Source organism: Gordonia hankookensis (genome assembly GCF_014673215.1).
In the GTDB taxonomy this organism is placed as follows: Bacteria; Actinomycetota; Actinomycetes; order Mycobacteriales; family Mycobacteriaceae; genus Gordonia; species Gordonia hankookensis.
Window position 1 is genome coordinate 1,551,197 of record NZ_JACWMS010000001.1, and the last position, 57,671, is coordinate 1,608,867.

The following is a 57,671-nucleotide window of genomic DNA, read 5'->3' on the forward strand; positions in this document are numbered from 1 at the left end:
CCGCCCTCGACATCCCCGGCGGCCCCGATCTGGTGTGGTTACGAGCCGCGGTGATCCTCGGCGCAGGCTCCACGTCGTTCGAGATCATCCGATACGTGGCCGACCGGCTCGCGGTGATCCCGCAACCGGGCTGGGTCGACAACCCGATGGACCCGATCTCGGTCCGCGATGTCATCCACTACCTGGTCGAGGTCGTCGACCCGACCTTCCCTGCAGGGGCCTACGACATCGCAGGCCCCGACGTCGGCGCACGGTACGAGTCGGTCCTGTCGGAGTACCTCCGCGCCATCCGGCAGCCCCGTCTCCGACTGCCGGTGCCCTTCGTGAACTCGCATCTCGCCGGCCGGGTGACCGGCATGCTGGTCCCGGTGCCGAGTTCGTTGACCGCCGATCTCGTCGCCTCGCTGAGCCAGCCGATGACTGCTTCCGAGCACTCCATCCGTGCCCTGGTACCGGAACCGCCGAACGGACTGATCCCGATGCGGGAGGCCATCGAATCAGCCGTACACACCACCTCACCCCGCTCGGTGTGCGCGCTGGCCGATCCCCACCACCTCGCCGACACCGACCCGGGATGGGCAGGCGGCGACCTGATGAGGATCCGGCGTGCGGTCTCCGGCGGGATCGGTTGGATCGTCGGCTTCACGACGCGTCGGGTGCGAGGCGTGGTATCCCTGCTGTCAGGATGACTGTCACTCTCGACGACCTCAGGCGACGACTCAGCGCACCGGCACCGGCCACCCGATTCGACGATCCGGCGACACTGACCCGCCGACGACGGGTGGTCGCGATCTTCCTCGTCCTGGGCGCCGTGATCCTGGGCGTCTCGCTCTCGTCGGATCCGGGCGATTCGTCCTTCTATCCGTTGACGATCGCGCTGGCGGCGATCTGGATCGTCGGCGGGCTGCTCTCCGGACCGATTCGGTTGGGCCGATTCGGCATTCGTGCCGAATCGACGACTGGCCGATCCTCTACGATCGGCGCTGCCACCCTCGGCACGGCGATCGGCCTGCTCGTCGGAGCGGCATTCATGATCGGAGCGCTCATCACCCGGGAGATCCCGGTCCTCTCCGACCTCGTCACCCAGGTCCTCGACCTCGGCGATCGCGGCAGCATCATCGCTGTCACCGTGATCACCCTCGGCAACGGCCTGGCCGAGGAGGTGTTCTTCCGCGGCGGCGTCTACTCGGCCGCACAGAATCACCACCCGGTGCTGGTCTCGACGGTGTTGTACACGCTCGTCACCCTCGCCAGCGGCAACCCGATGCTCGGAGTCGCCGCCGTCATCCTCGGCGCGGTCTGCGCAGTACTACGACGATGCACCGACGGGGTCCTGGCACCGATCTGCACCCACGTCGTGTGGGGCGTCGTGGTCCTGTTCGGTTTTCCGCCGATCTTCGGATGACGGCCCCGTACCACCCGTCATCGCGTCGGGGTCTGTCCGTGGTTCTCGCCCATCGCCTGCGCCCAATCGCAATGCCCGTCGAAACCGTACGACTCCGACAACACGCGATAGCGTCCGACCAGTTCCCGAAACCCGGCGAGGTCGCCGCGCGCCCTGGCCAGAAGCGCGCGCAACCGCACCAGTGAGACCGCTCTGATCGCCGACTCCTGTTCGGCGCGCACCGCTCCCAGTCGTTCGACGGCGGCCTGAGCCTCCGCGAGGTCGTGGTCGCGACCACGAACGAGCAGCGAACCGACCAGGACACCGGTCGCCCACACGCAGTATCCGAGCCGGTCCTCCTCGTGCAACTCGTCGACCACACGACGCATCACCGGTATCGATGCTGCATGACCGTCACGCCTGGCGACCTCACGGGCGATCCACAATTCGGCAATCGGGACATCTTGCAACGCGACATTCTTGTTCATCCAGGTGTCTCTGACCTTGGTCATGGTCATCAGCCCGCGATCACGGTCGGTGGCCGTGTCGCGGCTGAGGAGTGCGATACCCAACCCGTATTCGGCCAGGCTCAATGCCACGTCATTGCCCGACGACTCGGCGATCAGCACCCCATCCCCGAGCGCTCGCACCTTGTCGTCATCTGCTCGAAGCACACCGTTCTGGATCGCGAACGCATACGACCAGGTCAGAGCAGCAGCCAGAGTGGCGGCGTATTGACCTGCAGGCGAGCTGCTCCGGCGGGCCATCGCCACGGCATCATGCAGGTCGTGGCGCCAACCCGCGCGGCCGAGCCAGTAGCGAGCGAACCCGCGCCAGGTCAACGCAATCGCCAATGGCGACCCGACGCCGAAGCCGGCACCGCTTTGCGGATCTCCACCGGCCAGGTCGATGACGATCTGTGACCAGCGCGCGATCTCGTCGATCTCACCGTTCTCGAACCAGGCAGCGAATGCGAGAAAGGACAACGGCATGGTCAAGTCCGGATCCCCGATCGACTCGAGCAGCTCCATCTGTTCGGTGGCGAGCCGCGACCCGGCCCGGATGTGGCCGCCGTACACGAGTTCGGTCAGCGGTCCGGTCATCCCGATGGCCAGCGACACCTTGTCGCCGACCGCGTCGCACAGACCTCGGAGCTCCGCGAAACGGCCGTGGGCCTCGTCGACCGCTCCGCCCTGATAGTCGGTGGCACACAGCATGGTTCGCGGAGCGATACGCATCGCCGGCCGCTCGGGCATGTCCTCGGGTAATCCGTCGGCGATCAGCTGTGCGCGATCCCAGCTGAGCCGTGCAGCCGCAAGATCGCGGGCGGTCGACCAGACCCCGGCGCGCATGTGCCAGCTGTACGCCTCGACCGCCCGGCCGGCAGCCTGCAGATGTCCGGCGATCAGAGCGGCGTTCTCCTCCTCCAAGGGGGGCTCGCTCGCACGCATCGCGACAGCCAGGCGCCGATGTGTCTCGGCACGATCAGATCGCAGCTGCGATTCGTAGGCGACCGCGCGGATCAGAGGATGTCGGAAGATGTACGTGTCGATGGGGGAGAATTGCACCCGGTCAATCAACTCTGCACTGATCAGCTCGTCGACCACCGGCGTGATCCCCAGCGCGGCAAAGAGATCCACGCCGAAACGATGGCCGATCACCGACGCCACGTTCAACGTCTGCTTGGCCGAGGCACCCAGACGGTCGATGCGTGCCGCGATGACGGCCTGAACGGTGGCGGGTACCGTCAACTCGGCGACATCGGCGAGGCAGACATAGCTGCCGGGATCTCCGGTCAGCAAACCGCGTTCGGCCAGCTCACGCACCATTTCCTCAGCGAAGAAAGGGTTACCCGCGGCCCGGACCGCGATGACCTCCGCGACGGCTCGGATCGAGGGATCCGAGCCCAACAACTCGTCGAGCAACGCCGCCGTATCCGAGTCATCCAGCGGGGCGAGCACGATCGACTGCGAATCCCGCAGCTTCGTCAGCGCGCCTTGGTGTTCGGTTCGGGAGGTGATCAGCGCCATGGAGGGCGCGCGCGTGACGACGCCGAGGAGATCGGCCAGCATCGATTCACTGACCGGATCGATCCAATGCGCGTCCTCGATGACGACGAGCGCGGATGTCGTCCGGTTCAGGGACATGGAACCCAGCAACGCGATCAGCCGTCGACGCCGAGCATCCGGGTCGATCTGAGGCACCGGTCGGTCCTGGGCGGCGATCTCGAGCAAATCGTCGAGTAGGTGAAGATCCACCGGGTCGGCATTCGGGAGATGCTCGCGAAGCCTGGCCCGCGCCGCCCGAGCGTCGAGACCCTCGATCCCATTCACCACGCGCAGCAACCGCCGCACAGTGTGGAACGGGATGTCGCGGGCGTGCGACTCACAGAACACCCACCACACCTGCAGCCCGCGAGCGGCCGCGAGGGCCGCCGTCTCGCGTGCCATCCGGCTCTTCCCGATTCCCGCCGGGCCCACCACATTGGCCACCTCGCCGTGGCCGGCCACCGTGCGATCGACCATGGTGGCGAGGGTGGACATCTCCGAACGCCGCCCGACCATGCCAACCTCCGCACGTCGACCACGGCCACCCGGCAGTCCGATCCCGATCAGCCGGCGCGCGAGCACCGGATCGTCACGCCCCTTGATCCGCACGTACTCCGGCTCACCGAGCGTCACGGCGTTCTCGACCAGTCGCGCGGTGGACTCCGACAGCATCACCCCGCCCGGAGGTGCCGCCGACTCCATCCGCTGGGCAAACCCGATCGCCTCCCCGGTGGCGCTGTAACCCAATCTGCCCGAATCGATCTCGTCGGCGATCACCTGTCCCGAATTGAGTCCGATCCGCAACCGCAGTGCCAGCCCGTCTCGACGCTGCACCTCGCCCGCCAGCCGCTGCTCGTCCTCCTGGATGGCCAATGCAGCAAGACAACCGCGAAACGCGTGGTCCTCCAAGGCGATCGGGGCACCGAAGATCGCCATCACCCCGTCGCCGGTGTACTCGACGGTGCCACCGTAGCGGTGGATGACCGTTGCCGATCTCTCCATCAACTCGGTCATGATCTCGCGTAGCCGCTCGATGTCCACCGCGGCGGCGATCCCCATCGACCGCACCACATCGGCGAACAGCACTGTCACCTGTTTGTATTTCGCCGCCCCGCCGGGCACCGCCACCGCAGCGCCGCATTCATCACAGAACTTGGCGTGATCGCGCAGACCGGTGCCACATGATCCGCAGGTCATCCGTGCCGTCATCCGAACACCACCGATCCAGGTGCTTGATCACCCCGATCGGACAAGCGTAGAACGTCTGCCGGACGTTGACGAGCACGATCGGCGGGATGCCTCGGACCTCGACGTCGGAAACCTCAGGCCAGCCACACCGGGACGCCGGTGTCCGCGTGGTCCGGCAGGCGGACCAGCCGAGCCGGGTCCGCCGCAAGGTCGTCGGCCGTGAGGTCACCGTCGCCGAACAAGACGAACGCCACCCCCTCCGCCGACGTGCCTTCCCAGAGGCCGGCAGAGCAGGGCGTCGACGACGGCTCGCGGACCAGGATCGAGCGGCCACGGCCCCAGGTCGCGAAGAACCATCCGGCCCCGGCCTCGATGACGTCTCCGAGCAATGCCCGCCCCAGAAGGTCGTGGGCCCGGTCGAGGTCGGACACGGTCATTCCGACGATCGACATCTCCCGGTCCGGTGTGCCCGCCCGGGGGAAATCCTCAGGCGCGGTCGAGAACGCCCCTTCGGCGACGATGGTCTCGTCGTCGGCCCGCACCACCTGGACGAGGGTTCCGATACCCGATGCCTTCGGATGGATGAAGACCTCGGTCCAGATCGGGTCCGTCCGTGAGTCCCCGAAGGTCGCGAAACCACGGCGGCGCAGGTCTGCCAAGGTCTCGTCGAGGTCGGGCACCTTGAAGGTGAGGTGATGCGGCGATGGTCCCCGCTGCTCCAGGAAGCGGTCCATGAAACTGCCCGGCTTGTCCGGCGCGATGAACTCCATCCGGAGGCCGTCGCCGTAGACGAGCTGGTACGGGGCGTATTCACCGGCGACTCCGCCATATCCCCATCGACCGCCGAGTTCGCCGACGAACCGGGGATAGGCGTCCTCCCAGCGCCGCACACCCACCGCGAGGTGATCGAGGGTCGGCCAGCGCACGTTCGAGACGTTCCCGTCCACCGCCGTGTCGATGCTGTGCGTCGAACCAGATGTCGAGGGCATGGGCTGCTCCTTACTTCCACACGTTCGAGGATCTTCGTGAGACAGTAGTACAGTTTCTGCACAACTGTCTAGCAGGGCAGGTGGCACCGATGACAGCCGAGAAGTCCGCCCTAGACTGGCTGGCGATGGCCGACTGCCACTCGAGGCAACAGCGACGAGGAGAATCGGCGTGACAACCGGATTCGAGGATCTCTGGCCCGCACCGGGCCGAGGCGTGACGTCGACGCGGACGACGGAGACCGACAAGGCGACCGAGGATCGGCTCCTCGAGGCCACCGACCGACTCGTGCGGCAGGTCGGGGTACGACGGCTCAGTATGTCCGAGGTCGCCCGCGCCGCAGGCGTCGCACGCGGCACCCTTTACCGCTATTACGAATCCCGCGACGTCCTCCTGGAGGCGCTGCGGCGCCGGACCACCGAGTGGTTCTTCGACGAGGTCACCGAGGCCCTCACACCGCTACCGACCCTGTCCGAACAGGTGGGCGCGTTCAGCGAGATCATCGCGCGGACGATCAACCCCCCGCGGGATCAGATGCCGAATCATGCCAGGAGCGGGACCAACCCGGCCGCAATGATCCACATCCTGGGGACACACGGCACCGAGGCCGTGGAGCGAACCGCATCGTTCATCCTGCCGTACGTCGAGTCGGCACGTGAGCGGGGAGAGATCCCGCAGCACACCGACATCACCGGCGCCAGCGCGTGGCTGGCGCGAATCCTGCTGTCGTTCACGATCTTCCAGGTTTCGTCGAACCCCGACGACGACGCGCAGCCGGTGAGCGAGCTGATCGTCCGCTACGCCGTCGAGGGCCTGGCCGGACCACGTGGCGGCCGGTGACCACCGAGCATCGCGTGCCGTCGGCCGTCGTCTCCCGATGGCTTGACACGTGGTGGCCGAACAGGTCTCGCAACGCCGCACCCACCTCCGGCCGCCCGGTTGCCGGGTGTGCGGTCCTGGGGTGGGCGGGCAGCGGCGGCATGGCACTCACCGGCGTCTCGTCGGCGCCCCCGCTCATCTCACCCGCCGCAGCGTACGGGGTGCTCGATGCCGCCGTGGGCGAGCTCGGCCGCCTGACGGGCCTCGTCGGCGACGCCGTCCACCTCGAGCCCGGTGCCGTGATCGGTGCCCGTGCCGCCCTGCGTGGGCTGCGCAGGAACGGCCAGATCTCCGCGGGCGGTATGACCCGGCTGATCCGCGCGGCCGACCGATGGATCGCGATATCGCTCTGTCGCCCAGATGATGTGGCGTCGGTGCCGGCCATCGTGGGCGACCAGGGCACCGATGACCCATGGTGGGACCTCGCAGATTTCGCCGCCCGAACCCCCGCGTCCGCGGTCGTCGCCCAGGCGCAACTGCTGGGTGTCGCGGCCGCGGAGCTCGGAAGAGCTACCGATGCGCCGAGCGCGCTCCCGTTCCAGGTGACCGACATCGCCTCCCGAACGAACACTCTCACCGTGCGTGATGCGACGGTGGTCGATCTGTCGTCCCTGTGGGCGGGCCCGCTGTGCGGCGGCATCCTGAGCCGCGCAGGCGCCCGGGTCATCAAGGTCGAGAGCACCGGACGCCCCGACGGCGCCCGCATCGGCGACCCGGAGTTCTTCGAGTGGTTGCACCGCGGACAGGAGTTCCGGGCCATCGACTTCACCTCCGACGAGGGCCGGAATCAACTGGCGCACCTCATCGATGCCGCCGATATCGTCATCGAGGCCTCCCGTCCGCGTGCGCTCGAGCGGCTCGGCCTGTCGCCCGATCGCATGGCACACCGACCGGGGAGGATCTGGGTCAGCATCACCGGGGGCGGTCGATCGAGGCCCATGCAGGTGAACTTCGGGGACGATGCCGGAGTCGGTGGTGGCCTCGTCGGCTGGAACGGCGACCAACCAGCATTCTGCGCGGATGCGATCGCCGATCCGCTGTCGGGGATCGCCGCGGCACTCGCGACGGCCGCGGCCGCCGAAAGCGGCGGCGGCGTCCTGATCGACCTGTCGATGGTCGACACCGTCGCCTCGTTCACCACTGCCGAACTCGCCTGCCCGGGAGACCATGTCGTCCACGACGACGGTGATGGCGACTGGGTGGTCGAATGTTCGCACGAGCGACGCCGCTGTCCCGTCCGAGGTCCAACGGCATCGGGTCTCCCATGCTGATCCGCAACGCCGACACCATGGACGGGGAGGTCGTCGACGTCCGGTGCGACGACGGACTCATCTCCGAGATCGGCTCGCACCTACGCCCCCGCGCGGGCGAACATGACATCGATGCCGCGGGTTGCTGGGTGATGCCGGGCCTGCACGACCACCATCTCCATCTTCGTTCCCTCGCCGCCACCGCGGGCTCCCTCCGCGTGGGACCACCGGACGTGCATTCCGACGACGACCTCCGCGCCGTATTGCAGGCCGCGGACCTGACCAGTACGCCTGGAGAGTGGTTGCGCGCCTTCGGCTATCACGAATCCGTGGCCGGCACCCTCACACGTGACGTCCTCGACACCACGGTGACCGACCGTCCGGTCCGGGTCCAGCACCGCTCCGGCGCCCTGTGGATGCTGAACAGTGCAGCCTGCCGGGAATTGGGCGTCGATTCGTGCACCCTCCCCGGCGTGGAGCGTGATGCCGCGGGCAATGCCACCGGCCGCCTGTGGCGGATGGATTCCTGGCTGGGCGACAGGTTGGGTGATACCTCGCCGGCGTCCCCGCCCGATCTGGCGACCATGAGCCGACGTGCCGCCGCACGCGGCGTCACCGGGTTCACCGAGGCCACACCCGACCTCTCGCAATCGTCGATCGACGCCCTCGCGGCGGCGGTGCACGACGGCGAGATCGTGCAGCGCGTCCACTGCATGAGCACCCCGGGCATTCGCCCACCCGCCGATCGGACGCCGGGCAGGCGAACCGCGTTCACCCTCGGGCCCACCAAGATCCTCCTCGACGACGACCGGCTGCCAACACTTCCCGAACTCACCGAGACCATCAGTGGGATCCACCGCTCCGGCAAGCCGGTCGCCGTCCATTGCGTCACGCGTCTGCAGCTCATCGTCACGATGACCGCACTCGATGACGCCGGGGTGGTGCCCGGCGACCGGATCGAGCACGGCGCCATCATCCCCGCGGAGTGTTTCGGCTGGCTGCGCGATCACCGGATTCCGGTCATCACCCAGCCGAACTTCCCTTTCGAGAGGTCCGAGCAGTATCGCGTCGAGGTCGACGCCGGCGAGCAGGCCGATCTCTGGCGACTGGGGAGCCTGCTGGCAGCGGGGATCCACCTCGCCGCCGGAACGGACGCCCCGTTCGGCGACTCGGACCCGTGGACAGCGATCCACGCGGCCACCATCGACCACTCCGGCCGCGACCCCCGGGAAACCGTCACTCCCGCCACTGCGCTCGGGTTGTTCTGGGGCACAGCCGAACAGCCCACGAGCGCCCGCGTGATCGAACGCGGCGCGATCGCCGACCTCACCGTCGTCCGCGGTGCACCGGAGGACGTCCGTCACGACCCGGCGTCCGTCGAGGTCGTCGCCACCGTCGTGGGCGGCGTCCCGGTTCATCCGAGTTGATTCGGAACGCAATCCCACTGCCATTACAGTAACTATTTCAGTATCATCGTCGGACAAGACCGCTCATCGACGAGAGGACCGAACGTGGAGCATCAGGGGACGGTGGCGGATACCGTTGCCGACGACTTCGCCGACGAGTTGTCCGCACATCTCGCGCGGTACGGGGACCGCCCGTTCATCGAGTTCGAACGGCGCTGGTATTCCGGCGACGAGGTCACCCAGGTCATCGATGCGGTCATCCGCCTGCTCGACGACAACGCCGTCCCGTCCACGGCGCCGATCGGCCTGGTGGCGCGCAACCGGCTTCCCCATGCGGCCGCGGCACTCGGCCTGATCGCGGCGCGCCGGCCGGTCGCGATGATCTACTCGTACCAGTCCGAGCAGTCGATCGCCCGCGACATCGCCACCCTGGCCCCGGCTGTGGTGATCTCCGATGTACAGGACTGGACGGAGACCACGCTCGCCGCGGCACGTGCGGCAGGGTGCGGTGCGATCGCGCTGTCACTGCGGCCGTTGTCCGTCGAACTGTTGCTCCGCCCGGCGACCGCACACCTCGACACTGCCACCGAGATCGCGGAAACCCCAGGTCTGCACATACTCTCGAGTGGCACCACCGGGCCTCCGAAGCGACTTCCGCTGCCTACCGACGTCCTGAGCCACACCGTCGCCAGCATGACGATGGGCATGACCGGGTGCTACGACGACCCACCGGAACTCGTGTACTGGCCGTTCGGCAGCGTCGGGGTGTGCCAGTTGCTGGCCGCGCCGTTCCTCGACAAGCGGATGGTCCTGCTGGAGAAGTTCACCGTCGACGACTGGGTACGCGCGATCAAGACCTATCGGATCCGACGCGCCGGTGTACAGCCCGCCCTGCTGCGCATGCTGCTCGACGCCGACGTACCGAGAGAGGATCTGGCGTCCATCGAGTACCTGCCGGGAGGATCGGGGCCCCTGGAACCCGAACTCCGGGATGCATTCGAGTCGAAGTACGGCATTCCACTCATGTGGGCTTACGGGGCAACAGAATTCGCCGGTTCGGTGTGCGCCTGGACACCGGAGGACCACCGTCGCCACGGTGCGGACAAGCCTCGCAGCGTGGGGCGCCCGCTACCCGGTGTCCACGTCCGCATCGTCGATCCGGAGACCGGCCTCGAGGTGACCTCCGGCGAGGTGGGCCACCTGGAAGGACGAGTCGACGTGATCGGCCCGGACTGGATCCGCACGACAGATCTCGCGTCGATCGACGCCGACGGGTTCGTGTACCTGCACGGCCGTGGGGACGGTGCCATCAACCGCGGCGGCTTCAAGATCCTCCCGGAAACCGTTCGTGCGGTGCTGATCCGGCACCCTGCGGTCCTGGACGCCTCGGTCGTCGGGGTGCGAGACGACCGTCTGGGTCAGGTGCCGTTCGCCGCTGTCGAGTTGCGCACCGACAGCACCGCTCCGTCCGAGGACGAATTGAAGGATCTCGTTCGCGAATCGCTGCCGAGTCACCATGTCCCGGTGGCCGTCGCGATCGTCGACGAACTACCCCGCAACGCGGCGTGGAAGGTCACCGTACGAGAGGTCGCCGCGCTCTATCCGATCGATCGGTGACGTCGCCGCGTCACTTCGCGGGTGCCACGTAGGTCGGCCTGCCCAGACCGAGGATGTGCTGCGCGATCATGTTCCGGAAGACGTCGATGGTGCCGCCATAGATCCCGAGGAGCGGGGCCCACCGGAAGAGATACTCCGGCCCATCCCCCGGCTCGGCCGATGCGCCAAGACTATTCGCCGGCAGGACCGCCTGCCCGCCGAGGATGTCCATGAGTTCCGGCGCGACGTCGCGCATGGACTGTGCGATGGCGACCCGCCCGAACAGGCTGGGCGTGGCGAGCGCGGCCTCGATGCGCGAATACGCCCGGCCGAGCCGATACGACACGGAGTCGTCGTCGAGGTCCCGCCGCCCGTCGGGTCCCGACCGGGCGGTGATCGCCGTGGCCAGATCTGCCGAGATCGCCATGGACATACCGAAGTTGCTCATCGTCGTGATGTCGGAGAGACCCACGTCGGCCGGATCGGTGGCGCCGTGCTCGGCGGCGAGTGGACCGCTCAGTACCGTCCACCCGTCGTCGACGTCACCGAGCCGGTAGCGGTCGGGAATCCGTACGTCGGCGTAGTAGGTGATCGTGGTGCTGTCCCCGTCGACGGTCCGGAGTCGGTGCACCTCGATCCCTTCCGTCTCCACCGGCACGAGGAACATGGTCAGGTTGCGATGACGCTTGCCTGCCGGGTCGGTGTTGGTCAGCAGGAACACGTATTGGCAGACATTCGCACCGGAGGTGAACATCTTCTGCCCGTTGATGACCCACTCGTCGCCGTCCCGGACCGCGCGGGTCTTGCAGGTCGCGATGTCGGAGCCGCCCCCGGGTTCGGTGTAGCCCATGGCGAAGAGGACCTCACCGCTGAACACACGCGTCAGCACCTCGTCGAGCAACTCGGGCGACGCATACTGCCGGACCGCCTGCAGGATCATCAGGGTGGCCCCCCACCGTTCGAGGGGCAGCCCCAGTCGACGGCGTTCCAGATCCCAGATGCGCCTGCGCACCGCGGTGAATCCACCGTCTTCGGCAGTGCTCGCCTCGGCCGCCAGCCAGCCGTCGACGCCCATCGCCCGGTGGAGTTCGACGATGACACCGTCCCCGGTCGCACGTTCGGCGCGCACCATCTCCTCGGTCACGGTGTCGGCCAGGAACGCACGCGCACGCTCCTGGAACGCGCGGTCCTCGTCGGTGAGTTCCACTCGGGCGAAGTCCATTCGGGTGTCCTCTTCTCGGTTATGCGACGGTCATGGTGTCGGCACGAGACGCCGACGCGATCGACGCCGCCCATCGATAATCGGCCTTGCCGTTGGCCAGTCGCTCGACCTTGTCGACCAGGATGATCTTCTTCGGCACCTTGAACCTCGACAGATGCAACGCGGTGAAGGCACGCAGTTCCTCGGCGGTCAGTTCGCCGCCCGGGTCGAGCGCGACCACCGCAACGACCTCGGTGCCCCACCGTGAGCTCGGCCTCCCCACCACAAGTGCGTCGACGACCGCCGGATGGCCGCGGAGGATCTCCTCGACCTCCTCGACGAAGATCTTCTCACCACCACTGTTGATGACGAGCGAATCACGTCCGTGGAGCCGTATCGATCCGTCGGCCTCGAGGTGGGCGCGGTCCCCGGGGATCGACACACGAACACCGTCGATCTCGGGAAAGGTATGCAGGGTCGCGTCCCGGTCGTCGAAGTAGCCGATCGGCACCCGCCCGGTACGCGCGATCCACCCGAGCTCGCCGTCACCGACTTCGAGGAATCGCGTGCGGTCGGCGGAGACAACCCGCCCGCTGGGATGCATGACGAACGTCTCGGCGGGCGAGTCCGTCATCGTGGGGCTCGTCGCCATCCCGCCCGTCTCCGACGAGCCGAAGGTATCGAGGATCACGATGTGCGGCAACAACTCCAGCAGGTCAGACTTGTGTCGCGGGTTGATCGCCGCACCACCGCTCCCGATACCGATCAGGCTCGACAGATCGTAGGACCGGGTACGCAGCTCGGCGACGAGCGGGCCGGCATATGCATCCCCGACGATCGTGAGGATCCGCGCCTTCTCGCGCTCGGCCGTCTCGAGTACCGACCGGGCGTCGAACCGTCCCCGGTTGTCGTAGATGACCGCCGTACGACCGGCGACGACCGCACTGAGCGCCGTCGAGATGCCTGCCGCGTGCATGAGTGGTGACACGGCGAAGAAGGGCTCGCCGGACTCCGGGATGAGCTCCACGAGTGCTTCGGCGGATTCATGCTCCAAGCCGGTCATCGTGGAGATGTAGGCGTCGGCCTGCCGCCACAGCACGCCTTTGGGAAGTCCGGTGGTGCCACCGGTGCACACCATCATCAGGTCATCGGGTGACGGGGTCACCGGTTGCGCGGTCGCGCCGATCGCCAACGCCTCGTCCAGGGAGACCGCACCGGGGAGCTCCGAACCGTCGGCGTCCTCGATCGCCACCAGGACGTCCACGCCCGCAGGAAGTGTCGCCTCCGCGAGGAGATGGGCTAGTGAACGATGGAAGATCACACCCGACGGCCGCACATGGTCGAGCAGTGCCTTGATCTCCCGAGGGGAGTAGTGATGGTTGACGTTGACCGGGATGACCCGCCCGCGGAGGCACGCGACGAAGGCATCGACGTAGAGGTCGTTGTGCATGATCAGCGCCACCCGGTCCTGGCCGCATTCCCAGCGATCGAGATCGTCGCGATGGGTGTGCGCGCCCAGGCCGCGCGACGCCAGATACCTCGCCAGGTCGGTGGTGCGCCGGGCCGATTCGGCGTAGGTGGTGCGACGGGTGCCGCAGATCGTCATCTCGCGATCCGGGACCGCTCCCGCAACAGCGTCGAGGATCTCGCCGACGGTCCATTCCTTCATGCTGCCTCCTGATCGAGCACGTTACTGTCGAAACAACAGTAATGGTTACAACACCGCCGTTGTCCCAACGTACAATTTGCCCACGCCGGATACAAGACCTGCTGTGATATCGCCGACGACAGGCGGTCTCGGAGGTGACGGACTATCTGCCTGCGCCCATCCCGTGGATCACCCCGGTGAGGAACTCGACCATCTCGGCCTCGTCGATCGCGACTGTCTGGGTCCGGACGGTGTACCAGGAGCGGTCGAGCAGTCCGAACGCAGCGCTGCCGACGACCTCTGGCGAGTGGTCGGCCGGCGGGCCGATCGCCTGCCCGAGAATCCACGCGAGCCGCGTCTGCATCCGAGTGTTGCCGCGTCGGAACTCGTCGTCGTCTGGCGCCGAATGTGTCGCCGACATGGCGAACGCACCATGACGATCCAGGTAGCCGAAGTACGCCCGCACGAATGCGCGCACATCCGACACCCGATCCGACCCGTCGAACGAATCCCACGAGGCCAACACCCCTCGGAGGTCCCGGTAGGCCCGGTCACCGAGAAGCCCGAACACCTCACGCTTGTCCTTGAAGTAGGTGTAGAAGCCCGCTCGCGAGATGCCACACGATGCGGTGATGGCGTTCACGGTCGTTCCCGCATAGCCTCGCTCGAGAAACATCCGGCGAGTTGCCTCCAGGATCGCGGCGCGCGTTTGCTCGGCCCGACCATGCTGCGGCCGAGTGGTTTCCACGTCGACGGTGCTCATCGACCCAACATAGCTGACACCATCGTCAGATTCGGTCATCTCAGGTCAGATGGCGGAAGTATCTACTGTTGGCGCTACTGTTGACACTATCGTCAGACAGTGCAAGGCTCGGTTTCAGCTCAGGTGCGACCCCGTCACCGCGAAGGAGTAGACGCATGCCCCAGCCCGACGTCCCGATCCACGACGCCCCCATCTTCGACGCCGACTCTCACATGTACGAGACGGCCGAGGCGCTCACCAAATACCTGCCGGAGCAGTACCGCCAGGCGGTGCAGTACGTCCAGATCGGGCGCCACACCCGCATCGCGATCAACGGCAGGATCACCGACTTCATCCCGAACCCGACCTTCGACCGGGTCGCCGCCCCCGGCGCCCACGAGAAGTTCTTCGCAGGCGACAACACCGAGGGTCTGACGCTGCGTGAGATGCAAGGGAAAGCGATCGAGGCGCCCGCCGCGACCCGCAATCCGGAGGACCGGGTCGTCGAACTCGATCGGCAAGGCGTGCGGGAATGCCTCAACTACCCCACACTCGCCAGCCTGGTCGAGCATTCCGCTGCCGACGATCCCGAACTGACGCTGGCGATCATCCACGCACTCAACCAGTGGATGCTCGAGCACTGGACGTATGCCTATCAGGATCGGGTGTTCTCGACACCGATCATCAATTGCGCCGAGGTCGATGGTGCCCGGCGCGAACTCGAGTACATCCTCGACAACGGCGCGAAGGTCGCGCTCATCAAGCCCGCACCGGTCAAGGGCCTGCACGGTTGGCGATCGCCCGCCCTCCCCGAGTTCGATCCGTTCTGGCGCGACGTCGAGGCGTCCGGCCTCCCGATCGTGTTGCACGCCAGCCAACCCCCGCTCGACGAGTACGTCAACAAGTGGGAGCCGCCGAACACCAAGAACTTCATGGCCATGAGCTCGTTCCGCTGGCTGGCACTCGGCCATCGCGAGATCTCCGACATGATAGGCAGTCTCATCTGCCACGGCACACTGACCCGTTTCCCCGACCTACGCATCGCCAGTGTCGAGAACGGGAGTTCGTGGATTCATCCGCTCTTCCACGATCTGGCAGACCTCACCCGCAAGATGCCGCAGAACTTCCCGGAAGATCCGCTCGACGTCTTCCGTCGCAACATCTGGGTCAGCCCGTTCTGGGAGGGATCGGTCGCAGATGTGGTGGAGACGGTCGGGTGGGACAAGGTGATGTTCGGATCGGACTACCCGCACCCGGAGGGGCTGCCCGAGCCGAAGGGCTTCTGGAAGTACGCCGAAGGCATGGACGACCGGCGAACCTGGGACTTCATGGGCGACAACGCACGTCGCTTCATGGGGCTGCCGATCGCGAATCCCGACCCGGATGCCGCCAGACCACCTGCGTTCGCGACGGTCTGACGCGCGCGACTCCCCGACTCCCCGTCGCTATGTCGTCCGCACGGGTTCGGTCGCGTACACCTCACTGATGATCTCGTCGAGAATGCCCTCCCCGTCGTGGGCCGCGTCGACCTGTGCACGCCAGACGTGCAATTGCCTCCGTCGGACCTTGACCTCCGGCATCGTCAGCTTGGAGTGGGCCGCGGAGCTGAGACTGCTGAGGTGCGAGTCGATCTCCTTGAGCGCTTCGTTCTTGGTCATGTCGTCAATCCTTCCCGATGATGCGCCGGTCGCGCCAGGGTTGTTTCACAGTATGTTTCGATGGTCCGACGTCGTTGTGGACGCCCGACAGAATCCACCGGATGGTCAGCGGCAGGTTGCGCGCCATGCTCTCGGCCTCGGCGGCGTTCTCCGCCGACAGGGCAGGATCGTGCAGAGCCCGCACCTCGACAATCGTGTGGTTGACCGTCACGTTGACCAGCGCGCGGCAGCACTCCGCTGCCAGGGAGGCCGGAATACCGGCATTCCGAGCAACTTTCACCAGATCACCGACGAAGTCGGTGATCACGCGGCGGTCGTCGAAACTCATCAACTCGGTCAGATACGGGTGTGCGCGCAACGTCTCACGCAATGTCAGGCACCAGCTCACCGCGGTCGACTCCCACTCACCGGTATCGCGGAACTCGAGCCGGAGGTTCGCGAAATGCCTCGCGACCAGGGCCCTGATCAACGCCTCTCGATTGCCCACCTGCTGATACAGGGTGCGCGTCGAGATCCTGAGATCTCCGGCCAGACGTCGTGCGCTCAGCGCGTCGACGCCCTCGTCATCGAGCAACGCCAACGCCCGGTCGAGGATGTCATCGACCGGGATCAGCGGCCTGGCCATGCGGTTCCGTCGTCGATCAGGCTTGCCGTGGACAACAATTCGTCCTCCTCTCCACGCCGCGGCGACTGGCCACACCTTGTGGCCCATGCGCGGCTCTGATAAGAAAACAGTGTATTTATAACACTTCGAGCCACGGGAGGGCAGCCAGGTGACGTACGCGGACAGCTGGACCGACACACTCGACGATCTGGAACGGCGACGGCAGACGTCATTGGGCATGGGCGGTCCCGAGCGTCTCGCCAAGCACCACGCCAAGGGCAAGCTCGATGCGCGAGCGCGTATCGAGTACCTCCTCGACCCCGGCAGCTTCCAGGAATTCGGGACCCTCGTCGGTGGTGACATCGCCGCGGATGCCATCGTCACCGGAACCGGCGAGATCGACGGACGACCGGTCCTGATCGGTGCCGAGGACTTCACCACCATCGCCGGCACGATCGCCCCGGGCAGCAATTCGAAGCGATACCGATTGGCCGAGTTGGCGTTACGCACGAAGGTGCCGATGATCATACTGCTCGAGGGCGCCGGTTTCCGTCCCACCGGCGACCACTACGGGCGGACACCGACCGACCTGCTCGCGCAGGCACGCTGCTCCGGCAAGGTCCCCCTGATCTCGGGAGTCCTGGGACCGTCGGCGGGCCACGGGGCACTGGTCTCACCCGTCTGCGACTTCTCGGTGATGAGCCCATCCGGCGCCATCTTCACCGCCGGCCCGCCGGTGGTGAAGCAGTCCACCGGCGAGGACATCTCGAAGGAAGACCTCGGCGGCCCCGACGTCGCGCTGCCGAGCGGGGTCGTCCACAACGTGACCGAGGACGACGAGTCAGCCCTCGACGCCATCCGGCGCTACCTGTCGTACTTTCCGTCCAGCGCCTGGTCGTACCCACCGTCGCTGCCCGTCGACGACTCCGGTGAGCCGCGCGAGACACCCGAGTTGCTCGACATCATCTCCCGTGACAACAAGTACGTCTACGACGCCCGCGACGTGCTCGACGTGGTCTTCGACCGACCGGACTGGTTCGAGGTGCAACCGGAGTTCGGTCCGGCGATCATCTGCGCCCTCGCCCATCTGGGCGGACACCCCGTGGCCGTGGTCGCCAACCAACCGCTGGTGCTGGCCGGTTCGATCGATGCAGACGCCGCCGACAAGGCCGCGCATTTCATCACCGTGGCCGACTCCTTCCACCTGCCGCTGATCTTCCTCACCGACAATCCCGGAATGCTCCCGGGCAGTGATTCCGAGCAGAGCGGCGTCCTGCGCAGCGGGGCGCGGATGTTCGCCGCGCAGACCACCGCCACCACCCTCAAGCTGCATGTGACTCTTCGCAAGGCATTCGGCTTCGGGTCGATGGTCATGTCGCTGTTGGGCTTCGACGATCAGGTGGCGACCTTCGCCTACCCCGGAGCGACGATGGGCGCGATGGGCGCGGCCGCAATGGGCCAGGCGACGAAAGCGGGCGAGGACTTCGCCACGGTGCTGCGCGACATGGAGCTCGCGGCGTCCTACAGCTCGGCCGAGCACATGGGATTCGACGAGATGATCGATCCCCGCGAGACACGCAACAAACTACTCACCGCGCTGCGACGCGGCCTCTACGCGCGTCAGTCCGCGCCCGAGCCGGTCAGCCGCACCGCGATCACCCCGTGAACTCGGTGGACGCGTCCACCCCACGAGCTCGATCTCACCTGCCCAAGAGCCTACCGATGATGTCTATGGTAAGACATACTGTAGAGGTCTCAGAAAGGAGTCCGACGTGGACAAGAACGACATGATCCTGATCAGCGTCGACGACCACATCATCGAGCCGCCGGATATGTTCAAGGACCACCTGCCGGCGAAGTACGCTGCCGATGCTCCGCGGTTGGTGCACATGGACAACGGCGCCGACATGTGGAAGTTTCGCGACCGCATCATCCCGAACGTGGCGCTCAACGCCGTGGCCGGGCGACCGAAAGAGGAGTACGGCCTCGAACCCGAAGGCCTCGACGAGATCCGACCGGGCTGCTACAACGTCGACGAGCGCGTCAAGGACATGAACGCCGGCGGCGTCCTCGCCCAGATGAACTTCCCCTCGTTCCCCGGTTTCGCCGCACGACTGTTCGCGACCGAGGACTCGGATTTCTCTCTCGCATTGGTGCAGGCCTACAACGACTGGCACATCGACGAGTGGTGCGGCGCGTACCCGGGACGTTTCATCCCCATGGCACTGCCGGTGATCTGGGACGCCGAACTCTGCGCGCAAGAGGTGCGACGTGTCGCGAAGAAGGGCGTGCACTCGCTCACCTTCACCGAGAATCCGGCCGCGCTGGGGTACCCGAGCTTCCACGACGACTACTGGGCACCGCTGTGGAAGGCGTTGGTGGACACCGACACCGTGCTCTCGGTGCACATCGGCTCCTCGGGCCGACTGTCCATCCCGGCAACGGATTCACCTCCAGACGTGATGATCACGCTCCAGCCGATGAACATCGTCTCGGCCGCCGCGGATCTGCTGTGGTCGAAGCCGGTGAAGGAGTACAAGGATCTCAAAATCGCCCTCTCCGAAGGCGGGACCGGCTGGATCCCCTACTTCCTCGAACGCGTGGACCGTACGTTCGACATGCATGCCACGTGGACGTTGCAGGACTTCGGCGGGAAGCTGCCGAGCGAGGTGTTCCGCGATCACTTCCTCACCTGCTTCATCAGCGACCCACTCGGCGTGAAGCTGCGCCACAAGATCGGCATCGACAACATCTCCTGGGAGATGGACTATCCCCACAGCGACTCGATGTGGCCCGGCGCTCCAGAGGAACTCGGCGGGGTGTTCGACGAGGAGCAGGTCCCCGACGATGAGATCAACAAGATGACTCACCTCAACGCGATGGACTGGTACTCTTTCGATCCGTTCAAGCACGTGCCCAAACAGCAGGCCACGGTTGGCGCTCTGCGGGCCTCGTCGGCCGATCACGATGTGACCATCCGGGCGCTCAGCAAACACGAGTCGAATCCGGAGCAGAAACTCGCAGCCTGGGAACAGCAGATCAAGGCCGCGACCGGCCACTCGCGCGCCAAGAAGTGATGTCCTGACCACAAGCACACCACCGCCGCAATCGGATGCGGCCGGACCGGGGACCTCCGGGCCGGCCGCATCTGTTGTCTGGCACGACAATCGGCACCACAGACACCGACCGAGTGAAGGAACCGCACACGATGTCGTCCGACCGTATTCTGCCCCTGGTGCTACCCGAGACCGAGTTCTTCTGGACCTCGGGCAAAGACGGCCACCTCCGTGTCCAGGAGTGCCTCGCCTGCGACAGTCTGATCCACCCGCCGAAACCCATCTGCCCGCACTGCCGATCCGGCAGAACACATGAGCGAGCGGTGTCCGGTAACGGAATCCTGTTCGGGTACACCGTGAACGAGCGGTTCTCGATCCCCGGCCTGAATCCGCCGTACGTGGTCGCCGAGGTCGCGCTCGACGAGGATCCCCGCGTCCGCCTCACCACCCGGCTGGTCGGCTGCCAGCACGATGACATCCGACTGGGTATGCCGGTCGAGGTCGTCTTCGAGCACCACGACGACGTCTGGCTTCCGCTGTTCCGGCCGATTCCCTCCGCCGGCACCTCCCCGGACGCCGAGCTACGTGAACTCCCCGACGATCCCATCGCACCCGGGGATTATCCGAAGCATGTCCGCCCGATGGCCTCGCGCGAGAAGTTCGAGGACAAGGCGATTCTCAGCGGCATCGGAGCGTCGGAGATCGGTCGTCGTCTGATGCGCGAGCCGCTGGCGTTGACGATCGAGGCGTGTGAACGCGCCGTCGCCGACGCCGGCCTGACATTCGACGAGATCGACGGACTCTCGACCTACCCGTCCGGCGGTCCCGAGGGCGGCTACAGCGAAGGTGGCATCACCGCACTGGAATCTGCGCTGCGCATCCAGCCAACCTGGTACAACGGCGGCGGCGAGACCTTCGGGCCCGGCGGCTCGGTGATCGCAGCGATGATGGCGGTGGCCACCGGACTGGCCCGGCACGTCCTGTGCTTCCGTACCGTCTGGCAGTCCACCCACGACGAGTTGCTGCGTCAGGGCCGCCTTCCTGCACCCTCCGCCACGCGGGTCAGCGGTCTGATGGGATGGTCGCTGCCGTTCGGTGGCGTCTCGGCGGCGCACACTCTCGCCCAGACCGCGCACCGACATTTCCACAGGTACGGCACCTCACGGGAGACGCTCGGGTGGATCGCACTCAATCAGCGCGCCAACGCGGCCTTGAATCCCGCTGCCGTCTACCGTGATCCACTGACGATGGACGACTACCTCTCGGCGCGCACCATCACCACACCGTTCGGGCTCCTCGACTGCGACGTGCCCTGCGATGCCGCGGTGGCAGTCGTCGTGTCGGCCGCCGACACCGCCGCGGACGTGGCGAAACCGCCGGTCCGCGTAGAGGCCGTCGGCACCCAGCTGATCGAGAAGCTCGACTGGGACCAGAGCACGTCCACGCACGAACCGCAGGTGCTGGGACCGGCCGCGCATCTGTGGTCGCGCACGGATCTCCGGCCGGCCGACGTCGACATCGCCGAACTCTATGACGGCTTCACGTTCAACTGCCTGTCGTGGATCGAGGCATTGGGCTTCTGCGGCATCGGCGAGGGCAAGGACTTTCTCGACGGTGGACGGAATATCGCCCGTGACGGCCTGCTGCCCCTGAACACCCACGGGGGCCAGCTGTCGCACGGACGCACTCACGGGATGGGGTTGTTGCACGAGGCCATCACCCAGTTGCGCGGCGAGGCCGGGGAGCGTCAGGTGAGCGACGCGCGGGTCGGTGTCGTGAGCAGCGGCGGCCTCACGCCGAGCGGCGTGATGTTGCTGCGATCTGACCGGTGATCTCGGCAGCGTCGGCCGTCAGAGATGAACTCGCCGCGATCCCCTCGTCGGGTTCGGGGATTACGTCGACCGGAGATCTGCGACGATCCGCGACTTCGCCTCCGCCGACAGATTCGTGGGCAGTGCGGGTACCGCACGGTCGATCACTCCTGCACACCTGTCGAGGAGCCCGTCGGCGACCTCGTCGACGGGTGCGACGACCGCGAAGGTCGCCAGGATCTCGTCGGTGATCAACTCCCCCATCGTCTCCCATTCCCCCCGCAGCGACAGGTCGTGGAGTTCTGTCTGCAGGTCTCCCCATCCGTGCAGTTCGAGCACCTTCCGATAGGCCGGGGTCGACCCGTAGAAGGCGATCTGACGGCGCGTGGCCGCGGCCGCCTCGACGAAGCCCTGTTCCGTCTCGCCGGTGACCACGAAGACCGGTGAGGTCAACTGGAACCCGGCTCGTGCGCGACCAGATCTGTCGAGGCCGCGCTGAACCATCGGTGATGTCACCTCGTCCAGGAAGCGCCGGGTGGTGAATGGGTGGGTCAGCAGACCGTCGGCAACCTCACCGCACATCTCGGTCACCCTCTCGCCCACCGCGGCCAGGAACACCTTGGGCGCCGGATACGGGTTGGGCTCCGGTGTGAACATCGGCGACATGATCTTGTGGGTGTAGAACCGGCCCTCGAACCGCAGCCTGGTGCCGTCTTGCCACGCCGACCAGATGGCTTGCAGCGCATCGACGAACTCGCGCATGCGCTCGGCCGGCTCGCTCCAGGGCATCCCGAAGCGCTTTTCGATGTGCGGTTTGATCTGCGTACCCAGGCCGAGGTTGAACCGCCCGTGCGAGAGATCCTGGAGGTCCCAGGCCAGACTCGCCACCGACATCGGATTCCGCGCGAACGCGACCGCGATGTTGGTCCCCAGCTCGATACGCGATGTGTGTTCCGCGGCCAGGGTCAATGCCAGGAACGGATCGTGATTGGTCTCGCCCGCCCAGCAGCCGTCGAACCCCTGGTCCTCGACGGTTCTCGCCGATTCGGGGACCCCGGTGAGGCGACTGGCCACCCCGGAATCGATCGCCAGGCGTCCGCGTCCGGGCTCGCCCGTGTGTGTCGTCCCTGTCTGGGTCGTCCCTGTCTGCGTCATTCCTGCGTGCGTCATCCCTCTCTGCGTCATCCTTCCCCTCCCGGCTTCAGCAGGATCTTGCAATGCCTCTCGCGCGCACGGAGATCCGTGAACGACTTCGCAGCGTCCTCCAGCGTGCGCACCCCGGTGATGAATGGCGCGACGTCGATGGTCCCGTCGGCGATCCAGTCGAGCGCTCGCGCGAACTCCTCGGGCCGATAGGCGAACACGAACCGCAGCGACAATTCCTTCACGTTCGCGATCATGGGTGTCACCGTGTCGGGCTCGGTGCACACGCCCACCACCACGATCCGCGTGTGCGCATGAACCGAATTCATCACCTCGGCGAGAATGCCGGGCAGGCCAACACATTCGAAGAGAACGGTATGGGCGCGTCGGTCCGACTCCAACAGAGGCGACGAGGGCAATTCCCGCCCGGCGAGTTCGGTCCACCGACGATAGGGAGAATGATGCCCGGGATCGACCACCACGTCGGCACCGATCCGCTCGGCCACACTACGTCGGCTCGGCGAGAAGTCGGCCGCGACGACCGGCCCGTGCCCGGCGGCCTTCAGCGTTGCGATCACCGCCAATCCGACGGGGCCGCATCCGATGACAAGCGCGACGTCGTCGGTGTCCATCTGCGCTTCGGCGACCGCATGCGCACCCACAGCGAGCGGCTCCGCAAGGGCGGCGTGGTCGGCGATCATCGCCTCGGGCACTGGGAGCAGACGCCTGTCCTGTAACACCATCTGCTCCGAGAGCCCACCGGATGCGAGGGGCGACAGCCCGATCAGTTGCGGCCCGTCGGCTGTGTCGAGATAGGGAACAGAGGTCACGACCGAACCGACGGGGAATCGGCCCCGACCCCCCGGACCGTTGTCGAGGATGCGGCCGACGAACTCGTGGCCGAGGATGATCGGTGGCACCAGATCGGGCATCTCGGCCTGCGTCGACACCAGATGCATGTCCGATCCGCAGATCCCGCAGGCGAGCGGCTCCACCAGAACCTGGCCTGGGCCGGGCAACGGATCGTCGACCACTTCGACCCCGACCACGCCATCCCGGGCGACAACTGCGCGCACGGCAAACTCCTCCCCTACACCGGAACAGTGTATTACTGTAATAGCAACAGTAATCAATGCGATGGCAGCCTGCGACGCATTGACGAATGAAGTGCGAGCGAGTGGAGGCGACGATGGAGGTTCCGTTCACCTGGAAGGTCACCGGGTGGTTCGTGATCGGCTGGTCACCGGAGTTCCCCGAGGGAGAGACGAAACCGCTGCACTACTTCGGTGAGGATCTCGTCGCCTACCGCGACGACTCGGGTGAACTCCACGTGATGACCGGTCACTGCAAGCACCTCGGCGCTCACCTCGGGCACGGCGGCAAGGTGGTCGGCGACTGCGTCGAGTGCCCGTTCCACGGATGGCGGTGGGGCCCCGACGGCTCCAACCGATACATCCCGTATGAGCCCGACCGGCCCAACAAGGTCCTGAGGCTTCAGGTCTATCCGGTCCGCGAGCAGTACGGCATCGTCTTCATGTGGCACCAGCCCGAAGGTGAACCGCCGCAGTGGGACCTACCCGACATCTTCGCCAAGTTCCCGGAGATCACGGCCGGACCGGAAGAGTACTACCGGATCTATCCCGAGTTCTCGCGTCGTGCCGAGCGAGAGCCGGTGCACCCGCAGATCGTCGCGGAGAACGGGCCGGACAGTTCACACTTCCGCTATGTGCACGGCGCGAGCGTCACCCCGGTGTGCCTGGAATGGGAGGCCGTCGACAACGAGTGGCGCTTCCTCACGGGCTGGCCGGACGCGGACAGCGATGATCCCGACACGATGTCGTTGCGTATCCACAGTCACTTCTCGGGACTCGGGTATGCCATGAGCGCCTTCGAAGGCGCCCAGAATCACCGGCTCATCTTCGCGTGCACGCCTGTCGACGACGGTTACTCGGATCTCTTCTATTCGATCTGGTGGCCGAAACGCAGTCTCGACGAGCCCGACATCCCGCCCGAGGACATCCAGCGGAAGGTCGAGGACCGTTTCCTCGTGACCGTTTTCGAGGATCTCGGCATCTGGCGCTACCAGAAGTACGTGGAGCGACCGCCACTCGCGCGCATCGACGCGAAACCGTACATGGCGATGCGCCGGTGGGCGACCCAGTTCTATGACGTACCACCGGCCGACACCCACGCGGGAGTGTGAGCACGACGCTGGCGGAACTCGTCGACCCACGCCATACCGCCATCGTCACGCAGGAGTGCCAGGGTGCGGTCGTCGGGCCGGATGCCGGCCTGAAGGCCCTGGCCGACGAGGCGCGCCGCGAGGCGCTGCCCAACATCGGCAGGCTCCTCGAGGTCGCCCGCGACGTCGACGTGCCCGTCATCCACTGTCTGGTCGCGAGACGCGGCGACGGGCTCGGCTCCAACCACAACGCCAAGCTGTTCGAGGTCGGCCGCAGTCAGGTGTCGATCACACCGGGCAGCCCCGGAGCCTCATTGGTACCCGAACTCGGCCCGGAGCCATCCGATGTGATCCTCACTCGCCTCCACGGCATCGGTCCGATGGGCGGTACCGACCTCGACGCCGTGCTGCGCAACCTCGGCATCACGACCATCGTCGCCGTCGGCGTCTCACTGAACGTCGCGATCCCGAATCTCGTCATGGACGCGGTCAACGCCTCGTATCGGGTCGTACTCCCGCGCGATGCAGTCGCCGGCGTGCCGACCGAATACGGTGAGGCCATGATCCGCAACACCTTACGGATGTTGTGTACCGTCACGACCACCGACGAGTTGTCCTCGGCCTGGGCGCGGGCGTGAGGGCCGACCGACACCGCATGAGATCTCGCCGCCGAGCAGACCGAGGCCGTGTGCGAGACGCCCGTACCGGATCGCGGGCCACCCAAAGGCCCCGGACATCCGGGACGTGCCGTCGGGCTGCCCGCACACGCGGAGTTGGGTTGGCCCGATGGTGAAGACGCTGGGGCAGCAGGGGTATGAGCAGGTCCTGACGGCCGTCTGGACGCCCCAGGCCGGTGTCGAGGTGCCGGAGATCGACCTGCCTGCAGAATGGGAAGTGGCACTACGTCGGGTCGGTCACGACCTGCGCGCCCGCCAATACGCCGGCCGGATCGAGCGCATCGACTGGGTCGGCGAGTACGACGACCACAGCGGTTACGTGGCCGTGCTGAGTTCGGTCACGAGCGAGGGGCGACCCGCCGAAGGTCTGGGCACCTGCGAAGCGGCGCCGCTCGACAGCACCGAGGACGAGATTGCCCGATACCTGGCCTATGTCGTTCAGGATGAAGTGGCCCGGGCTCACGTCGCCTGGCCGTGGGCAGACGGCGGCGGATTCTGCACGCCGCGCCTCGCCGACGACGAAGCGGTGTGGGTCGACGGACGCGGCCAGAATATCGGTCAGATCGGCCGATTGGGCGATACCGCGGGATGAGCAGTGGGCTCGCGAAGTTCTCCAGATCCCTGTCGAAACGGGCTTGCACACCGGCAGACCATGCAATAGACTTCGAACATACGTTCGACTCGATGCTTCCGGGGGGTGCAGCGCGATGGCGTACCACGCCGAGGAATCCGCGATCTCTGCCCGCTACCGTGAACTCCACGCCCTCCTCGACGAGATCGAAGAACTCGAGACCACGGCCGCAACCGACACCGAGATCGTCGCTGCCGCAGAGTCTCACGAGCGCGCGGCTCGGCGGATGAGCTGGATCGGACACCGTCGGGTGTTGGACGTCTCCGACCGTGACGCACACCGCAAGTCCGGCTACCGGTCGCTGGCCGATTTCATGTCCTATCGGCTACGCATCAGCGATCCGCGACGCCGGATGAAGCAGATGGAGGCGGTGGGCCGGATGTATTCGATCGTCGGCGAGCTCCTGCCACCGCGCTGCCCGAACACCGCGCGAGCGCTGGCCGAGGGCGCCATCGGCCCCGCTCACGTCCAGGCAGTCCTGGAGACACTCGACCGCATTCCCGCGGCCATACCCGCCGACGAGAAGGACGCGGCCGAAGCCATGTTCGCCGATCTGGCCCGCGAACACACTCCGCGCGAACTCACCGACCTGGGCGCACGTCTGCTCGCCCACCTGGACCCCAACGGCACCCTCACCGACGACCGCGACCGCAAGAGGCAACGCGGATTGAGCCTCGGCAAGCAGGACGCCCAGTCCATGAGCAGACTCCGCGGCAGCCTCGACCCCACAACCCGCGCCATGTTCGACGTCGTACTCGCTGCCTGGGCGGAGCCGGGAATGAACAACCCCGACGACGACCAATCGCCTGCCGGAATGAAGGACAATGCCGACCCGAGAACGCTGAGAGAAGCTGCCCAGCGCGACAACAGGTCACCAGCGCAACGCAACCACGATGCACTCAAGGCCCTGCTCGAGACAGCTCTGGACGGCGGCGCCCTCGGCACCAGCCACCGCGGCCTGCCACCGCACCTGATCGTCAAGATCACCGAATCCGAACTCCGCGAGCTCGCAGGCGTCGGACACACCGCCACCGGTGCCCGCTTGCCGATCAGCGACGTCGTCGAGCTGGCCGCCCGCGCCCACATGCACTTGGCCGTGTTCGCCGACCACACCGCACAGTCGCTCTACCTCGGCACCGCCAAGAGACTCGCCAACCAGGCACAGCGATTCATGCTCTTCGCCCAGCCCGGCGGGAGCGGCTGCTCGTGCCCCAGCTGCAGCCAACCGTTCACACAAGTCGAAGTCCATCACGCCGAACGAGATTGGGCCGACGGCGGCCTCACCGACATCAACCAACTCGCACCGGCATGCCCCCGGCACAACCGAATGGTCGGCCCCAAACCCGGACAGTGGACAACCCGCATCATCCGAGAAGGGCCCGACGCCGGACACGCCGAATGGGCACTCAACACCGACGGCACCGGCCCACCCCCACCTGCACGCGTCAACCGCGGCCACAGCATCGGCGACGTCTTCCACCGTTACGTTCGCGAAGAGGCGATGACCCCTGCCCACAACCCGGTTGAACCGAGCACACCAACGGCTCGCGACAACCGGTCGATCGCCGAGCGCGGTCTCGGCCGGCTACTCGCCCACGGATGCCCCCAACGCACCCGGATCGATATCAGTCACTGGCCGGCAACGCTTTCGACTCCTTGAATACGAGAACCACATCGCCCACCGACAATGCACCGGCACCCGCCTTCGTCACCAGGACCTCGGCACCTCCCTCATCGACGTAACGCTTGCCGAGCACCGTCCCGCCCGCGAACCGATCATCGAGAGAGACGCCATCAGCCGCCGGAGTACCCACTTCCACCATCGCGACACCGCCGCACCGTAGATCGTCCAGCGAATCCGCCGGGCTGATCACGATGACCTGGGTGTCGCACACCTGGCTCGCCAACCGACTACCAGTCTTGATCATCACATGCTCCTTTGCTATTCAGCCCGCACCGGGCGAAGTTCCGCAACCAGAACGCGCCGCAGAAGTTTTCCGGTCGGGGTGGTCGGCAGATCGTCGCGGAACACCACTCGATCAGGCGTCCGGGAGCCGCGCAGTCGACCGCGGACAAAGGCCCGCAGCTCTTCGGGATCCGGATCGGTGCCGGCCCTCGGCACCACGACGGCGGTCATCGCCTGACCCCACTCGACGTCGTCCACACCGATCACGGCCACCGACCGGACCTGTGGATGCTCCACCAGCACATCCTCCACTTCGGCCGGCGAGATGTTCTCCCCGCCGCGGATGATCGTGTCGTCGGAACGGCCCCCGATGTACAGATAGCCATCCGTATCGAAGCTCGCGACATCCTTCGTCGGAAACCATCCGTCCGCGTCCAGCACGGATCCGATGTCGGAGTACTTCCCGGACACCTGCGGGCCCCGGATGAACAGCTCACCGGTCTCGCCGACGGGCACCACATCTCCGGACTCGTCCCGGATCTGCAATTCGACCCCAGGCACCGGACGCCCTACCGATCCCAGCCGCCGTGCGATGGCAGGTTCGTCTGCGCCGAGAGCGTCCCGATGATCCTGCGGCGTGAGAATCGTTATGGTGGAACTGGTCTCGGTCAGGCCGTAGGCATTCACCAGTCCGACGTGCGGCAGCAACTCCAGCGTCCGGCGCACCAGCGGCAGCGGGACCTTGGCCCCGCCATACGCGAGGTTGCGCAGAGTGGGCAGCGTGGCCTCCTCTGCCTCGATGACGGCGACGATCCGGTCGAGCATCGTCGGGACCACGGTCGCCGTCGTGATGCGCTCCTCTCCCACCAGCCGCACCCATGCGACCGGCTCGAACTGGCGCAGATAGACCATCCGGCGTCCCGCGAAGAGATTGGTGAGCGCCGCCCCCACGCCCGCTATGTGATAGGGCGGGACGCAGATCAGCACCGCGTCGTCAGGGTCAGCCGAAGCGAAATCGACTGTGCCCATGACATAGTTGGTCAGATTCCCATGGGTGAGCTCGACGGCCTTCGGACGCGACGTCGTTCCCGAGGTGAACAGCACCACCGCCACCGTGTCGGGGTCGACGGCGACGCCTGCGACAGTGCCATCGAACTCGGGCAGTGGTTGTTCGAGTGGCGGCGTCTCGAGTGACGCCAGGAAGTCTGCGGAATCGATGGTCTGTATGCCTGCCCCCTCGACCACACCGACATACTCGTAGTCCGCGATCACCACCGGATCGGGCAACCGTCCGATGAGCTCGCGCAACGCCGATTCGCCGAGGCGGTAGTTCAGCGGCGTGAACGCCAGACCGGCGCGCGCCGAGGCAAAGATCAGGAGTGGCAACAGCACCCCTCCGGTTCCGACGTACACCACGTGCCCCGCCCCGGTGGCGGCAATCCGGTCCGCACCTCGGGCACTCATGCGGTCGATGTCGGCCACGGTCACCCGCACGTCGTCTGATGCGATGGCGATCCGTTCCGGGTCGGTCGAGACCGCCATTTCCAGTAGCAAGGGAATACTCATGAGGTCACCTCAGGTCGGATGTGGTCGGTACTGAAGCGGACACGCGCTGACCATCACCACCGAGTCTGCGTCGCGTGCGTCGGCGCGCGCTCCGGATCGTGATGGCGGCGATCGTCCGCGCAGCGCGGCTGAAAGGCTGGACCGCGCTGGACGTGGTCACACTGAACGGCAGGTCCGAACCCACGACGGTGCGATAGTGACTGAACGTGTCGAACCCCGCCTTGCCGTGGTAGGCCCCCATCCCGCTGTTGCCCACACCGCCGAAAGGCGCTGCCGCAGGCAGCATGTGCAATCCGAACTCGTTGCGCGCGACGCCACCACTCCGGGTGTGTCGCACGTACTCCCGGAACGCGGCCCGGTCGGGACCGAACCAGTACGTCACCAGCGGCGCCGGCCGAGCATTGACGTGATCGACGACGTCGGACAGTCGATCGTACGGCTTGACCACCAGCACCGGGCCGAAGATCTCCTCGTGCGCGATCCTCATCCGATCGTCGACGTCGCGCACGATGGTCGGCGGGATCTTCCGTGAGTCCGGATCAGGCAGATCCTCACCCTGCGGGACAACGGTTTCGACACGCGCGCCATGACGGCGGGCATCCTCGATCAACCCGATCACGCGATCGAAATTCGCCTGGTTCACACTCGCCGGATACTGGGGATCATCGACCACCGAGGGAAATGCCGCGGCCAGCGTGTCTTTCGCCTGCGTGACAAAGGCATCGATCTGGCCATTCGGGACGAACACGTAGTCTGGGCAGACACAGACCTGACCGCCGTTCACCATGCGTCCCAGCGCTATCCGTGATGCTGACCGTCTGATGTCCGCATCGGGTGCGACGACGACAGGGTTCTTGCCGCCCAACTCGAGAGTGACCGGGACCAGGTTGTCCGACGCGGCGCGTTGCACGAGCTTGCCGACGCCCGGTGAACCGGTGAAGAAGAGGTGATCGAACGGCAGCGAGGAGAAGTCGGCCGCCGCCATCGCATCCCCGGTGACCACGGCGAGCTCGGCGGGGTCGAAATACTGTGCGGCCAAGGTCTTCATCAATTCCGCGGTCGCGGCGGTGACCTCCGACATCTTGATCATCACCCGATTGCCGGCGGCGAACGCCGCGACCGCAGGCACGATCACCAGCTGCACCGGGAAGTTCCACGGTCCGATGATGCCGACCACGCCGAGCGGGCTCGGCACGACCTCGGCGCGGATCCCCAATGCCCGACCGGCACGCAGGATCTTGCTCTCCCGCATCCACTTCGGGATGTTCGACCGGGTGTGTTCGATCTGTGAGATGCAGCCAACGATCTCCGTCGACAGGGTGCCGAGCCTCGACTTACTGCCGAAATCCTGCACCAGTGCATCGACGAGGGCATCGGCGTTGTCGACCATGAGGGCCACCAGCCGGTCTATGCGGTTGCGCCGCGTGGCCACGTCCGGTGGGCCATCGGCGAGGAAGGCCCGGCGCTGCATCTCCATCAGCGCGAGCATCTCGTCGCGGTGCGAGACCGACGCGGTGGTGTCTGCGGTTCCGTCAACGGTGCTCACAGCCCGCCCCTCACGACAGTTCGATCGGTCCGGCGTCCACGACCGACCGCAGCCAGCCCAGATCGACACCGGCATCCTCGGCCGCCACCACGCACGCCGCGACATCTTTCCGGAGAAAGGGCGAGGCAACCTTGGTGAAGGTCCCGACGTCGCCCAACAGCTGGACCGACGCGAGGGCATGACTCCTCCCACTGGAGACCGCGACCGCCGACAACAGCTGTTCGCCGCCGACTCCCAGCCGCTCGCCGAGTTCCACCGCGGCGGCCACGAGTTGGGCATTCGCGGCGAACAGCATGTTGTTGACGAGCTTCAGGTTGAGGGCACTGCCCGGTCCACCCGTTCGAAGGATCGGATCCGCGTACGCCGCCAGCACCGGCTCGGCCCGCTCCACGGCCGCCTCGTCACCGCCGAGGAGGACGGTGAGTCGGCCGGCCTCGATGTCGGTCGCCGCCCCGCTGACCGGTGCGTCGATGAGCGCCGGTCCGTCGGGGTACTCGGCACCGAGCTTCTCCAAGGTGCTGACGTTGCCGGTGGTGTGCGAGACCACCACACTGCCGGCTCTCGCGTTGGACATGAATCCATCTGGGCCACCGGCCAGATCGGCCAACTGAGCGTCCGAGAACAGGCAGACGATCAGGATGTCGGACCGGGCCGCGACATCGGCGACCGAGTCCGCGAGCCGCGCCCCCGCCTCCGCCAGCCGTTCCCGCACCTCGTCACGTCGTGCGTAGAGCACCACGTCGTGACCGGCACCGAGCAACCGGCGAACCATCGGCTCGCCCATCTGACCCGCACCGATGAATCCGATGATCTCTGGCACCGACGTCACCTCACCTTCCGCTGAAACCGTGTCCCGACCGTTGTCCACCTACCGCTCATCCCTTCCAGGGCACCGACTTCACATAGCCTCCGGCGTCGATCCGCAGCTGGGTGCCGGTGATGAATCGCGCGGAGTCGCTCGCCAGGAACACCACGGCCTCCGAGACGTCCTTGGGTTCGATGTAGGGCACGCGCATGGCCTGCATCGCCGGGAAGGCGACCTCCGCCTCCTCACGTGTCGGATGTTCGAGGTCGGGTCGAAACACCTTGTACATGCCCTCGTTGTGCAGCATGTCCGTGTTCACATTCGTCGGGTGCACCGCGTTGATCCGAATGTTCTTCTTGGCCAACTGCACAGCGAGGTCGTTGACGTAGCGCGCGACCATCTGCTTGGCAAGACTGTAGGCGGACCCACCCGGCCCCTGATTGGTGGCACTCCCCAGTTGCGCAGCCAGCGACCCGGTCGCGATGATCGACGCGCCCTCGCCGAGGTGCGGCAGACTGCCCTGCACCACATTGAAAACGCCGGCGAGGTCGGTGTCGATGGTGTCCGACCAGGATTGCAGGGTCTGCCCCTTGCCCATCGGGCAGATACCGGCGTTCGCGACCACGATGTCGAGTCGTCCGAGCTGCTTCACGCCGTCGGCGATCGCATTCCACACCGCACTGCGTTCACGCACGTCGGCCACGACGGAATGCACACGGACACCCTCCTTCTCGATGAACCGGACGGTCTCCTCGAGATCCTCCGGCCGCGCAAGCGGGTAGGTGTTGCCCTCGAGGTCCGCGCAGAGATCGAGCGCGATGATGTCGGCACCCTCCTGCGCCAGACTGATCGCGTGTGATCGCCCCTGTCCGCGGGCTGCGCCCGAGACGAGGGCCACCTTGTTGTCGAGTTTTCCCATGTTCTGGTGCCTTTCTGTGGTCACTGACGAGCTCGGGCCATGCGAATGTGTGTCACGACTTGTTCCGCGGCAGCCGGTACCCGATGGTCTTGGTCTCCAGATACTGCGAGAACCCCTCGAGGCCGCACTGTCGGCCCACCCCGCTGTTCTTGTAGCCGCCGAATGGTGCGTCGGCGCCGTAGAACATCCCGCCGTTCACGCCGAGCGAGCCGGTCCGGATGCGTCGCGCGACCGCCATGCCGCGCTCGTTGCCGGCGGAGAGGATCGCGCCGGCGAGCCCGAAGGCGCTGTCGTTCGCGATCCGTACCGCGTCGTCGTCATCGGTGAACGGCATGATCACCACCACCGGGCCGAAGATCTCCTGCTGTGCGATGGCCGCGGAGTTGTCGACCCCGGTGATGACGGTCGGTGCCACGAAGTGTCCGGCGCGGAGGTGATCGGGCAGACCGGCGTATTCGACTCCACCGGTGTGGAATTCGGCACCGTCGGTCCGGGCCTGCTCGAGGGCACCGAGCACCCGCTGCTTCTGTGCGGCACTGATCACCGGCCCGACAAAGGTGTCCGCCAGAGCCGGGTCCCCGACCGGGATCATCTGATAAGCCGCAGTCACGTTGGCGACGACCTCGTCGAGCAACGACTGATGCACCAGCAGGCGACTGTTGACCGCGCAGGCCTGTCCCGCGTGCGAACACGCACCCACGGCCCCCATGGTGACCTTGGACGGATCCGCGTCGTCGAGCACGATCATCGCCGACTTGCCGCCGAGTTCCAGGAAGGTCCGCTTCATCGTGGCTGCGCCCTCGCGCATGAGATGGCGGCCGACGGCGGTCGAACCGGTGAACGAGACGAGATCGACGCGTGGATCGCTCGCGAGCAATCCGGCGACCTCGTTGTCAGGGGTGGTCACCACGTTCACCACGCCGGGCGGGAAATCGGTCTTCTCCGCGATCAGGCGTCCGAGTCGCGCTGCGCTCCAGGGCGTGTTCGGATCGGGCTTGAGGACCACGGTGTTGCCTGCCGCCAGCGCAGGCCCGAGCTTGTTGAGGATGACCTCGATCGGATAGTTCGAGGGAGTGATGGCCGCGACCACCCCCGCCGGTTCCTTGACCACGGTTCGCACGTTGCGTGCACCGAACAGCCCGCCGCCGTCGAGGGTGCGCTCCCACTCGAAGTCATCGATGAGTGACGCCGGATAGCGCAACGAGTCGGCCAGCGGCCATTCGAGCTGGGCGTCGGAGGTGGACATCAGTGGGCAGCCGACCTCGGCGACGAGCTCTTCGCGCAGCTCTTCCTTCTCCGATTCGATGGCCGCCTGGAACTGGTCGAGACAACGCTTCCGGAGCGGCCGGTTGGTCGACCAATCGGTCTCGTCGAACGCCCGCCGCGCGGCACCGATGGCACGGTCCATGTCGTCGGCACCCGCAGCGGCCGCCACTCCCAGCACCAACCCGGTTGCCGGACTGAGATTCTCGAAGGTCACCTCACCGGTGGCCGGGGTCAACGCACCGTCGATGAGCAGCCTCGATTCCGATCGCTCGCCTGCGCGACGCCCGAGTTCCACACTCGGCGCCCCGGTACTCTCCACGACTTCGCTCACACAGCCCTCCTGCTCTACGCACATTCGCTCGCGTCCACCCGACCGGATGACTAACTGTAATTCTTACAGTAATATCTCTCAATGCTGTAGTGCCAATCTTTGGAGGGAACGCGGATGTCCGATCTGCTCAACGGTGTGGTGGTCGTGGAACTGGCGTCGTGGACGTATGTGCCCAGCGCAGGGGTGATTCTGCGCGATTGGGGGGCGGACGTGATCAAGATCGAGGACACGAAAGGCGGCGATCCATGCCGCTACCTGACGGTCGGCGGACTCGACCCCGCGGATTCACGTGTCAAGGCCAACTTCATGATGGAGATCGGCAACCACGGCAAGCGCAGCATCGCGATGGACATCAAGACCGACGAGGGGATCGCGATCTTCGGCAAACTCATCGCGAAGGCCGATGTGTTCCTGACCAATTGGCTGCCGGGTCAGCTCGATCGTGCCGGTCTGTCGATCGAGAGGATCCGTTCCTTCAACCCGAATGTGGTGATCGCGCGCGGCAGCGGACAGGGCCCGCTCGGACCCGACCGGGACAAGGGCGGATTCGACGGGTCCTCGTACACCGCCCGCGCAGGGGTGGCCAACGCGCTGTCTCCGGAGAACGCCGAGTTCCCGTTTGCGCAGGGACCCGCCTTCGGCGACCTGCAGGGCGGGAGCACGCTGGCGGGCGGGATCGCCGCGGCGCTCTTTGCACGCGAGCGGACAGGTCGCACGGCAGTGGTCGACGGGTCGTTGCTCGCCCAGGGTATGTGGGCGGTCGCCCCGGACATCTCGGCGGCCGATTATCACGGCATAGAGCGCATCCCGCCGTACGCGTTCGGTGACGCCCCGAATCCTGTGGTGAACCGCTACAAGACCCGTGACGACCGGTGGGTGCAGCTGCTGTTCCTCCAGGCAGACCGGTACTGGAAGGGATTCTGCGAGCGCATCGGCCGGCCCGAACTCGGTGTCGACGAACGGTTCACGCCGCTGGCGAATCTGACCCGCAACAAGGACGAGGCGACCAAGATACTCCGCGAGATCTTCGCCGAACGCGACCTCGACGAGTGGCAGAAGGTCCTCGTCGACGAGCCGGGGGTGTGGGAGACCATCCAGACCCCCGAGGAAGTACTCGACGACCGACAGGCGGTGGCCAACGGGTACCTGATGAGCGTGCCCGACGCCGACGGAAACGTCTTCCGGACCGTCGGTGCACCCATCCAGTTCGACGAGACGCCACCGGCGCCCGGTCGCTCCCCCGAGCACGGCGAGCACACCGAGGAGATTCTTCAGGAGCTCGGCATGACCTGGGACGACATCATCGCCGCCAAGGTCTCGGGAGCTGTTCTCTGACAGCGTCTGTCGGACATATGAATACGGCCCCGGCTCGATGGACCGAGCCGGGGCCGAACTCTGTCCTGTCTCAGACGGGTCTTCTCAGGCGCCCGGACGCTGGAACAGTGGTGCCACGTCGATCGGCTCGACGTCGACGACGGTGCCGTCCTTCTGGGCGGTGCCCAACAACGAGTCGTTGGTGCAGATGTTCGGCGCGATCGCGATCATCTTGCTGCCGCACTGGTACTTCGCGCCCGCGTTGAGCGGCAGGAGCCTGGACTCCGGCATGCCCGTCACCCGCGCAGCGACCGAGGTGCGGTCGATGTCGCCGCTCATCCCTTCGAGGGCCCGCTGGAAGGCGACCAGCGAGAGGTAGGCGGCCGCGCCGTCCTCGGCACCCTGGGCGTCGTACTTCGCGAGCACGGCCTCGAAGACCTTGGTCTCGGCGGCATTCGGATCGAGTGACCTCGACTGGACGACCTTGATGCCCTCGTAGCCGCCCGGGATCTGCGACGCCACGTCGCTGTTGCCTATGCATTGGCTGACCGTCGTCACGGGGGCGTCGGTGTTCAGTGTGCGCATCGCCTTGAATGCAGTGGCGCAGAAGCTGTCGTTGCCCAGCACGTGGAACATGCCGTCACCGTTCTTCAGCGCCGCCTGGATCTGCGGTGTCATGTCCGGTGTGCCCATCGGCACCGGGATGAGGTCCATCGCCACGCCCGCATTTCCGAAGGCCATCGGGCCGATCAACTTGATCGGCCCGGTGGCGATCGGCGCGTCGATGGTCAGGATGGCGACCTTCTTGATGCCCTTCTCCTTGGCGTAGGCCGCGGGGACGCCCACCAGACCCGCCAGGCTGTTGCTCAGCACCGCGGTGTTCGGTGACGATAGCGTCGGCTGCCCACCACCCGAGGAGTCCATGAAGAGCATGCCCGCCTTCGAGGTGACGGCGGTGGTGGTGTCGGGGTTGGAGGGATCTCCGGAGATCACCGCGACAGCGTCGGACGCCACGGCCTTGTTCGCACATTCGCGGGCGAGACTGACCTGAGCCTGATCCTCGCACACCGTGATCGCGAGCGGCCGGCCGTTGATTCCGCCCAGGTAGTCGTTGATGTAGGACACGGTGGCGTCGGCCACCTTCTTCTCCTGCGTGTAGGTGACGCCCTTTTCGCCGGTCGTCTGGAAGACCACGTTCACCGGGTCTCCGGCCGCCTGCTTCGGCGCGCCCAGCGCGGACTCGTCCGGCGTACTCCCGGACGGCGAGCCGGCGTCGTCACCGGAACAGCCGGCGGCGACGAGCACCACCGCGAGCGCCACGCACGGCAGCAGCGACCATCGCTTCGTTGAGGATTTCACTTCATGTTCTCCTGTGTCTGAATGAGCTGGTTCTGAATGAAATTGGCGGATATCGACGAATGCTGCGCGCGAGGCGCCTCGGTGACACAACACGATCGGTTCAGCTCGTTGCCTGCGCCGGCTCACCCCCGAAGTAGGCCTGTTGCAGGCGGTCAGGGTGCTTACGCAGGTCGGCCGCGGGGCCGCGGAGCGTGACGTTCCCATGGACCAGGACGAGCGCCTCGTCGGCGACTTCGAGCGCGAGCCGCACATGTTGCTCTACGAGGACGACCGTGGTCCCGCCGGTGTCGGCGATCCGACGAACCGTCGGCAGGAGGCTCTCGACGATCACCGGGGCCAGGCCCATGCTCATCTCGTCGATGAGCAGGACCGACGGCTTCTGAACCAGGGCACGCGCGACGGCAAGCATCTGCTGCTCACCGCCCGACAGCGCACCGGCCGCCAGTTTCCATCGAGCTTCGAGTGCGGGAAACAGTTCTCGCACCTCGGCGTCCGACATCCCGCCGCGGCGACGTCGCGCGATGGAGATGTTGTCGGCCACCGTCAGGCCGGTGAACAGCGCTCGGTTGTCAGGGACCAACACGATCCCCGACCTGTTGGCGCGAGCCGGATTTCCGCTGGGGAGCTGCTTGTCGTCGACCAGGACCTCACCACCGAGCCGCGGCAGCAGTCCGGCGAGCGTCAGCATCACCGTCGATTTACCCGCACCGTTCGGCCCGAGGACCGCGAGCACCGAACCGTCGGGGGCATCGACGTCGAGGTTGCGCACGATGGGCACCTTCCCGCGCCCCGCAACCAGTCCCCGCACCGAAAGACTCACAGGACCACTCCTTCTGACGGGACGGCTGATTGTGACCGTTCCTCGTGGCGCGTCTCTGTGCTGCCGGTGCCGAGGTAGGCCTCGGCGACCGCCGGGTCACCACGGATCTCCGCCGGCGCACCGCCGGCCAGGAGACGTCCGAAGTTCAGCACCTCGATGCGATCGCAGATGGCGAGCACCAGACTCATGTCGTGTTCGACGAGCAGGATGGTGATCCCGGTGTCCCGGATCCTCTTGAGCCGCTCACCCAGCCAGGCGCTCTCGGTGGTGTCCAGGCCGCCGGCGGGTTCGTCGAGGAGCAGCACCCGCGGCCGACCTGCCAGCGCACGGGCGATCGACACCAGTTGCCGCTGGCCCTGCGACAGTTCGCCCGCGGCCACCTCGCTCACCGCGGAAAGACCCAGTGTCGCAAAGATCTCGTCGAGATCGGCCTCGTCGACGCCGGCCGACATCCCCCGACCTGACAGACCGACCAGCACGTTCTCCCGCACACTGAGGTCGTCGTAGAGCTCGATCGCCTGGAACGTCCGTCCGAGTCCCGCACGAATCCTTCGATGTGATCGCAGTCCGTCGAGTGTGTCGGAACCGAGGGTGATGACTCCGGACGATCGAGCGAACCCGCTGATCGCATCGATCAGTGTCGTCTTGCCCGCACCGTTGGGGCCGATCAGACCGACGATCGCACCCGACGGAACCGAGATCGTGACGCCATCGACCGCGACGACGCCTCCGTAGCGCACGCTGACATCCCGGAGCGACAGCACCGGGTCACCCAGTTCAACCGGACCGTCACCCAGAGTCGAGTCCGGTTCTACAACAGTCGATCCCGTCGTCCGCCCGTCCGTTCCCCGGCCACGCCTGCGAGCCATCACAGAATGCACCGGTCCGACGATTCCCTCCGGGTTGAACAAGACCGTCACGACGAGGGCGACGCCCACGATCACCTGGTAGTAGTCGCTGCCACCGAGAACTCGGTCGAGGAGAAGGTAGAAGACGGCGCCGGTGCCGAGAAGGCCGCTGAGGATGCCACCGGATATGGACGTGACCCCGGCGAGGTAGACCGTGGCGAAGAACGTGACACCGAGGATCACCGTGAACGGCTGGAACGACACGTTGGTCTGCTGGTAGGCGAACAGACACCCGCCGAGTCCGGCGATGAACGCGCCGATCGCGAACGCCAACAGTTTGATCCGCACGACGTCGACGCCCGACGCAGCCGCCGACCGCTCATTGGCACGCACGGCGAGCATTCGAGTGCCCACCCTACTTCTCCGGAGGAACGCCACCCCGAGACCGACGGCCGTCAGGACCACCAGACACAACAGGCCGAACTGAACGCGAGGATACGCACTGCCCGAACCGATTCCGAGTTCGATTCCGAAGATTTCCGGCGCCGGGATGTCGACCCCATCGGCGCCGACGAATGCATCGTTGCGGAACCAGATCGCTTCGATCGTGTACGCCATCGTCAGCGTGACGACTGCCACGGTGAGGCCTCGCACGCGCAGTGCCGGCAGTCCGATGACCACACCGATCACGGCCGCGAGAAGCGCGGCGAGCAGCGGGGCGATCGGGAAGGGCACGCCCCAGTCCTCGGTGATCGGGCCGACCAGGAAGGCGCCTGCACCCGCAATCGTCAACTGCGCGAGGGAGACCTGCCCGGCATACCCGGTGACGACCACCTGGGACAGACCGATGACTGCCAGGATCATGCTCGTGATGACCGCCGAGCGCCAGTCACCGTCGGCGATGATCAGGACCACGACAGCGAGAGCGGCAGGCACGACGCAGCCGATCACGAGTCGACGGGGAGACGGTGCATTCCCGAGCTCGGAGACGATCACCGAACCCCGGGACGGCAACGGCCGCGCCCAACCCACCAATACCACCAGCACAATGACCAGTGGCACCAGTTCGACGAGCCCCGCGGAAGGCAACCAGTCATACACGCGGGGAAGATATGTCGCCTCGGACTGCAGCATGCCGATGACGAGTCCGGCCGTGACGGCGGCCAGCACCGAGGAGAACCTGCCGATGACGGCGGCAGCCAATGCGGGCACGATGAACAGCGTGTAGGCCATTGGGGTCAGAGGGACGATCGGCGAGATGAGGATTCCGGCAAGACCTGCCACCGCAGAGCCGATCATCCAGTTGGTGGCCGCGACTCGATCCGGCGACAGTCCGCTGACATACGCACCCTCTTCGGACTCCGCGGTGGCCCGGGTGGCGAGGCCGAATCGGGTGAAACGGTACGTGGCGGCCAGTGCGATGGCCACGACGACGATGGTCAGCGCGAACAGCACCCTATCCTGCGGGACACGGATCGACCCGAGATCCCAGATGTCGACCGGGAAGATGGCGTCGACGCCTACCGGATTGATCCCGACCTGGGCGGCGGTGGCCGCCGCGAAGACGATCATCACGCCGATGGAGGCCACCGCGCGCGCCACCGGTGGCGCATTGCGCAACGGGCGGAAGACGATCAGATAGAGCGCCAGGCCGAGGAAGGCACAAGTGATCACGGAGATCGCCGCGGCTAGGAAGAAGCCCGGGTCCCCGCCCACGTCGATCGTCTTCGGTGCCCCGGGGATCAGCAGGACCAGCTCGCCCTGACGCAAGAAGGCGTAGACGTAGGCGCCGGTCAGTGCGATCGAACCGGTGGCGAAATTGATGACCCCTGAGCTGCGGTAGACGATGACGAGAGCCAGGGCGAGCGCGGCGAACACGCCGCCGGCACCGAGACCGAGTAGGAGGAACTGGATGTGATCGGTCACTACGGACCACCCTTCAGGCGCGCACGCTGTCGAGAATGTCGCGCATACCGACGAGCCTCGACCGTCCGGGCAGAGTCACAGCCACCGGTTCTCCAGTGTGATGTGAGCCCTTCGGGCCAGCTAGCGTGACGGCGATCACGCTATCACAACGGTATGAGTAATAGTTAGGCTTTCGGTAGGCTTCGCTTCGATTGGTGGAGAAGGCATGTAGCAGTCGTCAGCCCAGCTCACGCGCCATCCACCAGGTCCAACCACAAATGCCGCCCACCGACGGTCGCACCGGGTGGGCGGCATCAATTCAGCTGACCTGGGGCCGGCTGTCAGCGCCTCAGCTTGCGGGGGCCCGGGTCTGCGCGTAACTCGGACGACCGAGACCAAGCGCGTGTTGGGCGATCATGTTGCGGAACACCTCCAGGGTGCCACCGTAGATCCCGCACAGCGGCGCCCATCGGAACAGATACTCGCTCGCGCCGTCGTCGGCCGCTCCGGCTGTCTCGATCGGCAGCACCGCTGCAGGGCCGAGGATGTCCATCAATTCTGGAGCGACATCCCGCATCGCCTGCGCGAGGGCCACCCGGCCGTACATGTTGGGCGTGCTCAACGACGCCTCGACACGGGCGACATTGCGCCCGAGACGATACGACACCGAGCCGTCGTCGATCCGGCGCCGTCCGGCGTCGTCCGGCGTCGACACCGTCGCAGCCACCTTGTCGACCGTGGTCGCCATGTACGAACCCTGGTGCTGGAGGATCGAGACGTCCTCCAGACCGTCGGAGTTCGCCGCCGACACACCGTGTTCGGTGTCCAGTGGTCCGCGCAGGACGGTCCACCCCTCGTTGACCTCACCCAGTCGGTACTTGTCCGAGATGCGGACGTCGCTGTAGTAGACGATGTTGGTCCGGTCGCCGTCGACGGTCCACAGGGGCTGGATCTCGATTCCCGGCGTATCCAGCGGGACGAGGAACATGGTGAGGCTCTTGTGCTTCTTCGCGTGCGGATCGGTGTTGGTGATCAGGAAGGTGTACTGGCAGTTGTGCGCGCCCGTGGTGAACATCTTGGAGCCGTTGACGACCCAGTCGTCACCGTCGCGGACCGCGCGCGTCTTGCACGTGGCGATATCCGAGCCGCCGTCCGGCTCCGTGTAGCCCAGGCAGAGGCGTACATGCCCGCTGAAGACCTTCGACAGCACCTCGTCTCGGATCTCCGGAGAGCCGAAGTTCTCGACCGACCGCGCGACGATGGACGTGGTCCCCCAGGTCACCCAGGGCACATGGACACGGCGCTTCTCGAGCTCCCAGAGGCGCCGCCGGACACGGTCGAAGCCGCCCTGTTCCTCGGTGCGGTACTCGCGTTCGAGGTATCCGGCCGCCCCCATCGCCAGATGGACGGCCTCGTCGAAGTTGTCACCGGTCTCCCGATCGCGCCGGCGCACATCGTCGGTGACGTGCGTGGCGAGGAACTCTCTGATCTCATCCAGGAAGCTCTGCTCGTCGGCTGTGAGATCGACTCGTGAGAAATCCATGCCTCCCCCTCAGACCGCGGCCGGCTCGGCTGCCGGGGCAGCGACATCGCTTCGGCGAGCGACGGTTTCGGCGACGTGCTTGGCCGTCGCGCCCGGATCGCCGCCGGCGAGCGGCCATCCCCGTGCTCGGACGAGATATGCCGTCGCTGCCGCTTCCGTGGAAACGCCCAGACCACCTTGCACATGTACAGCCATGGGCGCCGCCTTCGACGCCTCTTCGGACATGAAGACGAACGCGGCACCCGGCAGCTCTGGTCGGACGTCCGGCTCGACGTCGAGGTACCAGGCCGCCTTGCGCGCCAGGGCGCGGCCGCCCTCGACGGTGATCGCCATGTTGGCGAGCGGATGCGAGATACCCTGCAGCGACGAGATCGGGACGCCGTAGGTGTAGCGGTTCGTCGCGAACTCCGCGGCGATCCGCATCGTCTGCTCGACCAACCCGACCAACGCCGACGCGGTGAGCAGGCGCCACTCATCCAGTGCCCGCTGATACTCCGCGACCGCCGCCGGGCCGCTCGCAAGCGTGACGCGGGCCGAGACCGCCGCCGGGTCGACCCATGCCATGGGCAGGCGACCGAGGTTGTCGACCTTCGGGGGCTTGACGTCATTCGTCAGCAGGACGATGTCGTCGCCCTCCCTGACGACGATCTGGTCCGCGACGGAACCGGTCGGGATCAGGCGCGCCCCTCGTGTCTCGTCGAGTTGTGCATCGAGCCCGATGATCTGGGCACCGGAGACGATCTTCTCGGAGGTCGGGTTGTCGGCACCGAGTGCACCGAGCCTGGCCAGAAGCCGTGCGGCACTGGCATGATCGATCCACGGCACCGGAGCCAGCCACCGACCGATCTCTTCGGCGACGAGGGTGAGGTCGACCAGCGTCGCGCCGTCTCCGCCGACCGTCTCCGGTAGTGCCATCGTGGTCGCACCGGTGCCGCACAGACGTTCCCACAGCGCGCGGTCGATGCCCTCGGGCTCGGCAGACCGGACGACGTCGATGGTCGAGTAGGTCTGGAAGAACTTCGCGTATGCGGTCTGCAGATCCGCCTGGTCGTCCGAGAGGCTGTAGTCCTCCCTGCGCAATTCGTAACGGTCCATCTCACTGCTCCTGTTCATGTGGGCCGAAGAAGAATTCCTGGGCGTTGTCGTGGAGGTACTTGTCGAGGACCTCGGGCGGCAGGTCGAGCGCCTCGGCCTCGGGGACGACACGGCGCTGCGCCAAGACGGGCCAGTCCGAGCCGAAGATGACCTTGCCGGTCCCGCGAGTACGCATGTAGTGGAGCAGGCTCTCCGGCAGCCGCTTCGGCGACCACGCCGAGGTCATCAATCGTAGGTTCGGGTATTTGATCAGCAAGCGAATTGCGATGTCCCACCACGGATCGGCACCGTGGATCATGCAGAGACGCAGTTCCGGAAACCTCACACAGACCCGATCGAGGTGGATGGGATTCTGCACCTCACCGGGAATGGGTGGCCCCGGGATACCCGTGTTGACACACAAGGGGAGACCCAGTTCCGCGCACTTGGCGTAGAGCGGATAGTAGACCGCGTCACTCGGCGGGTACTGTCCGTCGCCCCAGAAGCTCGGCCCCACAGCGGCATAGGACACCGGGAGGTCGCGGACCACCGCACTGAGATCCCGCAACGACGCGACCGGGCGCAGCAGGTTCGCGCCGCCCATCGCGAGGGAGAACCGGTCCGGGCGGGCCTCGACGAACTTCCGCGCGGTGACCGACGGCTTGGTCAGGTTGTCCATCAGGATCGCCTTGCGAACCCCCTGTTCGTCCATCTCGTCGAGGAGTTCGGACATGTCGACGGCATCGAACATCGACGCGCCGCCCTTGAAGTAGTTGTCCCGCACCGCCAGCATCCACCCTGGCTGCTGTTCGGTCTCACCGAAATGGACGTTGACGAGACAGTCGATCACATTGCGTGGCATGGCACTCCGATTCTTCGCAATCCGGCCGGCATCTCAGGGGATGGAGGGAACCGACACTCCCAGCAGGTCGAGAGCGTTTCCGCGCATGACCTTTCGGATCTCGTCATCACTGCTGAGTCCGGCGAGGTCTTGGACATAGGAAGTCGGGTCCTCGAGCCCTTCGCCGTGGGGCCAGTCCGACCCGAACAGGATGCGATCGGTCCCGATCGTGTTCGCGAGGTGCTTGACATCCTCCTCGTAGTACGGCGCGATCCACACGTGCTCTTTGAGTTCGTCGACCGGGTTGTCGGCGAACGACTTCGGGTACTGGTTGGCGAGCTTGTGCAGTCGCTTGATCAGGCGATGCACCCATTCGGAGCCGTTCTCGATGCTCGCCACACGCAGCTTCGGATGCCGTACGAACACCCCGTGCACGATCAGGGAGGCGATCGTGTCATGAATCGCGCGGTCGTCGACGACGACCTTGTCGAACGGATCGGTGGTGCCGAAGCCCTCGAAGTTCTCCTTGCCACCCCACATCGCCGCGATCCCCAGATATCCACTGTCACCGAGATGGAACGCGACGGGTACGTTCGCCTCGGCGAGTCGCGCCCACACCGGATCGTGGCTGGGATGACCGAGCGACCGCGGCTTGGGGCTGCCGGGCACCGGTGCCGGACGCATGTGGACCAGCTTGGCCCCCCGTTCGATCACGAACTCGACCTCGGCGAGCGCTGCCTCCGGATCCGCGAGCGAGATCATCGGAGCCGTGTAGATCTTGTGATCCGGGCGGTCGAAACCCCAGTCCTCGTCGAGCCAGAGGTTGAAGGCATGCAGAGATGCCATGGTCGCGGGGATGTCCTTCTTGAGCGCTTCTTCGACACCGCAGCCGAACGTCGGGAACATGAAGATGGATTCCAGTTCCTGGTTCTCGAGCACCCTGATGCGCGCATCCCGGTTCTGATACTCCGGGCGCAGTCCAAGCTCTTCGACCTTCATCAGCGACGCGGGATCCACCCCCTCCGGGATCTGCCCGCGGAACATCAGATCGAGGCAGCCCGGCTCGATGATGGGATCGAAGGTCGGATTGGGGATGAATCGGTTGACCTTCTCCCCCATGACCGCGACGGTGTGTTTGCCGTCCTGCAACATCCGCACACCGCGCCGCCGGAACTCCTTCGGCAGATGCCGCGTGAACGCATCGAGTGGCTCGTAGTAGTGGTTGTCGACGTCGATCGACAGGTATCCGAGTTCATTCATGGTGTGTCCTCCGGTTTGCGAATCGTTCGCGGGCGATCTGTTGTGTGTGTTCGACCCCGCTGCCGCGCATGTGTCACGGCAGCGGGGGAAAATGTGGGGTTCGCTTCTCGAGGAACGCGGTGATCCCCTCGATCACGTCGGGCCGCGTCAACGACTGCGCCATCGCGGCCTCGGCGCGCGTCATGGCCTCGTCGACATCGCCCTCTGCATCGGCGAAAAGCTGTCGCTTGATCTGGTCGAGTGAGACCGGCGAGCACTGCGTCGCCATCTCCTCCGCATACGCCACCGCATGCGTGCGCAGATCGTCGGCCGGCAGCACCGCGGTCACCAGGCCCAGATCGCGGGCCTCGTCGGCGAGGAAGGTCCGGCCACTGAGCAGCAACTCTCGTGCCACCGCCGGGCCGGCCACCCGCGGCAGAATCCAGGAGATCCCGTGCTCGGCGATGAGACCACGGCGCGCAAAGGGAGCGGCGAACTTCGCACCGGACGCCGCGAACCGGACGTCACACATGAGCGCGTGGGTGAGGCCGATACCGACGCATGCCCCGTTGATCGCCGCGATCACCGGCTTGCGCAGAGCCATCAGGAACTGCGCGGGCCGTTCCCCCACGGTGGCACCGACATCCACGGACTCGGCGTCGGCCAGTGAACCAACCTGCTCGACCGTTCCCATATGAGCGCCTGCACAGAACGCCCGGCCCCTCCCGGTTATCACGATGACCCGTACGGCGGGATCGGCTTCCGCATTGTCGATGTGCGCGTACAACTCCTGCGCGATGTCTGCCGCCCACGCATTGAGGCGGTCCGGCCGATTGAGCGTCAGGACGGCCACACCGCCGTCGGTCAGCTCGGCGAGAACGGCGGGTTCGCCGACCGTGCCGGCCTGTCGGTCGCGGTCCTCGGCGACACTCACCGGACCGTCCGTCCGGACGGCTCGATCGAGTCCATTCGGGTGTCTCCTCCTGCACCGACACTGTTCTTGAACATGCCTACTGTATACCTATCGGTAGAGCGTTCCGCAAGACGCCCCGCGCCTCCGCCCCGACATGACGGAGCACGTCGATTCGCCGGATTTACTGTACCGTTTACCGTAACCTCAACCGAGGTTCGGCCGGGCACGCCGTTGCCGGTACACCGGCGACTCGCATCGAGCTCGGGCCCGGTTGGATTCGCAGCTGACGCCGCGACGATGCGGCAGATCACGGAAGGTGGCGGCATGGCGAGGCAGACGGCGCCCAAGCGGCGGCGACGCGAACGCGGTTCCATCGACCCCGACGACATCGTCGCGGGTGCCTTCGAACTCGCCGACGAGGTATCGATCGACAATCTGAGCATGCCGATGCTCGGCAAACATCTCGGTGTCGGTGTCACCAGCATCTACTGGTACTTCCGCAAGAAGGACGACCTCCTCAACGCGATGACCGACCGGGCACTGCGCGAGTACCTGCTCGCGGTTCCCCTGCCGAAGTCCGAGGACTGGCGTGAGTCTCTCACCCAGTACGCGCACACGATGCGGAAAGCCTTCCTCAGCAACCCGATTCTCGTGGACCTCATCCTGATCCGGGCCACCCTGGGTCCGCGGTATTCCGAACTCGGGGCCAAACACATCGAGGGCCTGGTCGCCCGCCTGGTCGACGCCGGACTCACGTTCGACGACGGCTTCGACACCTTCTCCGCCCTGCAGTTGCACCTGCACGGCTCGATCGTGCTGACCCGCCTGCACGAGAAGAGCAAGGCGAGCGACCCCGATGCCCGCACCTACTACGAAGATCTCGCCATCTCGCCGGAGTCGACGCCGATCCTGGCCCAGGCCGCTGCTCACGGGCACACCGGCGGCGCCCCGGACGATCGGAACTTCGAGTTCGGACTTCGCTGCATCCTCGACCACGCCGAGAGGCTGATCGAGTCACGCAACGCCGAGGCGACGCCACGCGGTGCCGCGTGATCATCGCGCCCCGCAGCTGACAGGTCGGGCGGGTCCGAGCGTCTGAGCACATATCCGTCGTAGCGAACCCCTGGAGCCATCTTGTCCGTTCTGGTCCATCAGCAGGGCGCCGTCCGCACGGTCACGGTGAACCGCCCCGAACAGCACAATGCCCTCGATGCCGAGACGATGGCCGAACTCGGGCAGGCGTTCGCCGACGCCGAGGCGGACGCCTGCGTGGCCGCCGTCGTCCTGACCGGCGCCGGGGAACGGTCGTTCTGTGCCGGGCTCGATCTCATGTCGTTCGCGACGCGGGGCCTCGCCGCCGACGGTCCCGGACTCGACGTCCTGCTGACCCGCACCTACCCCAAGCCGATCGTCGCAGCGGTCAACGGCCGCGCGCTCGGGGTCGGATTCGAGCTCGTCCTCGCCTGCGACCTGGCAGTGGCCGCCGACCATGCGACCTTCGCCCTCCCGGAGGTCACCCGGGGACTCGTCGCCGCGGGAGCGGGGATCTCCGAACTCCCGCGCCGCATCCCTCTCGCCATCGCCCTCGAACTCGGGCTGACCGGCGCACCGATCGATGCCGCCCGGGCGTATGGCCTCGGCCTCGTCAACCGCGTGGCACCGGGGCACGACACCTTCGACGCCGCCCACCGACTCGCCGAGACGATCGCGGCGAACGCCCCACTGGCGGTGCAGTTCACCAAACGACACATGTACGCCGCCGCCGACCACGATGCCGATCACCGGAACCGGATGCGCGAGGGCCTCCCCGAGATCCTCGCGAGCGACGACGCACGCGAAGGCGCGAGGGCCTTCGCCGAGCGCCGTCCACCCTCGTGGACCGGTCGATGAGTCGGCGAGCCGCACCGCCGGGGCTCGACAATTGGCCAGAGGGTCTATCGCAAGCCTTTCCGTATTGCTTACAGTTACTATGATCACCGCCTGCGTGCAGCCCCCGACAACCCCAGGAGCAGAACGTGCCCGAGTCCGCGACCACCACGACCACCCGCGAGTTCACCGTCCCCGAGGTAGCCGACGCGGTCGCCGCGGCGATCCCAGACCGTGAGCTCATCGCATTCCGTTCGCGTCGCCTCACCACGAGCCAGATCGCGGATCGGTCCAAGCGCCTTGCGTCGTACCTGCACTCCCAGGGCCTCGGCGCGCACACCGAGAGGTCGGAACTGGCCGGTCACGAGGTGGGACAGGATCTACTGGGCATCTACGCCTACAACGGCAACGAGTACGTCGAGACGATGCTCGGAGCATTCCGCGCGCGCGTCGCGCCGTTCAACGTGAACTACCGCTACGTGAAGAACGAACTGCACTACCTGCTGACGGACTCGGGCGCGACCGCCCTGGTCTACAACGCGGCATTCGCTCCTCAGCTCGCGGAGGTACTCCCCGAGTTGCCGAACCTGCGGGTGCTGATCCAGATCGCGGACGACTCCGGCAACGAGCTTCTCGAGGGTGCAGTCGATTACGAAGAGATCATCGCGACCCACTCGGCAGCTCCCATCCCCGTCACGCCCTCCCCCGACGACCTGTACGTGCTCTACACGGGCGGTACCACAGGCATGCCGAAGGGCGTGCTGTGGCGTCAGCACGACATCTACATGGCGGGTGGCGGCGGACGTGACGTCTACAGCGGCGAACTCACCACGTCTCTCGACCAGGTGACCGAACGGGTCACCGCGGGAGAGGGATTGAAGGTCTTCGTCCTGCCGCCACTCATCCACGGCGCCGCACAGTGGGCCATCATGACCGCACTGACCTCGGGGCAGACGGTCCTGCTGTCCCCGGTCGTCGAACGCCTCGATGCCGAGGCCGTGGCGCAGACCATCGAGGCCGAGAAGCCGATGGTCCTGATGATGGTCGGCGATGCGATCGCCCGTCCTTTGGTCACGGCCTTCGAGCGCGGTGAATGGGACATCTCCTCGATCGCCGTGCTCGCCAACGGCGGCGCCGTCCTCTCGCCGACGGTCAAAGAGCGTCTGTTGGCAGTACTGCCCCACGCCATCATCCTCGACGGCGTCGGATCGTCCGAGACGGGAACACAGATGACACACGTCTCCAGCACCGGCGCCGTGTCGACCGGCATCTTCAATCCCGGCTCCAACACATGCGTCCTGACCGATGACATCGGTGCGATCGCGCAGCCAGGCCACGACGATCTCGGATGGCTGGCGCAGCGTGGTTTCGTCCCGCTCGGCTACAAGGGCGATGCGGCCAAGACGGCAAAGACGTTCCCCGTCGTGAACGGTGAGCGATTCTCGCTGCCAGGGGACCGCGCACAGCTTCTCGACGACGGCACGATCCATCTGCTCGGCCGGGACTCCGTGACGATCAACTCGGGTGGCGAGAAGATCTTCGTCGAGGAGGTGGAGATGGCCATCGCCACACATCCCGCCGTCGGCGATGTGCTCGTCGCCGGTCGGCCCAGCGACAAGTGGGGGGAGGCCGTGGTCGCGATCGTGGAACTCGCGGACGGCGCCGACGCATCAGCCGACGAGCTCATCGAGCATGCCGCACAGTCGATCGCGCGGTACAAACTCCCGAAGACCATCCTGTTCCGGACGGCCATCCAGCGGAGTCCGGTCGGCAAGGCCGACTACCGCTGGGCACGCGAGCAGGCAGCAGGCGTCGGCACGGACTGAGTGGCCGATCAATCACCCGATGTGAGGAACGACAGATGCAACGAATGATCGCACCAGAGATCTCGACATGGCCCGAGGCGGATCCCCATCTGCTCGGTAGCGTCTGCGATGACTGCGGCGCAACCGTTTTCCCGGTGCAAGAGCTCTGCCCGCGGTGCAGCGGCCCGTCCATGACCGAGACCGAGCTGCCCCGGCGAGGAACCCTGATCGCCTGGACCACCCAGGGATTCCTGCCCGGCGCGCCCTACCTCGGCGATGAGACGCCGAAGACCTTCGAGCCCTTCGGAGTCGGTCTCGTCCAGTTGGGGGACGTGATCCGGGTCGAGGGCAGACTCACCGAAAATGACCCAACCAACCTCGAATTCGGTATGGATGTCGAGCTCACGATGGTGCCGCTCGGCACCGACGCCGAGGGCACCGAGGTCCTCACCTTCGCCTTCCAGCCCGTCTGATCGACAGGAGTTCTCTCATGAATGATGTAGCCATCATCGGCGTGGGCATCCATCCCTTCGGCCGGTTCGAGGGCAAGACCGCGATGCAGATGGGCACCGATGCCATCCGCGCGGCTCTCGCCGACGCCGGGATCGAATGGAAGGACATCGAATTCGCGGTCGGCGGCAGCTGGGAGGTCGCCAATCCGGACGCGATCGTCAGCCTGATGGGATTGACCGGCATACCCTTCACCAACGTGTTCAATGCCTGCGCGACCGGCGCCAGCGCGACCGAGGCCTGCGCCGACGCGATCCGATTGGGCAAACACGACATCGGCATCGCGATCGGGCTCGACAAGCATCCCCGTGGCGCCTTCACCGTCGACCCGACCCTGGTCGGCATGCCCAAATGGTATGGCGAGAACGGCCAGTACCTGACGACCCAGTTCTTCGGCATGAAGGCGAATCGCTATCTGCACGATCATGACATCTCACCGGAGACCCTGGCCAAGGTGGCGGCCAAGAACTATCGCAACGGTGCACTGAACCCCAATGCGTTCCGCCGCAAGCCCATTCCGGAGGAGGACATCCTCAACGCACCGATGCTCAACTATCCGCTGACCCACTACATGTTCTGCGCCCCGGACGAGGGTGCGGCCGCGGTGATCATGTGCCGCGCCGACATCGCCCATCGGTTCACCCCGAAACCCGTCTATGTGCGCGCCGTGGAGGTGCGCACACGGACGTACGGCGCGTACGAGGTCAACACCACCTTCGCGCCCGTGGAGGAGGTGGCGTCCCCGTCCGTGTTCGCATCGCGAGCCGCATTCGAGTCGGCAGGCATCTCACCGGGTGAGGTCGACGTGATCCAGCTTCAGGACACCGACGCAGGCGCCGAGGTCATCCACATGGCCGAGGCAGGCTTCTGCGCCGATGGTGACCAGGAGAAGCTGATCGCCGACGGTGCCACCGAGATCGGCGGAACCATGCCGGTCAACACCGACGGCGGGCTGATCGCGAACGGCGAGCCCATCGGCGCATCTGGTCTGCGACAGCTGCACGAACTCGTCCTCCAGCTCCGCGGTACCGCGGGTGATCGCCAGGTGGCCGGAACACCGAAGGCCGGCTTCGCCCTGCTGTACGGCGCGCCGGGCACCGCCGGGGCAACCGTGGTCACCACCTGAACGCCCTCTCGCCCGGACACGACAGTGGGGCAGCCGGTGATCCACCGGCTGCCCCACTGTCATCTGGGCGCAACCGTACCGACGGGACCCCTCTGCCGTCGGTACACCTCCATCTGTCTAGCGCACGAGCTTGACCGGGACATGGTCGTAGCCGGCGACATTCTGCATGCTCACCCGCGTGCAGTTGTCGATATCGACCTCGAACTCCGGCATGAAATCGAGTATCCGCTCGAGGGCGATGGCGCTCTCCATACGCGCCAGGGCCGCACCGAGACAGCTGTGGATGCCGAGACCGAACGCGAGGTTCTGCGCTTCGGACCGGTCACGATCGATGTCGAACGTGTCGGCGTCGGTGAACGCATCCGGATCCCGGTTGGCCGAACCGAGCATCAGGAACACCGGTTTCCCAGCCGGTATCGTCACCCCGTGCAGGGTGACCTCCTTCATGGAGTACCGCACGTTGTACTGGTTCGGCGACTCGAAACGAAGCAACTCCTCGACGGCGTCGGGGATCTTGGTGCGGTCCTCCTGCAGCTTCTTCCACTGGTCGGGGAACCGTGAGAACGTCACCGGTGCACCACCGATCAGCTTGGCCACGGTCTCGGCGCCTGCGCCGCCGAGCAGCGACGCGAACATGGCGATCTCCATGTTGCTCAATGTCGGCGGTTCGTCGTCGTCGCGTTCGATCTGGGCCCGGGTCAGCTTGGTGATCATGTCGTCGCGAGGATTCTTGCGGCGATCGGCGGCGAGACCGTAATAGAACCTCGCCAGTTCGACGACGGCGTTGAACCCGACCTCGGACATCTCCATCTGCCCGACCTCGCGCTGAAGGAGGTCGTCGGTCCACAGACGCACCTGTGTCCGCGAGTCCTCCGGCACGCCGAGCATCCGAGAGATGATCTCGATCGGGAACAACGCCGAGAAGTCGTGCACCATGTCGAAGCCGTCCGGATCGACCGCGGCGAGAAAGCGATCGATCTGTTCGGCAGCCATGTCCTTCAGCTCCGCGATCGCCCGCGGTGTGAACACCTTGCTGACCAGTCGCCGCATGTGACGGTGTTCCGGTGGATCGAGCACGATGATCGACTTGTGCGGCGGGATCTTCCCCTCCCGGACCGTGGCGAGGTCGATGCCGCGCGCAGACGAGTACGTCTCGAAGTCCCGATAAGCGGGAGCCACGTCCGCATGCCTGCTCAGCGCGTAGAAGTCGTACTCCTCGCTGTGATAGACGGGCGCCTCTTCACGCATCCGGCGATAGATGTCGTAAGGGCCGTCGAAGAACTCCCGCGAGAAGGGGTCGAAGACAAGCTTCGTGTCGGTCACTGCATCCTCCTGTACGGCATGGTCCTCGCGATGTCCACCCGAGATACTGTAAGCCATACTATAGTGCATTCAAAGTACTTGTCGGGAAGTCCCCAACCTCATACAGTGACACGCGGGTCGCCTTCCCCTCGCGCGGGTCGGTTCGGCTCGCGCGGGTGGTCGACCACTCGCGTGAGGCTGGACGACCCGCGTCCCACAACAGCACCCGCCCGTGCGTCGCATGTTGCCGATCCTCATACAGTCGCATTTACAGTAAACGCATCCCGCCGTGGGCGGGCCGGTCCGCGAGCAAACGGAGAATCATGGGATACGAACAACGCAAGGTCGTCGTCGTCGGTGCCGGGTCCGGCATCGGAGCCGCCACCGCTGCTCATTTCCACAGTCGTGGCGATCATGTACTGGCGGTGGACATCAAGCCCAACGACACACCTGCGGCCGAACACCGCGAAGTGGATCTGCGCGACCTCGCCGCAGTCACCGCTCTCCTGGAATCGATGGGATCGGGCTGGGACCTGTTGGCTCACGTGGCAGGTGTCCCCGGGACCGCTCCGGACACCGATGTGCTGCGCATCAACTACCTCGGTGCCCGTCACATGATCGAGGGCATGCTCCCGCTGCTGAACCCCGGAGGCGCCATCGTCGCGGTCGCGTCCACCGCCGGCATGGGATGGACGCAACGCACGGAGCTTCTGGAAGGCCTGCTCGAGGCCGATGACGCGGACGGGGTCGACAGGTGGCTCGCCGCGCAGGAGCCCGGTTACCCGGCGTACAACACGTCGAAAGAAGCGTTGCTGATCTACGCCAAGCGCGTGTCCGGGCCGGCGTTGGCCAAATACGGAGTGCGCGTGAACACGGTGAGCCCCGGCCCGGTCGAGACCCCGATCCTCACCGACTTCGAGGAATCGATGGGCAAGGACACGCTCGAGATGGTCCGCGCGACCGTCGGACGCCACGGCAACGTCGACGACATCGTTCCGGCGATCGACTTTCTCGGCTCCCCTGACGCGCGCTGGGTGAACGGACAGAATCTCGAGGTGGACGGCGGCTTCATCGCGTCGATGATCGCCGGGGCCCCGATCCAGCTCTGAGTCGACCCGGCGCTGGGACACAGTTCGGCCCGCCGATCGTGACAGTGGTGACGATCGGCGGGTATTCGGTTGCCGTCGGGTCAGGTGAAGTCGGTGCCACCGTCGACGTTGATGTTCGCGCCGGTCATGTACGAATTGCGGCGAGAGGCCAGGAACGCCACCACCGGCCCGATCTCCTCGGGCAGGCCGACACGAGGCAGATGCGCCGGATGGCCGAAATGCTCGGTGATGGCCGACATCAGGGCATAAGGGTCCGTCGTCTCGACGCCCACCGACCGCGCCCAGGCGATCAGCGAGTCGGATGCGACGCTGCCGGGCGAGACGACGTTCACCAGGATCTCGTCCGGCGCGAGTTGCAGCGACAGATTCTTCGAGATGCTCGTCACCATCGACTTCGCCGCGGTGTACGCGGCCAACGACACCGTCTGTCGCTGGGTGGAGCTGGCGGCGAAGTTGACGATCCTGGCCCACCCCGCCTTCCGCAGCAACGGTAGCGCAGTACGCACGCAGTGGACGAGGCCGAGCACTCCGTCGTCGAATGCCACCCGCCATTGGTCGTCAGAGAGATCCTCGACGGTCCCCCGGACGTTGGGGCCGACGGCATTCACCAACACATTGAGCCCACCCCAGCGGGCATCGAGATCCGCGAACACCTGTGTCACCGCGGCATCGTCGCGTATGTCGACCACCAGTCCGACGGCGTCGGGACTTCCCCGCTGTCTCAGCTCGACGACGGTCTCGTCCAGATCCTGTTGTGTGCGTGCGAGTATCGCCACCCGGGCACCCTCGTCGGCGAAGCACCGGGCGGCGGCCCGGCCCATGCCGCGACCGCCGCCTGCCACCACCACCGTGGCGCCGTCCAATCCCAGATCCATGTGTTCTCCGGCCGGGGTGCCTAACGCATCTGGAAACGCTGTGCGCCGTCGATCCGGACCACCTCACCGTTGATGTAGGTGTTCTCCAGGAGATACTGCGCGAGACCGGCGTACTCCTCCGGCGTACCGAGACGCTTGGGGAACGGGATGCTGCCGGCGAACTTGTCCAACGCCTCGTCGCCGAGCAGCTCCAGCAGCGGAGTCCGCATGGTGCCGGGAGCGATGCTGTTGAGACGGATGGCGACCGAACTGAGATCCCTTGCCCCGGTGAGGGTCAGCGATATGACGCCTCCCTTGGCCGCGGAATATGCCGACTGTCCCATCTGGCCCTCGAAGCCGGCGATCGAGCTCGTCATCACGATCGCGCCGCGCTCGCCGTTGGCCTTCTTCTCCTGTGTCGCCAGTTTGGCGGCGGTGAGGCGGAGGACGTTGTAGGTGCCCGTCAGGTACAGCGAGATGGTGTCGGTGAATCCCTTGCTGCTGTGCGGACTCCCGTCACGATTGACGATCTTCTCCAGCACACCGATTCCACCGTGGGCGATGACGGCGTACCGCAGGGTCCCGAGTTCGTCGGCCTTGGCAAGGGCGGCGTTGACCGAGTCGTCGTCGAGTACGTCGGTGTGGACATAGAGAGCCTTGTTGCCCAGTTCGTCCGCCAGCTTCTGCGCCGGTTCGTCGTTGACGTCGGCGATGACGACCGCCGCGCCTTCGGCGTGCAGTTTCCGGACGGTTGCGGCTCCCAGGCCTCCGGCGCCACCGGTGACCAGGACCACCTCACCTTCGAATGACATGCATTTTCTCCTCAGCATCTGTTGTGATGAAAGTACTTACGCGACCACGACTTCGGTATCAGGCCCCGGTCCAGTTCGGCTTGCGCTTCTCCGCGAAGGCGATCGAGCCCTCCTGGGCATCTTTGCTGGCGAAGACCGGCACGATGGTCTCGATGAGCTTCTGCCACTTCTCGTCTTCGCTCCAGCTTCGCGACTTCGCGATGACCTCTTTCGTCGCGGCGATCGCCAGCGGACCGTTCTCGGTGATGCGCTCGGCGAGGGCGATCGCCTCGTCGAGAGCGCTGCCGTCCTCGGCGAGAACGTTGATCAGGCCGTACCGCTCCCCCTGTTCAGCGGTGAAACTGTCGCCGGTCAGCGCCAACTCGAGGGCCTTCTGATACGGAATCCGTTCGGGCAGACGGAACAGACCGCCTGCGCCGGCGACCAGACCACGCTTGACCTCCGGGATCCCGAACTTGGCCGATCGCGCCGCGACGATGAGGTCGGTCGCGAGCACGATCTCGGTTCCGCCGGCCAGGGCGTAACCTTCGACCGCGGCGATGATCGGCTTGGCGGGCGGCCGTTCGGTGAAACCCATGCCCCGGCCCTCGATGGCGACGATCTCGCCGGCCGCAAAGGCCTTCAGATCCATTCCGGCGCTGAAGTTCCCGCCCGCGCCGGTGATGATGGCCACCGACAGGCTCGGGTCCTCGTCCAACTCGTCGACAGCATCGGCGATGGCCTGACTGGTGGCACGGTTGACGGCGTTGCGTGCCTCCGGTCGATTGATCGTGATGATCAGGATGCGACCGCGACGTTCCAGCAATACCTCGTCGGACATCGTCTCCCCCTCAGCCCTCGACCTCGACGACGACCGCGCCGCCCTGACCGCCACCGGCACACATGGCCGCGACGCCGATACCGCCACCACGGCGCTTGAGCTCGTAGAGCAACGTGGTCACCATCCGCGCGCCGGATGCGGCGATCGGATGTCCCAGGCTGCAACCGCTTCCGGAGAAGTTGACCAACTCCTCGTCGATCCCGTGCTCGCGGCATGCCGCGATGGGCACCGACGCGAACGCCTCGTTGATCTCCCACAACGCGACGTCGGAGACCTTCAGTCCGGCACGCTCGAGCGCCGGTCCGATCACCTTCACGGCTCCGAGTCCGCAATCGCGGGGTGGCACGCCAACCGATGCCCACGCACGAACCGACGCCATCACGTCGAGGCCGTGTGCCGACGCGTACTCGTCATCGACGACGGTGACCGCTGCGGCCGCGTCGTTCATGCCACTGCTGTTCCCGGCCGTGATCGAGAATCCCTCGATCTCGGGATGCAGCACCGGAAGTGCCGCGAGCTTCTCCATCGACGTGCCCCGGCGCGGGAACTCGTCGACGGCGAAGTCGACCATCGAGCCGTCCGGCAGTTGCACCTTCAGCGGCAGGATCTCGTCGACGAACCTCCCCTCGTCGATCGCTGCGATGGCACGCTCATGGGAACGGACCGCCCACGCATCCATCTCCTCGCGTGTGATGCCGACCTTCTTCGCCGTGTTCCACCCGACGGTGATGGCCATGTCCAACGTTGGCGCATCCGGCGTCTCGGGGTGGCTCGGCGGAATCCAGGGCTCGGTGAAAGTCATCTCCTCGCCGGGCGCCGGTACGCGCCATTTCATCAGCGGACCGGTCGAGAGCGACTGCACGCCGCCGGCGACCACCACTTTCTCCATTCCGGAGCCGACCTGTGCGGCCGCGTTCCCGATGGCGGTCAGGCTGCCCGCGCAGTGGCGACTCACCGCCTGGCCCGGCACGTCGTCCATGCCGTTCGCCGCGGCGGCGTAGCGCGCCATGTCACCTCCGCCGTAGTTGGTCTCGGCGAAGATGATGTCGTCGACCTCGGCGGGCTCGATGCCGGAGCGACGGATGACCTCCGGCAGGATCGTCGTGGCGAGTTGTTCGGTCGGGGTGTTCACGAGCGTCCCCTTGAAGGAACGCCCGATCGCCGTACGTGCGGCGCCGACG

49 protein-coding genes (2 of these 49 running past the window's edge) are annotated in these 57,671 nt (G+C 66.2%); 21 read left to right on the top strand and 28 right to left on the bottom strand.

All coding sequences use genetic code 11. The features are described 5' to 3' along the window. Both IDF66_RS06990 and IDF66_RS06995 read left to right on the top strand, forming a co-directional pair. Window positions 1-689, top strand: partial view of an NAD(P)H-binding protein gene (locus tag IDF66_RS06990; protein WP_164310683.1) — the 3' portion only. The gene continues 400 nt to the left of window position 1, outside the view; 689 of the gene's 1,089 nt are visible here — the last part of the coding sequence; the start codon falls outside the window, past its left edge; the stop codon is at window positions 687-689. Beyond that, window positions 686-1,405 carry a CPBP family intramembrane glutamic endopeptidase gene (locus IDF66_RS06995; RefSeq protein WP_190266170.1) on the top strand — a complete coding sequence of 240 codons (720 nt, stop codon included), beginning with the start codon at window positions 686-688 and terminating at the stop codon, window positions 1,403-1,405. The genes IDF66_RS06990 and IDF66_RS06995 overlap by 4 nt, the downstream gene beginning before the upstream one ends. 17 nt (window positions 1,406-1,422) lie before the next feature. Here IDF66_RS06995 and IDF66_RS07000 read toward each other — a convergent pair whose 3' ends face one another. After that, a complete protein-coding gene (locus IDF66_RS07000) occupies window positions 1,423-4,629 on the bottom strand; it encodes an ATP-binding protein (protein WP_223309128.1) in 3,207 nt (1,068 codons plus the stop codon). 125 nt (window positions 4,630-4,754) lie between these two features. Next, window positions 4,755-5,609, bottom strand: a complete 855-nt coding sequence (locus IDF66_RS07005) for a VOC family protein (protein ID WP_190266172.1) — start codon at window positions 5,607-5,609, stop codon at window positions 4,755-4,757. Between the two features lie 169 nt (window positions 5,610-5,778). On the opposite strand from IDF66_RS07005, the gene IDF66_RS07010 reads away from it, so the two are divergent. From IDF66_RS07010 to IDF66_RS07025, 4 genes are all read left to right on the top strand, one after another. Beyond that, window positions 5,779-6,447: a TetR/AcrR family transcriptional regulator gene (locus tag IDF66_RS07010; protein ID WP_190266173.1), complete on the top strand. Its 669-nt coding sequence runs from the start codon at window positions 5,779-5,781 to the stop codon at window positions 6,445-6,447. Beyond that, window positions 6,444-7,757, top strand: coding sequence for a CoA transferase (locus tag IDF66_RS07015; protein WP_190266174.1), 1,314 nt, complete (start codon window positions 6,444-6,446; stop codon window positions 7,755-7,757). Before IDF66_RS07010 ends, IDF66_RS07015 begins: the two co-directional genes overlap by 4 nt. After that, a complete protein-coding gene (locus tag IDF66_RS07020; protein WP_223309129.1) occupies window positions 7,694-9,163 on the top strand; it encodes an amidohydrolase family protein in 1,470 nt (489 codons plus the stop codon). The genes IDF66_RS07015 and IDF66_RS07020 overlap by 64 nt, the downstream gene beginning before the upstream one ends. Window positions 9,164-9,247: 84 nt before the next feature. Continuing rightward, window positions 9,248-10,759, top strand: coding sequence for an ANL family adenylate-forming protein (locus IDF66_RS07025; protein ID WP_190266175.1), 1,512 nt, complete (start codon window positions 9,248-9,250; stop codon window positions 10,757-10,759). A gap of 10 nt (window positions 10,760-10,769) precedes the next feature. On the opposite strand, the gene IDF66_RS07030 is transcribed toward IDF66_RS07025, so the two are convergent. The 3 genes from IDF66_RS07030 to IDF66_RS07040 form a co-directional block, all read right to left on the bottom strand. Continuing rightward, window positions 10,770-11,960, bottom strand: a complete 1,191-nt coding sequence (locus IDF66_RS07030; protein WP_190266176.1) for an acyl-CoA dehydrogenase family protein — start codon at window positions 11,958-11,960, stop codon at window positions 10,770-10,772. Window positions 11,961-11,979: 19 nt separating this feature from the next. Continuing rightward, complete coding sequence (locus IDF66_RS07035) at window positions 11,980-13,608, bottom strand: AMP-binding protein (protein WP_190266177.1); 1,629 nt, start codon at window positions 13,606-13,608, stop codon at window positions 11,980-11,982. 142 nt (window positions 13,609-13,750) lie between these two features. Beyond that, complete coding sequence (locus IDF66_RS07040; protein ID WP_190266178.1) at window positions 13,751-14,350, bottom strand: TetR/AcrR family transcriptional regulator; 600 nt, start codon at window positions 14,348-14,350, stop codon at window positions 13,751-13,753. A 155-nt stretch (window positions 14,351-14,505) separates the two neighbouring features. Between IDF66_RS07040 and IDF66_RS07045 the strand changes: the two genes are divergently transcribed. Next, a complete protein-coding gene (locus tag IDF66_RS07045; RefSeq protein ID WP_190266179.1) occupies window positions 14,506-15,747 on the top strand; it encodes an amidohydrolase family protein in 1,242 nt (413 codons plus the stop codon). Window positions 15,748-15,774: 27 nt separating this feature from the next. On the opposite strand, the gene IDF66_RS07050 is transcribed toward IDF66_RS07045, so the two are convergent. Further along, the gene (locus IDF66_RS07050) at window positions 15,775-15,987 is read right to left on the bottom strand and encodes a hypothetical protein (protein ID WP_164310672.1); all 213 of its coding nucleotides are present in this window, start codon (window positions 15,985-15,987) and stop codon (window positions 15,775-15,777) included. 4 nt (window positions 15,988-15,991) lie between these two features. Next, entirely contained in the window at window positions 15,992-16,612 is a 621-nt protein-coding gene (locus IDF66_RS07055; RefSeq protein ID WP_164310671.1) for a TetR/AcrR family transcriptional regulator, read from the bottom strand. Window positions 16,613-16,760: 148 nt separating this feature from the next. Between IDF66_RS07055 and IDF66_RS07060 the strand changes: the two genes are divergently transcribed. The 3 genes from IDF66_RS07060 to IDF66_RS07070 all read left to right on the top strand — a co-directional run bounded on the left by IDF66_RS07060 (window position 16,761) and on the right by IDF66_RS07070 (window position 21,479). Then, on the top strand, window positions 16,761-18,257 hold the full coding sequence (locus IDF66_RS07060) for an acyl-CoA carboxylase subunit beta (protein ID WP_203589427.1): 1,497 nt from the start codon (window positions 16,761-16,763) through the stop codon (window positions 18,255-18,257). A gap of 106 nt (window positions 18,258-18,363) precedes the next feature. Further along, window positions 18,364-19,668 carry an amidohydrolase family protein gene (locus IDF66_RS07065; RefSeq protein ID WP_164310670.1) on the top strand — a complete coding sequence of 435 codons (1,305 nt, stop codon included), beginning with the start codon at window positions 18,364-18,366 and terminating at the stop codon, window positions 19,666-19,668. Between the two features lie 131 nt (window positions 19,669-19,799). Continuing rightward, window positions 19,800-21,479, top strand: coding sequence for a thiolase C-terminal domain-containing protein (locus tag IDF66_RS07070; protein WP_190266180.1), 1,680 nt, complete (start codon window positions 19,800-19,802; stop codon window positions 21,477-21,479). A 60-nt stretch (window positions 21,480-21,539) separates the two neighbouring features. On the opposite strand, the gene IDF66_RS07075 is transcribed toward IDF66_RS07070, so the two are convergent. Further along, complete coding sequence (locus IDF66_RS07075) at window positions 21,540-22,613, bottom strand: LLM class F420-dependent oxidoreductase (protein WP_190266181.1); 1,074 nt, start codon at window positions 22,611-22,613, stop codon at window positions 21,540-21,542. Between the two features lie 26 nt (window positions 22,614-22,639). Further along, the gene (locus IDF66_RS07080; RefSeq protein ID WP_190266182.1) at window positions 22,640-23,677 is read right to left on the bottom strand and encodes a zinc-binding dehydrogenase; all 1,038 of its coding nucleotides are present in this window, start codon (window positions 23,675-23,677) and stop codon (window positions 22,640-22,642) included. A 113-nt stretch (window positions 23,678-23,790) separates the two neighbouring features. Between IDF66_RS07080 and IDF66_RS07085 the strand changes: the two genes are divergently transcribed. The 4 genes from IDF66_RS07085 to IDF66_RS07100 all read left to right on the top strand — a co-directional run bounded on the left by IDF66_RS07085 (window position 23,791) and on the right by IDF66_RS07100 (window position 27,751). Then, entirely contained in the window at window positions 23,791-24,804 is a 1,014-nt protein-coding gene (locus tag IDF66_RS07085; RefSeq protein WP_190266183.1) for a Rieske 2Fe-2S domain-containing protein, read from the top strand. Continuing rightward, the gene (locus IDF66_RS07090; protein ID WP_190266184.1) at window positions 24,801-25,421 is read left to right on the top strand and encodes a cysteine hydrolase; all 621 of its coding nucleotides are present in this window, start codon (window positions 24,801-24,803) and stop codon (window positions 25,419-25,421) included. Before IDF66_RS07085 ends, IDF66_RS07090 begins: the two co-directional genes overlap by 4 nt. 148 nt (window positions 25,422-25,569) lie before the next feature. After that, on the top strand, window positions 25,570-26,052 hold the full coding sequence (locus IDF66_RS07095) for a hypothetical protein (RefSeq protein WP_190266185.1): 483 nt from the start codon (window positions 25,570-25,572) through the stop codon (window positions 26,050-26,052). Between the two features lie 115 nt (window positions 26,053-26,167). Further along, window positions 26,168-27,751 carry an HNH endonuclease signature motif containing protein gene (locus tag IDF66_RS07100; RefSeq protein WP_190266186.1) on the top strand — a complete coding sequence of 528 codons (1,584 nt, stop codon included), beginning with the start codon at window positions 26,168-26,170 and terminating at the stop codon, window positions 27,749-27,751. Here IDF66_RS07100 and IDF66_RS07105 read toward each other — a convergent pair. Genes IDF66_RS07105 through IDF66_RS07130 form a run of 6 tightly spaced genes read right to left on the bottom strand, consistent with a single transcriptional unit; the run spans window position 27,717 to window position 34,430 of the window. Next, window positions 27,717-28,019, bottom strand: coding sequence for a hypothetical protein (locus tag IDF66_RS07105; protein WP_190266187.1), 303 nt, complete (start codon window positions 28,017-28,019; stop codon window positions 27,717-27,719). The two genes, IDF66_RS07100 and IDF66_RS07105, sit on opposite strands and share 35 nt — an antisense overlap. 14 nt (window positions 28,020-28,033) lie before the next feature. Further along, on the bottom strand, window positions 28,034-29,563 hold the full coding sequence (locus IDF66_RS07110) for a class I adenylate-forming enzyme family protein (RefSeq protein ID WP_190266188.1): 1,530 nt from the start codon (window positions 29,561-29,563) through the stop codon (window positions 28,034-28,036). A gap of 4 nt (window positions 29,564-29,567) precedes the next feature. Then, window positions 29,568-31,109, bottom strand: coding sequence for a coniferyl aldehyde dehydrogenase (locus IDF66_RS07115; protein ID WP_317628608.1), 1,542 nt, complete (start codon window positions 31,107-31,109; stop codon window positions 29,568-29,570). A gap of 10 nt (window positions 31,110-31,119) precedes the next feature. Beyond that, complete coding sequence (locus tag IDF66_RS07120) at window positions 31,120-31,929, bottom strand: NAD(P)-dependent oxidoreductase (protein ID WP_190266190.1); 810 nt, start codon at window positions 31,927-31,929, stop codon at window positions 31,120-31,122. Between the two features lie 55 nt (window positions 31,930-31,984). Beyond that, window positions 31,985-32,833: a mycofactocin-coupled SDR family oxidoreductase gene (locus IDF66_RS07125; protein WP_164310659.1), complete on the bottom strand. Its 849-nt coding sequence runs from the start codon at window positions 32,831-32,833 to the stop codon at window positions 31,985-31,987. A gap of 52 nt (window positions 32,834-32,885) precedes the next feature. Continuing rightward, window positions 32,886-34,430 carry an aldehyde dehydrogenase family protein gene (locus IDF66_RS07130; protein WP_317628609.1) on the bottom strand — a complete coding sequence of 515 codons (1,545 nt, stop codon included), beginning with the start codon at window positions 34,428-34,430 and terminating at the stop codon, window positions 32,886-32,888. 114 nt (window positions 34,431-34,544) lie between these two features. Here IDF66_RS07130 and IDF66_RS07135 point away from each other — a divergent pair, with 114 nt between their 5' ends. Next, window positions 34,545-35,765: a CaiB/BaiF CoA transferase family protein gene (locus tag IDF66_RS07135; RefSeq protein WP_190266192.1), complete on the top strand. Its 1,221-nt coding sequence runs from the start codon at window positions 34,545-34,547 to the stop codon at window positions 35,763-35,765. Window positions 35,766-35,849: 84 nt separating this feature from the next. Here IDF66_RS07135 and IDF66_RS07140 read toward each other — a convergent pair whose 3' ends face one another. From IDF66_RS07140 to IDF66_RS07175, 8 genes are all read right to left on the bottom strand, one after another. After that, entirely contained in the window at window positions 35,850-37,103 is a 1,254-nt protein-coding gene (locus tag IDF66_RS07140; protein WP_190266193.1) for an ABC transporter substrate-binding protein, read from the bottom strand. A gap of 100 nt (window positions 37,104-37,203) precedes the next feature. Continuing rightward, window positions 37,204-37,923 (bottom strand): ABC transporter ATP-binding protein, encoded by a 720-nt coding sequence (locus IDF66_RS07145; protein ID WP_190266194.1) that lies wholly within the window; start codon window positions 37,921-37,923, stop codon window positions 37,204-37,206. After that, complete coding sequence (locus IDF66_RS24020) at window positions 37,920-40,697, bottom strand: ABC transporter permease subunit (protein ID WP_190266195.1); 2,778 nt, start codon at window positions 40,695-40,697, stop codon at window positions 37,920-37,922. Before IDF66_RS24020 ends, IDF66_RS07145 begins: the two co-directional genes overlap by 4 nt. 328 nt (window positions 40,698-41,025) lie before the next feature. Further along, window positions 41,026-42,219, bottom strand: a complete 1,194-nt coding sequence (locus tag IDF66_RS07155; RefSeq protein ID WP_190266196.1) for an acyl-CoA dehydrogenase family protein — start codon at window positions 42,217-42,219, stop codon at window positions 41,026-41,028. Between the two features lie 9 nt (window positions 42,220-42,228). After that, window positions 42,229-43,314, bottom strand: a complete 1,086-nt coding sequence (locus IDF66_RS07160) for an acyl-CoA dehydrogenase family protein (protein ID WP_190266197.1) — start codon at window positions 43,312-43,314, stop codon at window positions 42,229-42,231. Between the two features lies 1 nt (window position 43,315). Continuing rightward, window positions 43,316-44,155 (bottom strand): amidohydrolase family protein, encoded by an 840-nt coding sequence (locus tag IDF66_RS07165; protein ID WP_164310651.1) that lies wholly within the window; start codon window positions 44,153-44,155, stop codon window positions 43,316-43,318. 33 nt (window positions 44,156-44,188) lie between these two features. Next, window positions 44,189-45,394: an amidohydrolase family protein gene (locus tag IDF66_RS07170; protein WP_164310650.1), complete on the bottom strand. Its 1,206-nt coding sequence runs from the start codon at window positions 45,392-45,394 to the stop codon at window positions 44,189-44,191. A 73-nt stretch (window positions 45,395-45,467) separates the two neighbouring features. Next, the gene (locus tag IDF66_RS07175) at window positions 45,468-46,307 is read right to left on the bottom strand and encodes an enoyl-CoA hydratase (RefSeq protein ID WP_190266198.1); all 840 of its coding nucleotides are present in this window, start codon (window positions 46,305-46,307) and stop codon (window positions 45,468-45,470) included. 303 nt (window positions 46,308-46,610) lie between these two features. On the opposite strand from IDF66_RS07175, the gene IDF66_RS07180 reads away from it, so the two are divergent. The 5 genes from IDF66_RS07180 to IDF66_RS07200 all read left to right on the top strand — a co-directional run bounded on the left by IDF66_RS07180 (window position 46,611) and on the right by IDF66_RS07200 (window position 51,593). Then, entirely contained in the window at window positions 46,611-47,339 is a 729-nt protein-coding gene (locus tag IDF66_RS07180; protein WP_164310648.1) for a TetR/AcrR family transcriptional regulator, read from the top strand. An 81-nt stretch (window positions 47,340-47,420) separates the two neighbouring features. Next, window positions 47,421-48,176, top strand: coding sequence for an enoyl-CoA hydratase-related protein (locus tag IDF66_RS07185; protein ID WP_190266199.1), 756 nt, complete (start codon window positions 47,421-47,423; stop codon window positions 48,174-48,176). A gap of 125 nt (window positions 48,177-48,301) precedes the next feature. Next, on the top strand, window positions 48,302-49,978 hold the full coding sequence (locus IDF66_RS07190; RefSeq protein ID WP_190266200.1) for an acyl-CoA synthetase: 1,677 nt from the start codon (window positions 48,302-48,304) through the stop codon (window positions 49,976-49,978). A gap of 35 nt (window positions 49,979-50,013) precedes the next feature. Beyond that, window positions 50,014-50,430, top strand: a complete 417-nt coding sequence (locus IDF66_RS07195; RefSeq protein ID WP_190266201.1) for a Zn-ribbon domain-containing OB-fold protein — start codon at window positions 50,014-50,016, stop codon at window positions 50,428-50,430. Window positions 50,431-50,447: 17 nt separating this feature from the next. Then, entirely contained in the window at window positions 50,448-51,593 is a 1,146-nt protein-coding gene (locus IDF66_RS07200) for a thiolase family protein (RefSeq protein ID WP_190266202.1), read from the top strand. A 117-nt stretch (window positions 51,594-51,710) separates the two neighbouring features. On the opposite strand, the gene IDF66_RS07205 is transcribed toward IDF66_RS07200, so the two are convergent. Continuing rightward, window positions 51,711-52,916, bottom strand: a complete 1,206-nt coding sequence (locus IDF66_RS07205) for a cytochrome P450 (RefSeq protein WP_190266203.1) — start codon at window positions 52,914-52,916, stop codon at window positions 51,711-51,713. Between the two features lie 302 nt (window positions 52,917-53,218). On the opposite strand from IDF66_RS07205, the gene IDF66_RS07210 reads away from it, so the two are divergent. Next, window positions 53,219-54,004: a coniferyl-alcohol dehydrogenase gene (locus IDF66_RS07210; RefSeq protein ID WP_190266204.1), complete on the top strand. Its 786-nt coding sequence runs from the start codon at window positions 53,219-53,221 to the stop codon at window positions 54,002-54,004. A gap of 80 nt (window positions 54,005-54,084) precedes the next feature. Here the strand turns inward: IDF66_RS07210 and IDF66_RS07215 are convergent, their stop codons facing one another. The 4 genes in view from IDF66_RS07215 to IDF66_RS07230 are tightly spaced (at most 58 nt apart) and all read right to left on the bottom strand, a layout consistent with a single transcriptional unit that may run on beyond the window. Beyond that, the gene (locus tag IDF66_RS07215; protein ID WP_190266205.1) at window positions 54,085-54,879 is read right to left on the bottom strand and encodes an SDR family NAD(P)-dependent oxidoreductase; all 795 of its coding nucleotides are present in this window, start codon (window positions 54,877-54,879) and stop codon (window positions 54,085-54,087) included. 20 nt (window positions 54,880-54,899) lie between these two features. Continuing rightward, window positions 54,900-55,670 carry an SDR family NAD(P)-dependent oxidoreductase gene (locus IDF66_RS07220; protein WP_164310640.1) on the bottom strand — a complete coding sequence of 257 codons (771 nt, stop codon included), beginning with the start codon at window positions 55,668-55,670 and terminating at the stop codon, window positions 54,900-54,902. A 58-nt stretch (window positions 55,671-55,728) separates the two neighbouring features. Further along, window positions 55,729-56,490, bottom strand: a complete 762-nt coding sequence (locus tag IDF66_RS07225) for a crotonase/enoyl-CoA hydratase family protein (protein WP_190266206.1) — start codon at window positions 56,488-56,490, stop codon at window positions 55,729-55,731. 10 nt (window positions 56,491-56,500) lie between these two features. Beyond that, window positions 56,501-57,671, bottom strand: the 3' portion of a protein-coding gene (locus IDF66_RS07230; RefSeq protein WP_190266207.1) for a thiolase family protein. 17 nt of this gene lie beyond the right edge of the window; only the last 1,171 of its 1,188 coding nucleotides appear in the window; the start codon falls outside the window, past its right edge; it ends in the stop codon at window positions 56,501-56,503.

Coding starts and splice junctions, on each gene's coding strand:
- IDF66_RS06995 (WP_190266170.1), top strand. CDS start 686: ATGACTGTCACTCTCGACGACCTCAGGCGACGACTCAGCGCACCGGCA.
- IDF66_RS07000 (WP_223309128.1), bottom strand. CDS start 4,629: ATGACCTGCGGATCATGTGGCACCGGTCTGCGCGATCACGCCAAGTTC.
- IDF66_RS07005 (WP_190266172.1), bottom strand. CDS start 5,609: ATGCCCTCGACATCTGGTTCGACGCACAGCATCGACACGGCGGTGGAC.
- IDF66_RS07020 (WP_223309129.1), top strand. CDS start 7,694: ATGTTCGCACGAGCGACGCCGCTGTCCCGTCCGAGGTCCAACGGCATC.
- IDF66_RS07030 (WP_190266176.1), bottom strand. CDS start 11,960: ATGGACTTCGCCCGAGTGGAACTCACCGACGAGGACCGCGCGTTCCAG.
- IDF66_RS07035 (WP_190266177.1), bottom strand. CDS start 13,608: ATGAAGGAATGGACCGTCGGCGAGATCCTCGACGCTGTTGCGGGAGCG.
- IDF66_RS07040 (WP_190266178.1), bottom strand. CDS start 14,350: ATGAGCACCGTCGACGTGGAAACCACTCGGCCGCAGCATGGTCGGGCC.
- IDF66_RS07045 (WP_190266179.1), top strand. CDS start 14,506: ATGCCCCAGCCCGACGTCCCGATCCACGACGCCCCCATCTTCGACGCC.
- IDF66_RS07050 (WP_164310672.1), bottom strand. CDS start 15,987: ATGACCAAGAACGAAGCGCTCAAGGAGATCGACTCGCACCTCAGCAGT.
- IDF66_RS07055 (WP_164310671.1), bottom strand. CDS start 16,612: ATGGCCAGGCCGCTGATCCCGGTCGATGACATCCTCGACCGGGCGTTG.
- IDF66_RS07070 (WP_190266180.1), top strand. CDS start 19,800: ATGTCGTCCGACCGTATTCTGCCCCTGGTGCTACCCGAGACCGAGTTC.
- IDF66_RS07075 (WP_190266181.1), bottom strand. CDS start 22,613: ATGACGCAGACAGGGACGACCCAGACAGGGACGACACACACGGGCGAG.
- IDF66_RS07085 (WP_190266183.1), top strand. CDS start 23,791: ATGGAGGTTCCGTTCACCTGGAAGGTCACCGGGTGGTTCGTGATCGGC.
- IDF66_RS07095 (WP_190266185.1), top strand. CDS start 25,570: ATGGTGAAGACGCTGGGGCAGCAGGGGTATGAGCAGGTCCTGACGGCC.
- IDF66_RS07100 (WP_190266186.1), top strand. CDS start 26,168: ATGGCGTACCACGCCGAGGAATCCGCGATCTCTGCCCGCTACCGTGAA.
- IDF66_RS07105 (WP_190266187.1), bottom strand. CDS start 28,019: ATGATCAAGACTGGTAGTCGGTTGGCGAGCCAGGTGTGCGACACCCAG.
- IDF66_RS07110 (WP_190266188.1), bottom strand. CDS start 29,563: ATGAGTATTCCCTTGCTACTGGAAATGGCGGTCTCGACCGACCCGGAA.
- IDF66_RS07125 (WP_164310659.1), bottom strand. CDS start 32,833: ATGGGAAAACTCGACAACAAGGTGGCCCTCGTCTCGGGCGCAGCCCGC.
- IDF66_RS07135 (WP_190266192.1), top strand. CDS start 34,545: ATGTCCGATCTGCTCAACGGTGTGGTGGTCGTGGAACTGGCGTCGTGG.
- IDF66_RS07155 (WP_190266196.1), bottom strand. CDS start 42,219: ATGGATTTCTCACGAGTCGATCTCACAGCCGACGAGCAGAGCTTCCTG.
- IDF66_RS07160 (WP_190266197.1), bottom strand. CDS start 43,314: ATGGACCGTTACGAATTGCGCAGGGAGGACTACAGCCTCTCGGACGAC.
- IDF66_RS07165 (WP_164310651.1), bottom strand. CDS start 44,155: ATGCCACGCAATGTGATCGACTGTCTCGTCAACGTCCATTTCGGTGAG.
- IDF66_RS07170 (WP_164310650.1), bottom strand. CDS start 45,394: ATGAATGAACTCGGATACCTGTCGATCGACGTCGACAACCACTACTAC.
- IDF66_RS07180 (WP_164310648.1), top strand. CDS start 46,611: ATGGCGAGGCAGACGGCGCCCAAGCGGCGGCGACGCGAACGCGGTTCC.
- IDF66_RS07195 (WP_190266201.1), top strand. CDS start 50,014: ATGCAACGAATGATCGCACCAGAGATCTCGACATGGCCCGAGGCGGAT.
- IDF66_RS07200 (WP_190266202.1), top strand. CDS start 50,448: ATGAATGATGTAGCCATCATCGGCGTGGGCATCCATCCCTTCGGCCGG.
- IDF66_RS07210 (WP_190266204.1), top strand. CDS start 53,219: ATGGGATACGAACAACGCAAGGTCGTCGTCGTCGGTGCCGGGTCCGGC.
- IDF66_RS07215 (WP_190266205.1), bottom strand. CDS start 54,879: ATGGATCTGGGATTGGACGGCGCCACGGTGGTGGTGGCAGGCGGCGGT.
- IDF66_RS07220 (WP_164310640.1), bottom strand. CDS start 55,670: ATGTCATTCGAAGGTGAGGTGGTCCTGGTCACCGGTGGCGCCGGAGGC.
- IDF66_RS07225 (WP_190266206.1), bottom strand. CDS start 56,490: ATGTCCGACGAGGTATTGCTGGAACGTCGCGGTCGCATCCTGATCATC.